Source organism: Modestobacter sp. URMC 112 (assembly GCF_053502575.1).
Genome location: NZ_CP199957.1, coordinates 341378 through 397234, shown reverse-complemented (window position 1 = coordinate 397234; position 55857 = coordinate 341378). Strand labels below are relative to the sequence as shown.

The window sequence follows — 55857 nt, the reverse complement described above, 5'->3', positions numbered from 1 at the left end:
TCGAACAGGGCCGTCGGGCAGCCGTGGCTGACCGCGGCGACCTGGCCCGGCTGCGCCTTGCCGCAGTTGAACGCCCCGCCCAGCACGTACGTCTGCGGGCCGCCGACCACCGACATCGAGCCCCAGAAGTCGGTCGTCGTCGCCTGGTAGGCCACGTCCTTGAGCTGCCCGACCAGCCGGCCGTTCTCGATCCGGTGGAACCGCTGACCGGTGAACTGGAAGTTGTAGCGCTGCATGTCGATCGACCAGCTCTTGTCCCCGACCACGTAGATGCCGCGTTCCACCCCCGCGATCACCTCCTCGGTGGACGGGCCGTCGGGCGCCGGCTGCAGCGACACGTTGGCCATCCGCTGCACCGGCACGTGTGACGGGGAGTCGGCGAACGCGCAGCCGTTGGAGCGGGGCAGCCCCCGCAGCCGGGCCATGTTCCGGTCGACCTGGTAGCCGACCAGCACGCCGTCCCGGACCAGGTCCCACTGCTGGCCGGCCACGCCCTCGTCGTCCCAGCCGACGGTCGACAGGCCGTGCTCGACCACCCGGTCGCCGGTGACGTTCATCCGCGGCGAGCCGTACTGCAGGGTGCCGAGCTTGTCCACGGTGGCGAACGACGTCCCGGCGTAGGCGGCCTCGTACCCGAGCGCCCGGTCCAGCTCGGTGGCGTGGCCGATCGACTCGTGGATGGTCAGCCACAGGTTGGACGGGTCGACGACCAGGTCGTAGCGGCCCGGCTGCACCGACGGGGCCTTGGTCTTCTCCCGCAGCAGCTCCGGCAGCTCGGCGAGCTCGCGGCCCCAGTCCCAGGTGTCGCCGGTGAGGAACTCCCAGCCGCGGCCCACCGGCGGGGCCAGCGTGCGCATCGACTCGAACGCGCCGGTGGACCGGTCGACGGTCAGCGCGGTGAACTCCGGGTGGATGCGCACCCGCTGCTGGCGGGTGCGGGTGCCGGCGGTGTCGGCGTAGTACTTCTGCTCCTTGACGTGCGTGCAGCTGCTCTGCACGTGCTCGACGCCGTCGGCGGCCAGCAGCTGCTCGGACAGCGACACGAGCAGGCCGGTCTTCTCCGCGTCGGGCACGTCGAACGGGTCGACGTCGTAGGCCGACACCCACGAGCCGTCGTAGGTCGGCTCGGGGGCCAGCTCCACCCGGTCGGTGTTCATCGCCGCGGACACCTGCGCGACGGCGACGGCCTCCTCGGCCAGCCGCACGGCCTCGGCCGCGGTGAGGACGACGCCGGCGGCGAAGCCCCAGGTGCCCTCGTGCACGACGCGGACGGCGAGGCCCAGGTCCTCCCCGTCGGCCAGGGCCTCGAGCCGGGCGTCGCGCAGCCGGATCGTCTGCGTGCGGATCCGCTCCACGCGCAGGTCGGCGTGCTCGCAGCCGAGGTCGAGCGCGCGGGTCAGCGCGGCGTCGGTGAGCGCGGACAGCGGCAGGGCGAGGAAGGACTCGTCGACGGAACGGGTCTGTGACACGGGTCCGTGTCTACCAGCCGGGGCCGACAGCCCGCCGCCGCCGGGGTGTCGGCCCCGCTGCAGGGTCCCGCCGCGAGCTCGCGAGCGGTGGGGGGCAGGGGGGTCCTTCCACTACCCCAACTGCTCGTCCACCCAGCACCAGCGCCAGGCCTCTCCCGGTTCGGCGCTCACCACGACGGGGTGCCCGGCCGCGGCGAAGTGCTCCCGCGAGTGCCGGCGCGGTGAGGAGTCGCAGCAACCCACGTGGCCGCAGCTCAGGCAGGTCCGCAGGTGGACCCACGTCGTCCCCTCGCGGAGACAGTCCTCGCACGCCGGCGCCGGGCGGGGCTCGCCCGCCGGCGCCGACGCCAGGTGTGCGCAGCGCGCCTCGGCGCGCCGGGGCGCCAGGGCGCCGTCGCGCGCCCGCGCCGCCAGCTCCTCGTGCCGGTCGAGCAGCGACTCCTCCACGTCGATCGCCCGCATCGCGTCGCTCAGCACCTCGGTCGGGGCGATGCCGGTGTCCCGGGCCCGCACCACCACGTCCCGCTCGGCGGCGAGCATCTCCATCCGCAGCCGGGCGTAGGTGCTCGACGGGGTCTCCTGCTCGGCCAGCGGCCGGCCCAGCCGCTCCCAGGCCGCGTGCGACCGGGCCGTGGAGCGGTCCCGGAGCCTCTCCACCAGCCCCTCCGGCTCGTCACCGGTGACGAGCTCGTCGAGCCGGCGCAGCCCCGCCATGTGGGCCGCGTCCCCGATCTCCGCGGCCTGGAGCGCGTCCTCGGCCGGGTCGGGTGCGGGCAGGCCCACCCGGCGCACCAGCCACGGGAGCGTGGAGCCCTGCACGAGCAGTGTGCCGACCACGACGGTGAACGCCGCCAGCACCAGGACGTCGCGGTCCGGGAGGTCCTGGGGCAGCAGCTGGGCCGCGGCCAGCGTCACCACGCCGCGCATGCCGGCCCAGGAGACGAGGACGGCGACGGCGGGGCTCCAGGCCTGCCGTCGCATCCGCGGCGTCCCCCGGCGCAGCACGCCGGCCACGCCGAAGACGAACACGGCCCGGGCGACGACGGTGGCGACCAGCACGCCGACGCAGAGCAGGACGATCCGCCCGGCTCCCACGCCGGTCTCGGCCGCCCCGCTGAGCAGCGCGGGCAGCTGCATGCCGATCAGCAGGAAGACGCCGTTCTCCAGGACGAAGGCGATCGTCCGCCACGTGATCGCCTCGGTGACCCGGGCCGACGCCGTCTGGATCCTCGGGGACAGGTGCGCCAGGACCAGGCCGGTCACGACGGTGGCCAGGACGCCGGAGGCGTGCACCGACTCCGCGGGCAGGAAGGCCAGGTAGGGGGCGACGAAGGACACCAGCGTGTCGAGCACCGGGTCCCCGACCCTGGCGCGGACGACGGCGAGCACCGCGGCGACCAGGCCGCCGATGAGGACTGCGCCCACCACCGCCCACAGGAAGTCCCCGCCGACCTCGACCGGGGAGGGGGAGGACGTCAGCGCCGACAGCGCCACGCTCAGCGCGATCAGCGCCGCGGCGTCGTTGACCAGGCTCTCCTGCTCCAGCAGCGTCGCGACCCGGCGCGGGAGCCCCAGCCGGCGGCCCATCGCGGCGGCGGCCACCGCGTCGGGCGGCGCGACGACGGCGCCGAGCGCCAGGGCGGCGGCCAGGGCGACCCCGGGCAGCAGCAGCCAGGCAACCCAGCCGACGACGAGCGTGCTGAACACGACCAGCACCACCGACATCAGCACGATGCTGGTCTTGCTGCGCCGGAAGTCGAAGAGCGACGTGCGCACGGCGGTCGCGTACAGCAGCGGCGGGAGCAGCGCGTGCAGCACCAGGTCGGGGTCGAGCTCGACCTCCGGCACGCCCGGCACGAGGGACACCGCCACGCCGACAACCACCAGGACCAGCGGCGTCGGCCAGCCGAAGCGGTCGCAGAGGCCGGCGACCACGCCCACGACGATCACCACGGCCACGATCCCGAGGACCAGCCCCACGACGCTCCTCCCTCCCCGTACACGGACGCCGGCGATCGTCCCAGTGGACCCGCGCGCCGTCGCGGCGAGTGTGCGCCCATGGTCCCTTCGGCCGCGGAGGACCCCGGGGTTGCGGAGCGAGGGCCGACGGGTAGCCGACGGGCATGGCAGCTGACCCGGACGACGTCACCCTGACCTTCGGCGGCACCGCCACGACGCTGCTGCGGCTGGGGCCGTTCACGCTGCTCACCGACCCGAACTTCCTGCACCGCGGCCAATGGGCCCACCTCGGGTACGGGTTGCGCAGCCGCCGGTTGACCGACCCCGCGCTGGTGCCCGCCCAGCTCCCCGCGCTGGACGCCGTCCTGCTCTCGCACATGCACGGCGACCACTGGGACCGCATCGCCACCCGCACGCTGCCCAAGGACACCCCCGTGGTCACCACCCCGGAGGCCGCTGCCTGCCTGGGCGAGCGCGGGTTCACGGGCACGGCGGACCTGCGCCCCTGGCAGACCCACGAGCTGACCCGCGGCGCGCACACCCTGCGGATCACCAGCGTGCCCGGCGTGCACGGTCCGGGCCCGCTGGCCCGGCTGCTGCCCCAGGTGATGGGCAGCGTGCTGGAGCTGGTCCGGGACGGCGCGACCCGGTGGCGCGGTTACGTCAGCGGCGACACCCTCTTCCGGCCCGCCCTCGGCGAGCTGCTGGAACGCTGCGGCCCGCTCGACGTGCTGGTCCCGCACCTCGGCGGCACCCGGGTCGCCGGCGTCCTGGTCACCATGGACAGCACGCAGGGCGCCGACCTGGTGGACCTGCTGAAGCCGCAGGTCACCGTGCCGGTGCACTTCGACGACTACGGGCTCTTCCGGTCCCCGCTCGGCGACTTCGTGGCCGAGGTGGCCGACCGGCAACTGCCCGGCGAGGTCCGCACCGTCGGCCGGGGCCAGACCGTCTCGCTGCGTGCCTGAGCGGGGTCAGCGGCCGGCCAGGCGCATGGCGCGGGTCTGGACGTCGGCCCGCAGCGCGGCCTCGTCCACCGTGGTGCACACCCCGTCGGCCACCACCTGGCGCCCGGCCACCCAGGTGTCGCGCACGTGCCGGGACCCCACCGACCAGACCAGGTGGGTGAGCAGGTCGCCCAGGTCGCCCACCGGGACGAACGCGATGTCCTCGCTGTCGACGTGCACGAGGTCCGCGCGCCGCCCGGCGGCGAGCTGACCGAGGTCGGGCCGGCCGATCGCGTCGGCGGCGGCCCCGGTGGCGAGCCAGAACGCCTCCGGGGCGGTGACCGCGGTGGCGTCCCGCTCGCGCAGCCGGGCCAGCTGGGCCGCCAGCCGGAGGTCCTCGAACAGGTCGAGGTTGTCGTTGGACGCCGGCCCGTCGGTCCCCACGCCCACCCGGATCCCCAGGTCGAGCATGTCCCGCAGCCGGGCGGTGCCGCTGGCCAGCTTGCTGTTGCTGCTGGGGCAGTGCGCCACGGCCACGTCGTACTCGCGCCACAGCTCGAGGTCGCCGTCGTCCATGTGGACGCAGTGCGCCCCGAGCACCCGGCCGCCCAGCACGTCGTGCGCGGCGAGCAGCGACGGCACGCTGAGGCCGTGCTCGGCGAGCAGGTCCGCGCCCTCGGTGGCGGTCTCGGCGACGTGCACGGTGAGCAGCAGGCCGTGCTCGCGGGCGGCCCCGGCGGCCCGGCCGAGCACCGGCAGCGGCACCGTGTACGCCGAGTGCGGGCCGATCCCGTACTCGACCCGGTCGTCCCCGTCCGCGGAGAGCCGGACGGCGGTCTCCAGCTGCTCGTCGAAGCTGCCGAAGCCGGGCAGCCCGATCAGCGGGTTGGCGACCAGCGCGCGGGCGCCGGTGGCGCGTACGGCGGCGGCGATCCGCTCCGGGTGGAAGTACATCTCCACACTGGTGGTCACCCCGTGCCGGAGCATCTCCGCCGACGCCGCGGTCATCGCCACCTCGACGTCCTCGGGGGTCAGCCGCGCCTCGCGGGGCCACATCACCTCGCGCAGCCACCGGTCCAGCGGCAGCCCCTCACCCTGCCCGCGGAACAGCACCATCGGCGCGTGCGAGTGGGTGTTCACCAGCCCGGGGGTCAGCACGCCGGGCAGCCGGGTCACCGCCGCGTCGCCGGCCGGCGGGGCGTCGGCGGCCGGCCCGACCCAGCGGATGGTCCCGTCCTCGACGTCGACGACCGCATCGGGAACGACGGTGCCCGTCCGGTCCCCGACGACGACGGCGCGGGCGGTGAAGCGCTGCAGCATGGACCCAGAACCTACTGGCGCCGCGGCGGTCGGGCCCGGCGACGCACGAGCCTCGCGGATACCGTGGGCGCCATGTCCGTCCTCGCCGCTGCCTCTTCCGACCAGGGGGGCATCACCGGCTTCCTGCTCGACCTCGTCGAGCGCCTGGGGGCGGTGGGCGTCGGCCTCACCATCCTCATCGAGACGGTGATCCCGCCGATCCCCAGCGAGGTGGTGCTCGGGGCCGCCGGCGTGCTGATCAACGAGGGCCGGCTGTCACTGGTCCCGGTCATCTTGTGGGCGACGGTCGGCTCGGTCGTCGGGGCCCTGGTGCTGTACTCCATCGGCCGGGCGCTGGGCCCCCGCCGCTCGCACGCCTTCCTCGACCGGCTGCCGCTGGTGGAGACCGAGGACGTGGACAAGACCTTCGACTGGTTCGAGCGGCACGGGCGGTCCGCGGTCTTCTTCGGCCGGATGGTGCCGATCGTCCGCAGCTTCGTGTCCGTCCCCGCCGGGGTGGTCAAGATGCCGCTGCCCCAGTTCCTGCTCTACACCGCCGGCGGCAGCCTGATCTGGAACAGCCTGCTGATCGGCCTGGGCGTGGCCGCCGGCGACTTCGTGCAGGCGAACCTGCACTACCTGGACTACGTGGTGGTCGCCGCGGCCGTCGCGTTCGTGGGCTGGTTCGTCTACCGCAAGGTGGCCGGCCACACCAGCCGCCGACCGGCCGACGCCGGGTCCGACCTGCCCGTCGACGAGCGGGACCAGGCATGAGCGCCGGGCGCACCCGCCCGCTCGTGGTCGCGTTCGACGTGAACGAGACGCTGCTGGACCTCGCGCCGGTCCGGGCGGCGCTGGTCGAGCACGGCCAGCCGGCCGAGGTGCTGGCCGCCGTGTTCTCCCGGACGCTGGCCACCGGGTTCGCCGCCACCGTCGTCGGGAGCTGGTCGCCGTTCCGCGCCGTCTTCGAGTCCTCGGTCGCCCAGACCACCGGGCTCCCGGCCGAGGCCTGCGTGCGGGTCGCCGACGCCTTCGCCGAGCTCGCCCCGCACCCGGACGTCGAGCCGGCGCTGCGGCGGCTGGCGGCGGCGGGCGTGCGCGCGGTGACCCTCAGCCACGGGGGTCCCGGGGTCGCCGAGGCCGGGCTGGCGCGCGGCGGGCTGTCCCCGCTGGTCGAGCGGAGCCTGACGTCGCAGTCGATCCGGGCGTGGAAACCCAGCCCGCAGGCCTACCTGTGGGCCGCCGGGGTGTGCGGCGTGGCGCCGGAGGAGATGGCGCTGGTCGCGGCGCACTCGTGGGACGTGCTGGGGGCCCAGCGCGCGGGACTCACCGGCGGCTTCACCTCCGCCCGGTCCGAGCTGGTGTACGCCGAGGTCTACGAGCCGCCGCACGTCCAGGCGCCGGACCTGGTCGCGGTCGTCGAGGCGCTGCTGGCCCTGCCGCCGGCCCGGTGAGCCCGGCGGGCCGGCCGGAGGAGGTCGGCACGCCGCTCGGGCCGGCCCGGGTGCACCGGGACGAGCCTCCCGGCGTGCCCCGCGGGACGCTGGTCCTCGGGCACGGCGCCGGCGGCGGGAGCGACGCGGCCGACCTGACCGCGGTCGCCGCCGCCGCAGCCGGCGCGGGGTGGCGGGCCCTGCGGGTGGACCAGCCGTGGCGGGTGGCCGGACGGCGGATCGCCCCCGCACCGCCCCGGCTGGACGAGGGCTGGACGGCGGTGCTGGCGGCGTTGCGCGCCACCGGCGAGCTGCCCGGGCCGCTGGTCCTCGGCGGCCGCAGCGCGGGTGCCCGGGTGGCCTGCCGGACGGCGGCCGGGCAGCGGGCGGCCGGGGTGCTGGCGCTGGCGTTCCCGCTGCACCCGCCCCGGCGCCCGGAGAAGAGCCGCGCCGCCGAGCTCACCGGGGTCGCCGTCCCGCTGCTGGTCGTTCAGGGGGAGCGGGACGCCTTCGGCTCCCCCGCCGAGGTCACCCGGGCGCTGCCCGGGCACCCCGGCCGGGTGGTCGCCGTCCCGGGTGACCACGCGCTCACCCGGGACGTCGACGCGGTGGTCACCGCAGCCCTCGACTGGCTGCAGCACCTCCGCCCCTGACGGCCCAGACTCATCTGGGCTGGCCCCCTGCAGGGGCCCACCGCGAGTGGAAGGACCCGCTCCTCCCCTGCCCTCGCAGGCTCGGGCCGGGCCCCTGAAGCGGGCCAGGGCGGGGGTCCTTTGTCAGCTCGAGCGGCGCCGGAGGACGAAGAGGATCAGCAGCAGCAGCGCCGCCACCCCGCCGGCGGGGACCGCGTAGCGGGTCATCGCCGCGCCGCCGGCGACCTCGAGCAGGTCGATCGGCTCGGGCTCGGCCGGGACCGCCCGCGGAGTCGTGCGGGCCGGGCCGCCGGACGCGGGCTTGTTCGGGGGCGCCGTCGTGCCCGACGGGGGCTTGCTCGGCGCCTTGCGGGCGGAGGTGATCGGGGTGGGCTCGGTGGTGGGCGCGGCGTCCTCCACCGTGCCGGTGCCGCTGAACGAGGCGGCCGCACCGACGTCGTCCGCGCCGGCCGCGGCGGGGGTGGCCTTCCCCGGGGTGGTGGCCGTGGCCGGCTTCGCGGACGCCTCGGCGGCGGCGCTCGTGTCAGCGGCCGCCGCGGCGGTCTTCTTCGTGGCGGCGGCGGCCTTCTTGGCGGGGGTGTCGCCCCCGGCCGAGCCCTCGGCGGACGCGGCGGCCTCCTCGACCACACCGGCGGTCGTGGCGGCGGCCTTGCCGGCCGCGGCCTTCGCCGACCCGGCGACACTCGGCTCCTGAGTCGTGGCGGCGGCCTCGGTGTCGACCTTCGACGGGTCGACGCCGGCGTCCCCGCTGGCCAGCTGCGCGGACAGCTTGTCGGCGAACTGGCCGAGCAGCTTGTTGCCGACGTCGGTCATGACGCCGCGGCCGAACTGGGCCGGACGGCCGGTGATGTTGAGGTCGGTGAGCACGTCGACCCGGGTCACACTGCCCTCGCCGGCCAGCTTCGCGGTGATGATGGCCGAGGCGGTGCCGTTGCCCCGCTGGTCCTTGCCGCGGGCGTCGATCTTGGCCTGGTGGGCGGTCTCGTCGCGTTCGATGAACGAGCCCTTGCCCTGGTAGGTGAGGTTGATCGGGCCGAGCTTGACCTTCACCCGGCCGGTGAAGTCGTCACCCTCCACGGAGTCCAGCACCGCGCCGGGCATGCAGGGGGCGATCCGGTCGATGTCCATCAGCACCCGCCAGGCCTCGTCGACGGGCAGGGGGACGGTGAACGAGTTCTCCAGCTGCACTGCAGGACCTCCGAGTGGGTGCGGCTCGCGCGGTCCCCGGGCGAGGGGGCCGACGGCGGGACCGGGGCGTGCGGGGATCGGGGTGAGGGGTCGACGCTACCGCGCACTCCTCCGCCCGGATGCCCATCCGACCACGGGACGGCCGCCCGCGCGCGGGGGAGCGGCGACGGCCTGCCGGACCTGCGTCACGGACGTGACGGACCGGTCCGGCAGGCCGGATCGTGTCGGGCTACAGCCCGGCCGCCGCGACCAGGGCCCGACGGGTCAGCACCTGGGCCAGGTGCTGGCGGTAGTCGGCCTGGGCGTTGAGGTCGCTGCTGGGGTCGGTGCCCTCCGCGGCCATGGCGGCGGCCGCGGTGACCGCCTCCATGCTCAGGTCGGCCCCCACCAGCGCGGCCTCGGTCGCACGGGCCCGCAGCGGGGTCGACCCCATGTTGGTCAGCCCGATGCGCGCCTCGGCGATCCGGCCGCCCTCACGCCGCACCGCGGCGGCGACCGCCACGATCGACCACGCCTGGGCGACCCGGTTGAACTTCTCGTACCGCACGCCCCACCCGTCGGTCTCGGCGAGCTTGGGCACCCGGACCTCGACGAGCAGCTCCCCCTCCTCCAGGGCAGTGGTGAGGTAGTCGACGAAGAACTCCGCCGCCGGCACCGACCGCCGCCCGCCCGGGCCGACGAGGACGAACTCCGCGTCCAGCGCGAGGGCGACCGACGGTAGGTCCCCGGCCGGGTCGGCATGGGCCAGCGCGCCACCGAAGGTGCCCCGGTGGCGCACCTGCCGGTCGGCGACCGTCTCGGTCGCCTGGGCGATCAGCTGCCCGTACTGCGCGATCAGCGGGTCGGCCACGATGTCGGAGTGCGTGGTCATCGCACCGATGACCAGCTGGTCCCCCTCCTCGCGGACCCCGCGCAGCTCGGCCACCCGGGTCAGGTCGACGACGGTCTCGGGTGCGGCCAGCCGCAGCCGCATGACCGGGATCAGGGACTGCCCCCCGGCCAGGACCTTGACGTCCTCGCCGCCGGAGGCGATGGCCTGCAGCGCCTCGTCGACGGTGGTGGGCCGGGCGTAGGCGAAGGCTGCGGGGATCACTGGGCTCCTCCCATGGCTGCGTCGGCGGCGCCGCCGGAGGTGGCGCCCTGGGCGTTGGAGACGGCGGTGGCACGGTCCCCGCCGTCCCCGCCCTGGTGGATGGCCCGCCACACCCGTTCCGGGGTGAGCGGCATCCGGATGTCGCTCACGCCGAGGTGCCGGACGGCGTCCAGCGCGGCGTTGACCACCGCGGGGGTGCTGGCGATGCAGCCGGCCTCCCCGACGCCCTTCGCCCCGATCGGGTTGCCCGGGGCCACGTGCACGGTGTTGCCGGTGTCGAAGTGCGGCAGGTCCGCGGCCGAGGGCACCAGGTAGTCCACGAACGTGCCCGTGGTCAGGTTGCCGTCGGCGTCGTAGATCGCCTCCTCGTAGAGCGCCTGGGCGATGCCCTGGGCCAGGCCGCCGTGGATCTGGCCCTCCACGATCAGCGGGTTGACGATCGTGCCGACGTCGTCCACCGAGGCGTACTTGCGGATCTTCACGAACCCGGTCTCGGTGTCGACCTCCATGGCGCAGATGTGCGTGCCGTGGGGGAAGGAGAAGTTGACCGGGTCGAACGTCGCCTCGGCGTCGATCGAGGGCTCGACGTCGTCGGGGTAGTCGTGGGCGGCGAAGACGGCCAGGGCCACCTCCTGGATGCCCACGCCGGAGCCCGGCGTCCCCTTGACGGAGAACTTGCCGCCGGTGAACTCCAGGTCGTCCTCGCTGGCCTCCAGCAGGTGCGCGGCGACCTTGCGGGCCTTGGCGACGACCTTCTCCGCGGCCTTGACCACCGCGGTGCCGCCGACCACCAGGGACCGGGACCCGTAGGTGTCCATGCCCCGGGGGGAGATGGCGGTGTCGCCGTGCAGCACCTCGACGTCCTCGAACGGCACGCCCAGCTGGTCGGCGACCAGCTGGCTCCAGGCCGTCTCGTGGCCCTGGCCGTGCGGGGTGGAACCGGTGACCACCTCGACCTTGCCGGTGGGCAGCATCCGGATGGACGCCGACTCCCAGCCGCCCGCGCCGTAGGCCAGCGAGCCGAGCACCCGGGAGGGGGCCAGGCCGCACATCTCGGTGAAGGTGGAGAAGCCGATGCCCAGCTGCACGGGGTCGTTCGACTCGCGGCGGCGCTGCTGCTCGGCGCGCAGCTCGTCGTAGCCGAGCAGCTGCAGCGCCTGCTGGGTGGCCTGCTCGTAGTCGCCGCTGTCGTACTCCAGCCCGGCCACGGTGGTGAACGGGAACTCGTCGGCGTTGATCCAGTTCTTGCGACGCAGCTCGAGCGGGTCCATGCCGAGCTCGACGGCGAGCTCGTCCATGATCCGCTCGATGGCGAACGTCGCCTCGGGCCGCCCCGCGCCCCGGTAGGCGTCGGTGGGCACCTTGTTGGTGAAGACGCCGTCGCACTCGAAGCGGTAGGCCGGGAACTTGTAGATCGCCGGGAACATGAACGCGCCCAGCGCCGGGACGCCCGGCGTGATCAGCCGCAGGTAGGCGCCCATGTCGGCCAGCAGGCGCACCCGCAGGCCCTTGACGTGGCCCTCGCGGTCGGCGGCGATGTCGATGAACTGCACCTGGTCGCGACCGTGGTGGGCGGTCATCAGCGACTCGCTGCGGGTCTCGGTCCACTTCACCGGCTTGCCCAGCCGCCGGGCGATGAGGAGCGCGAGCACCTCCTCCGGGTTGACCTGCAGCTTGCCGCCGAAGCCGCCGCCGACGTCGGGGGCGATGATCCGCAGCTTGTGCTCGGGGACGCCGGTGACCATGGCCAGCATGACCCGCAGCACGTGCGGGACCTGGGTGGCCGACCACATCGTGAAGTTGTCACCCTGCGGCTGGACGACGACCGAGCGCGGCTCCATGAACGCGGGGATGAGGCGCTGGTTGATGAACCGGCGGGAGACGACGACGTCGGCACCGGCGAAGGCCTGCTCGGTGTCCCCGCCGGTGCCGGCCTCGCCGGCGTCGAAGACGAAGTGGTAGCTGGTGTTGGACTCGAGGTGGTCGTGGACCAGCGGTGAGCCGTCCTTGACCGCCTCCTCCATGTCCAGCACGACCGGCAGCGACTCGTAGTCGACGTCCACCTTCTCCAGCGCGTCGGCCGCGGCCGACCGGCTGCGGGCGACGACGACCGCGACGGCCTCACCGACGTGGTTGACCTGGTCGACGGCGATGGAGGGGTGCCCGGGGTTGACCATGTCCGGGGTGACCGGCCAGGCGCACGGGATGGAGCCCTGCTCCTCGGCGAGGTCGCGGCCGGTGAAGACGGCGACGACGTTGGGGCTCTCAGCGGCGGCGCTGACGTCGAGGTGGGTGATCCGGGCGTGGGCCACCGGGCTGCGCAGCACCGACAGGTGCAGCATCCCCGGCAGCGTCATGTTGTCGGTCCAGGTGGTCTTCCCGGTGATCAGCCGGGCGTCCTCCTTGCGTGCGCGCGCCTGCCCGACCTCCTTGGCCGGGGCGACGGTGGCGGCGTCCTCGGTGACGGTCATGCCTGGGCTCCCATCGCGGGCGAGGAGTCGGCCGGGGCGCCGCCGCCGCGCATCTCCGCGGCGGCCTGCTGCACGGCCTTGACGATGTTCTGGTAACCGGTACAGCGGCAGAGGTTGCCCTCGATGCCCTCGCGGACCTCGTCGTCGCTGGGGTCGGGGTTGTCCCCGACCAGGTCGATCGAGGCCATGATCATCCCGGGGGTGCAGAACCCGCACTGCAGGCCGTGCTGCTCGTGGAAGGCCTTCTGCATCGGGTGCAGGGTGTTGCCGTCGGCGATGCCCTCGATGGTGGTGACGGTCGACCCGTCGGCCTGGACGGCCAGCACGGTGCACGACTTGACCGCCTCGCCGTCCAGGTGGACGGTGCAGGCACCGCAGTTGCTGGTGTCGCAGCCCACGACCGTGCCCACCTTGCCGAGCTGCTCGCGCAGGTAGTGGACCAGCAGGGTCCGGGGTTCGACGTCGTCCGAGTAGGACTGTCCGTCGACCCGTACGTTGATCTGGGTCATGTGTGTCCTCCGCTCCGTTGCAGGGGGTGCGCCGCGTGACGCGGGCGGTCTGCGCGAAGTGTGACAACGGGCACAAGCATTAGGCCACGCTTACCTCCCCCCTGACGGACGGAGGTTCCGCGCGAGCGGTCGTGCGATGGCCATTTCTCCCGCTGGAGCGGGAACGACGCGCGACCGACCGCCGCAGCCCGTGCGCCGGCCAACGTTGCACCCAGGTTGCAGCCGGTCAGCTCCCGGCGACGTCGGTGCCGCCCCGTCGGCGCAGTGCGGCGGAGACGGCCAGCACGCCGAGCCCCAGCACGGCGAGCCCGGCGCCGACCAGGCTCGGGGCGGTGTAGCCCAGCCCGGCGGCGATGACCAGCCCGCCGATCCAGGCGCCCAGGGCGTTGGCGGCGTTCAGCGAGGAGTGGTTCAGCGCCGCGCCGAGCATCTGGGCGTCGCCGGCGACCTCCATCAGCCGCAGCTGCAGGAGGACGACCAGGGTGGAGGCGGCGGCCGCCACGGTGAAGACCAGCGCGGTGAGCGCGACCGCGCTGCCCGCGGCCGCGGGCAGGACCGCCAGCAGCAGGCCGGTGGCCGCCATGGCGCCCACGAGCGAGCGGAACAGCGCGCGGTCGGCGAGCCGGCCGCCCAGCGTGGTGCCCGCGACGCCGCCGAGGCCGAAGGCGAGCAGCACCACCGGCACGAAGCCGGCGGGGCGCCCGGTGACGTCGGTGACGATCGGCGCGATGTAGCTGTACATGGCGAACATGCCGCCGAAGCCGACGACGCCGGCCAGCAGCGTCAGCAGCACCTGCGGCCGGCGCAGGGCCCCCAGCTCGGTGCGCACGCTCGCCGACGGCCGGCCGGGCGTCGAGGGCACCACCGTGAGGACGGCGGCCACGGTCAGCGCGGCGAGGACGACGACGGCCCAGTAGGCGGACCGCCAGCCGAGCTGCTGCCCCAGCCAGGTGGCCGCGGGCACCCCCGCGACGTTGGCCGCGGCCAGGCCGAGCATCACCGAGCTCACCGCCCGGCCACGGACGTGCGGGGCGACCAGCGAGGCGGCGATCAGCGAGGCGACGCCGAAGTAGGCGCCGTGCGGCAGGCCGGCGACGACCCGGGCGACCAGCAGGGTGCGGTACCCGGGCGCCAGCGCGGTGAGCGCGTTGCCCACCAGCAGGGCCGTCAGCAGACCCACCACGAGCAGTCGGCGGGGCAGCCGGGCGCCCAGCGCGGCGATCACCGGCGCGCCCACGACGACGCCGACGGCGTAGGCGGAGATGACGTGGCCCCCGGTGGGGATGTCCACGCCGACGCCGCGGGCGATGTCGGGCAGCAGGCCCATCGTGACGAACTCGGTGGTGCCGATGGCGAAGCCGCCCAGCGCGAGAGCCACCAGGGCCAGCACGGTCCGCGGCGTCCACAGCCGGTCCGCGGTCCCCGCCCGGCCCGGTCCCGGGACGGCGGGGCGGGCGGGCGCGGTCTCGACGGCGGGCAGGTCGGGCACGTCCGGGCGAAGGCCCGTGCGCCCCGGCTCATTCCCCGCCCCCTTCCCCGGCACCCGGGGCGCCCGGGTCAAGGAGGACCACCTCGGTGCCGACCACTCCTGGGAGGACGTACGGCACGGGCGACGAGGGGAGGCACGACGATGGCCGGCAGGAAGCGGCGGGCAGCACGGGTCCGCCCGCTGGAGGTGGCCGCCGGGCTCGCCGCGGCGGGCCTGCTGGCGGCCGGCATCTGGCCGGCGGCCCCGGTGCAGGTCGCGGCCGCCACGGTCGCGGCCTTCGCCCCGCAGGCTCCGCTGCGCTCCGCGGTGGAGGCCCCGATCCCGCTGCGCGTCGAGGTCCCCCCTGCCGTCCCGCCACCGCTGGTCGACAGCTCCGCCGCCGCCGGCTCCGGGCCCGGCATGACCGTGCCGCAGCCGCCGCGTCCCGCCCGCACCGGCCGGGTCGTGAACCCCTACGTCGGCTACGGCGAGTCCCCCGAGCTCACCCCGCGGCCGGTGTCCTGCGGGGGTCACGTCTCCCCGCGCCGGGTCGACCCGGGCGTCGTCCCGGGGGCGGGGTCGGCGACGCTGACCTGGCAGGCCGGCGGCCGGGCGGAGGTGCTCGGCTACCGGGTGTCGGCGGTCAGCCAGACCCTGGTCCCCGGCGTCCAGCCGGTCCCGGTGCAGCGGACGGTCGCGCAGCCGGCGGACTGCTCACCGCTCGAGGTCACCGTTCCCGGGCTGACGCCGGGGGACTCCTACGTGTTCTGGCTCGAGGAGCAGACGCTGGACCCGACGACCGAGGTCGTCAGCTTCGTCCAGGTCGGCACGTCGGAGGCCGTGGTCATCTCCTGACCCCGCGCCGGCCGCGCAGCTGCAGCCGCTGCACCTGGGCGGCGGCCGCGGTCCGCCGCGGCGACCCGACGGGCAGGACGGTCAGGCAGGCCTGCCAGAAGGCCAGGTCGTCGGCCGCCTCGGCCAGCCCGCCGTAGCGGACCATCAGCTCCGGGCGGCTGCTGGCCAGCACGGCCTGCCGCAGCGCCCCGGACAGCCGCGCGCGGGCCGCCCGCACGCCCGGCGCCTCCGACCGGGGCAGCAACGCCCCCGGGTAGCGGTCCAGCGCCGCGCCGACGGCGCCGCGGCCGAGCAGCTGCCGGACGTCGTCGGCGTCGCTGCGCACCGGCCCCATCAGGCGGTACGGCCGGGAACCGACCAGCTCGTCGCCCACCAGCCGGCGCAGCCGGGACAGCTCGGCGCGCACGGTGACCGGCGCGGCGTCCCCGGGGTGGCACTCGGCGGCCAGCTGCTCGGCGGAGCGACCCTCGCCGGCGCCGGCCGCCTCGGCCAGCAGCACGACCAGCTCGGAGTGCCGCAGGGACAGCTCGAGCGGTCCGTTCGCCGTGGTCAGCCGGGCGCGGTCACGGCCGAGGACCTCCAGCGCGGGGGCGGCGCTGCGGTCCGGGGAGGCGCCGGCCGGGATGCGGAGCCGGGACGTCGTCGCCTGCTCGCGAAACAGCCAGCGCAGCTCCGACTCCGCCGCGGCGGCGGTGGCCCGCACCAGGGTGAGCACGTGCGGGCTGGCGACGTGGTCCCCGCCGGTCACGTCGATGGCGCCGAGCAGCGCGCCGGTGACCGGGTGGTGCACCGGCGCGGCCGAGCAGCTCCACGGCTGCACCGGCCGCCGGTAGTGCTCGCTGCCGTAGATCTGCACCGCGTGGTCCAGGGCCAGCGCCGTCCCCGGTGCGTTGGTGCCGGCGACGTCCTCGTTCCAGGACGCGCCCTCGACGAAGTGCATGGTGGCCGCCCGGTCGCGCAGCCGGGTGTCGCCCTCCACCCAGAGCATCCGGCCGGCGGCGTCGGTGACCGCGACGATCATCTGGTCGACCTCCGCGTCGGCGACCAGCAGCCGGCGGATCACCGGCATGACCGCGGCCAGCGGGTGGGCGGTGCGGTAGGCCTCCAGGTCGTCGTCGAGCAGGTCGACCGGCGGGGGCGCGCCGTCCGGGTCGACGCCACTGCCCAGCGAGCGGCGCCAGGAGTCCCAGACGACCGACCGCACCTGGCCGCCCGCGGGGACCGCGTCGGGCACGCCGCCGCGGGTCACCAGCGCCTCGTGGGCGGCCTTGAGCCCTCGGGTGAGCACGGGGCTCGGAGGGCCCGCGGGCAGCGCGAGCCAGGGGTTCGTCGCCGTCACAGGTCGGCGTCCCCGGGGCTGAGGGTCATCGCGCCCCCATCGTGACCGCTGTCACCGCATCGCGCCAGGAGGTCCGCCACGGACGAGGCGGTCAACGAGGCGGCAGGACCGGCACGTCGTACGCCCGGCAGCGGGGGCCGCGGTGACCGGGTCACGTGCCGTACCAGTCGCGCCCGCCCTGCTCGGTGGAGCCATCGAAGTCATCAGGCACGGTGATGCCCCTCCCCGTCCACCCGGGGACCCGCGGTGACTGCGGCCCCAGGGGCGCCGGGGGTGCCCAACGCGACAGGCGGGCCACCGGCCGCCCGTGGCGCGCGATGAGGATCTCCTCGCCGGCCTCGACCCGGCCGAGCAGCTGCGACAGGTGGGTCTTCGCGTCGCGGACGCTGACGACATCGCTCATGCGTCGAGGATGTCGCGGCTGGTCTGGCCTGACCGGCCATTCGGCCCCGCCGGAGTCAGGTGGTCGCCGGCTCCTCGGCGGAGAGCTGCCAGGGCTTCACCACAGCGAACAGCGTGAGCAGGGCCAGCAGCAGGGCACCGAGGATGACCGCGCCCATGGCGACCGCGTCGTTGCCGAGCAGCCCGACCACCGGGGCGACCAGGGCACCGACGGTGAACTGGACGGCGCCGAGCATCGCCGCGGCGGTGCCGGCCGCCTCGCCGTGGCGCTGCAGCGCCAGCGCCGGGGCGTTGGGCAGCGCCAGCCCGGAGGCGGCGAGCACCGCCCACAGCGGGCCGACCACGCCGGCCAGACCGCCGAACCCGGTGGCGGCGAACACGAGCAGCACCAGTGCGGCGACGGCCCCGGCGACCGTGGCGGCGACCAGGATCTGCTGCGGCTCGAAGCGGCGCAGCAGCACCGGGTTGAACTGGGTGGCGCCGATCAGCCAGACCGCGCCGGCGCCGAACAGCAACCCGAACTGCTGCTCGTCGAGGCCGAACTCGCCCTGGTAGACGAACGACGAGCCGGAGACGTAGCTGAACAGGCCGGCCATGGTCAGGCCGGCGACGACCACCAGGCCGACGAAGGTGCGGTCCCCGAACAGGCCGCGGTAACTGCGCAGGGTGCCACGCACGCCGTTGCTGCGCCGGCGCTCCGGCGGCAGCGTCTCCTCGAGCAGGAACGCGCCGAGCACCAGCAGGAAGACACCGAAGACGGCGAGGACGCCGAAGACGCCGCGCCACGAGGTGAAGCGCAGGACCTCGCCGCCCAGGGTGGGGGCGAGCACCGGCGCGGCGCCGAGGACCAGGAAGAGCCGGGAGAGCATCGTGGCTGCGGCCCGGCCGGAGTAGAGGTCCCGGACGACGGCGAGGGCGACGACCGCCCCGGCCGCGGCGCCGGCGCCCTGCAGCACCCGGAGCAGGCCGAGGACGGCGATGTTCGGCGCGACGAGCACCAGCAGCGAGGCCAGCACGTGCACCGCGGTGCCGGCCAGCAGCGGCCGGCGACGTCCCACGGCGTCCGACAGCGGGCCGAGCACGAGCTGACCGAGGGCCAGGCCGAGCAGCGTGCCGGTCAGCGTCAGCTGGACGGCCGACGAGGTGGTCTGCAGGTCGGTCGCGATGGTGGGCAGCGCCGGGAGGTACATGTCGATGGTCATCGGGCCCAGCGCGACGAACGCGCCGAGCACCAGCACCATCTTGAGCCCGCCGGTCGGGGCCTTCGTCGTCGTCGTCGCTGCCGCTGGTGCGCCGGTCACGGGCGCCAGCACGTCGCTGCGGTCCTCGGTGGTCGTCATGGGGTCCCTCGGTGGGTGCGCTGCCGATCGGGACCCACACTGGCTCCGAACTGTCATCGGTCCCCAAGTACCTGCCGGCCGCGCCCATTCCCGGCCCGACAACCGAGCGCGTGGCGTGACGGCCGGGGAACTGTTCCGCCTCGTGCCCGTGGTGGGTCCGGGCCGTCGCTCCCGTGGCTAGGTTGTCGGGATGCCGGGGCGGAGCGCAGGCGCCCGACCTGCAGGTGGAGCTCGCACGCTCGCCGAGGTGTACCGGCGCTTCGGAGAGGACGCCGCCGGGACCTCGCCGCTGTACGAGCGCGTCGCCGTCGCGCTGAGCGAGTCCGCGGAGGCGCTGCGCGCCATCGGGACGGCGCCGGCGCGCAAGCGGCGCCCCGCGCTGGTCCTGGCCGCGCTGCACGACCTCGCCCTCGCCGGACGCGCCCCGGCCCTCGCCGCCGCCTACGCCGCCGCCGACCTCGACGCCGCCGCCGACGCGGCGATCGACACCCTGCTGCGGATGACAGACGAGGTCGTGGCCGTCGCCGCGCGCCGGCGCCCCCAGACCTCCGAGACCGCGCGCTGCGCCGTCCTGTACCCGGCCGTGGCCGAGGCGGCCCGCCGGGCGGGCGCGGACGCCGTCGGGCTGGTCCACGTGGGCTCCACACCCGGGCTCGACCTGCACGTCGACCGCGTCGGCATCACCTACAGCGACGGCCGGTCGCTCGGCGACCCGTCGTCGCCCGTGCAGCTGTCCGCCTCCGTCGTGGGAGCGCGACCAGTCCCGATGCGGGCGGTCCCCGTCGTCGTCGCCCGGATCGGCGTCGACCCCGATCCGGTCGACCTGACCGACGCCGACGACGCCCGGTGGTTGCGCGCCTGCCTGCCGCCGGACCGACCGGAGCGCGCCTCGCAGCTCGACGCGGAGGTCGCGGTGGCCGCGACGGCCCCTCCCGAGCTGCTCCGCGGGGACCCCGTCGGGCTGCTGCCCGACGCACTCGCGCAGGTGCCCGCGGACGCCCTGCCCGTCGTCACCACGACCTGGGCGCTGTCCCGACTCCCGCCGGAGAGCCGCCGGTGCTTCCTGCGCCGCCTCGACGACGCGGCGGCCGGCCGGGCGGCGGCCTGGGTGTCGGCGGAGGGCGTGGGGGTCGCGCCCTCCGTACCGACGCTCGGCGACCGCCCCGCCTCCGGCCACAGCATCATCGGACTGGCGGTGTCCCACCGGTCGACGCTGCACGCCGAGGCCCTCGGCCGCTGCTGGTCGCGGGGCCGCCTGCTGTCCTGGCTGGCGGACACCGGGAGCTGACCGGGCCCCACGCGGCTCAGCCGGACGCGCCCTGCCGCAACCGGGCCGCCTGCCGGGTGAGGTGGTCGCGCTCGGCCAGGTTGGACGCCGCCCGCGCCGCCGCGGCGTAGAGGTCGGCCGCCTCGGCGAGCCGGCCCGCCTTCTCCTGCAGGTGGGCCGCGGCCGCCGAGTGGCGAGGCAGGTCCGGGTCCACCTCGGCCAGCGCGGCCAGCCCCGCCGGGGCGCCGTCCGCCTCCCCGACCGCCACCGCCCGGTTGAGCCTCGCCACCGGGGAGCCGGTGATCGCCACCAGCTCGTCGTACCACTCGACGATCTGCACCCAGTCGGTCTCCTCGAACCGCCGCGCGTCGGCGTGCAGCGCGGCGATCGCCGCCTGGGCCTGGTACTCCCCCAGCCGGTCCCGGGCCAGCGCGGCCTGCAGGACCTCCACCCCCTCGGCGATCAGCGTGGTGTCCCACCGGGACCGGTCCTGCGCGGCCAGTGCGACCAGCCGGCCGGCTGGGTCGGTGCGCGCGGCGCGGCGCGCGTGGTGCAGCAGCATCAGCGCGAGCAGGCCAGCGACCTCGGGCTCGTCGACCACCGCCGCCAGCTGCCGGGTGACCCGGATCGCCTCGGTGGCGAGGTCGAGCTCGCCGGAGTGTCCCTCGTTGTAGATCAGGTACAGCACCCGCAGCACCGTCGGGAGGTCGCCCGGCCGGCCCAGCGACACCTCCGCGATGCGACGCTTGGCCCGGCTGATCCGCTGCGCCATCGTCGACTCCGGCACGAGGTAGGCCTCGGCGATCTGCCGGGTCGTCAGCCCACCGACGGCGCGCAGCGTGAGTGCCACCGCGGAGCTCGGCGTCAGCGACGGGTGCGCGCACAGCAGGTAGAGCTGCAGGGTGTCGTCGACGTCGGGCACCGGCCCGCCCGGCGGCTCCAGCTCACGGGCGACCTCGCGGTCCTGGCGGGCGCGTTCGGACCGGACCAGGTCCAGGTACCGGCGCCACGACACCGTGACCAGCCAGCCCTTGGCGTCCCGCGGCGGGTCCGCCGGCCAGGTCCGGAGAGCCGTCACCAGGGCCTCCTGGACGGCGTCCTCGGCCGACGCGAAGTCCGCTCCGCGCCGGACGAGGACGCCGATCACCTCGGGGATCAGCTGCCGCAGCCGCGGCCCGTCCACGCCGGTGTGCACGCCGGTGCCCGCCCGCCGTCCGGTCACTCGGTGACGGCGGGCGCGTCGCCGAGGAAGGGCCGGACCTCCAGCCACTCGTGGATCGGCTTCCCCCCGGCACCGGGCGCGGCCGACAGCTCCCCGGCCAGCGCGACGGCGCGGTCCCAGGAGTCGACGTCGATCACCATCCAGCCGGCGATCAGGTCCTTGGTCTCCGCGAACGGGCCGTCGGTGACCGGTGGCCGCCCCTCGCCGTCGTACCGCACGAAGGCGCCCTCCGGCGACAAAGCCTGGCCGTCGACGAACTCACCGGACTGCCGCAGCCGCGACGCGAAGTCCTCCATGTACGCCACGTGGGCGTCGATCTCCTCCGGCGTCCACCGGTCCATCGGCACGTCGTTCACCGCCGCCGGCGCGCCGCGGTAGTGCTTGAGCAGCAGGTACTTGGCCATCGGGACTCCCTCGTACGGTGCGGCCCATCCTGGCCGCCTCACCCCGGGGACGGAGCCGAGGACGCCGTCTCGACATCTCCCGGACGCCGGATCGACGGAGATCCTCAGATCCGGCCCGGACCGGCGGGCAGCAGGGCACGGGCGTCGCGGGCGCGCAGCGCGCCCCACCACAGCCCGGCGCCGTAGCCCAGGTCCTCCAACCGCCGCCCGGCGGCGAAGGCGGCGAACCCGATCGTCCGGCGCCGGGGCCACCACGCCAGCGCGGCGTCCAGCACCGCCACCGCGGCGGTCAGCCGCCGGGCCCGGCGGGACAGCAGGCAGCCGACGACCGCGACCGGCCAGTGGTGCCGGGTGGCCGCGCGGGCCAGCGTGCGCCCGGACGCCGCCGTCCCCCGGGCCACCAGCGCGGCGGACAGCGCCACCGGCGGCGGCTGACCCGGCCGGGCCAGCCGCCGGGCCAGCCGGGCGGTCGCCGTCCCGAGGACGACGGCGGCGGCCCCGATCCCGGCCGGCCGGCCGGTCAGCGCGAGCCCCCAGGCCGCCGACGACCACGGGGAGACGACGACCGGGGCCACCGCCGACCCGTGCCGCTGCGCCAGCAGCGCGGCTCCGGTGCCGTAGAACGCCCGCCGTCGCAGCCACTCCCCCGGCTCCCCGCGGTGGTCGTGCGCCACGGTGGCCGCCGGCTCGTAGCGCACCCGCCACCCGGCGCCGACCAGCCGCCACACCAGGTCGACGTCCTCGGCCACCCGCATCGACTCGTCGAAGCCCTCGCCCAGCGCGCCGCGCCGGGCCAGCAGCGCCGCGCTCGGCACGTAGGACACCGCACTGCGCGGCGCGACCGGTGCCGGGTGCGGGCCCATGTCCAGCGCGCTGGCCACCGTCTCGTACCGGCTGACCCAGCCCGGCCGCTCGACCGGGACGGCGGTGATCCGCGGCGCCACCACGGCCAGCCGCGGGTCGCCCAGGTGCCCGGCCAGTCGCGGCAGCCAGCCGGGCGCGGGCACGCAGTCGGAGTCCAGGAACGCCACCGCCGCCGTCCGCACGACCCGCAGGCCGGCGTTCCGGGCCGCCGCCGGGCCCCGGGCCACCTCGTGACGGACCAGTCCCGCCCCGACCTCCCGGGCGGCCGCGGCGACGGCCGACGGGTCCGCGGAACCGTCGTCGACCACCACGACCGGGCAGGCCGCCGTCCCCGGGTCCGCGCGCAGGGTGGCGAGCAGCCGCCGCAGGCCGTCGGTGCGGTCCTTGACCGGCACCACCACCGTGACGTCGAGGTCGTGTGCGTCGGGGAGGTCCGGATGCGCCAGCCCGGCGTCCAGCAAGTGCCCGGCGAGGGCCGCGGTGCGCGCGTCGTCCACCACCAGCCGGTCGCCGGTCAGCAGCGCCCGGGCGGCCGGCGCCAACCGCATCATCCGCAGCGGCGAGCCGCCGAGCAGCGCGGCGCCGCCGTCCCGGCGCCGGGTGCGCGGGTCCAGCCGGACGGCGAACCCGTCCGGGAGCCGCTCCGCCGGCCCGGCTGTCCTCGCGGTGCCGGGGGTGTCCGCGCGGTCGACCGCGGGGGGACCCCCCACACCGTGAGGGGTCCTCTCCCGAGCCGGCCCGGCGCCCGTCGTCACCCGTCGACGCGGTCCGGGTGGATCGTCGACACGACGATGGGGATCACGGGGTCGCCTCCGGGGTCGGGGGCCCCACCGTAGGGGCCGGACAGCGCGACGCCCCCGGCAGGTCCGGGTGGACCTGCCGGGGGCGCCGTCGAGTCGGTGCGGGTCAGCCGCGGGAGCGGGTCCCGTAGCGCTGGCGGAACTTCTCGACCCGGCCCGCGGTGTCGATGACCCGCTGGTCGCCGGTCCAGAACGGGTGCGAGGAGGCACTGGTCTCCACCGTCACCAGCGGCAGGGTCTCGCCGTCCAGCTCGATCGTCTGGCTGGTGGCGACCGTGGACCGGGTGCGGTAGGTGGCGCCGGTGGCGCTGTCCCGGAAGACGACGGTGCGGTACTCGGGGTGGATGCCGTTCCTCATGGTGTTCCTCTCGGTCTCGCGGGACGTCCACCCCCGTCGGGGCGGGCTGATCGCGGCACCGGGCACAACCACCGGGGCAGCACCGCTGTTCCCGCCACCGGGACCGGCCGGCGACGTGTGGTTAGGTGAGCCTTCCCTGACCTGTCGAGGAGATGTGCATGTCGTCCCGTCGTCCCGCCCTGCGCGGCGCCGCCCTGCTGGCCGCCGCCGTCGTCGCCACCGGCTGCAGCTCCGGCGCCGAGCCCGACCCCGCTGCCGCCGAGGCCGGGACCGGGACGGCCGCCGCCTCCGGGTTCCCGGTGACCGTCAGCACCGCCTTCGGCGACGTCACCGTCGAGGAGGAGCCGACCCGGGTGGTGGCGCTGGGCTGGTCGGACGCGGAGACCGCGCTCGCCCTCGACGTGCAGCCGGTCGGCGCCAGCGACTGGCTTGGCTTCGGCGGCGAGGGGGTCGGGCCGTGGGCCGAGGGCCGGTACGACGAGGCCCCGGAGATCATCGAGACCCTCGAGCCGAGCCTCGAGGCGGTCGCCGCCCTCGAGCCGGACCTGATCCTGGACACCCGGTCCGACGCCACCCAGGAGCGCTACGACGCGCTGAGCGCCATCGCCCCCACGATCGGCCAGCCCGAGGGGGTCGGCCCCTACCAGACCACCTGGCAGCAGCAGCTCGAGCTGGTCGGCCAGGCGCTGGGGAGGTCCGAGGAGGCCGCCGCGGTGCAGGACGACGTCGACCGGCAGTTCGCCGACGCCGCGGCCGCGAACCCGGGGTTCGAGGGCACCGAGGTCGCCGTGGGGGCGTACACCTCCGAGGGCTTCGGCGGCTACGTCCGCGGCGACGCCCGGGTGGACTTCATGGAGCAGCTGGGCTTCGTCAACGCGCCGGCGATCCAGGAGCTGGCCGGCGAGGACTTCTTCGTCCCGATCAGCGAGGAGCAGCTGCAGCTCTTCGACGCCCCGCTCACCGTCGTGTTCCCGATCTTCGTCGACGCCACGGAGATCACCGCCAACCCGCTGTGGCAGGCCGTGCCCTCGGTGCAGCAGGGCCACGCCGTCGTGCTGGACGACCCGACGCTGGCCAACGCCTTCTCCAGCGGCTCGTCCCTGGGCATCGGCCACGCCCTGGACAACGCCGTCCCGCTGTTCGCCGGTGCGCTGTGACGGTCGGGAGCGCCCGCGCGGGCGCACTGCTGCTGACCGCCGCCGTGACCCTGACGGCGTGCGGCGGCACCGACACCGAGGGGGTCGCCGCCGAGCCGACGGCGGACAGCCGGACCGTGGTCCACGCCCTCGGCGAGACCGTGGTCGAGGGCACCCCGGAGCGGGTCGTCGTCCTGGACACCGGTGAGCTGGACGCCGTCCTGGCGCTCGGGGTCACCCCGGTCGGGTCGGTGCGCACCGACGCCAGCGACACCCTGCCGGCCTACATCACCGACGCCGGGGTCGACCCGGCCGACATCGCGGACGTGGGCACCATCGCCGAGCCGGACCTGGAGGCGATCGCCGCCCTGGACCCGGACCTCATCCTGACCAACCGGGTCCGGCACGAGGACATCACCGACCAGCTGTCCGCCATCGCGCCGACCGTGTACGCCGAGGCCATCGGCGAGACCTGGCAGGAGAACCTGCTGCTGGACGCCGAGGCGCTCGGCCTGACCGCGGAGGCCGAGAAGCTGCTCACCGCGTACGAGCAGCGGGCCGCCGAGGTGGGCGCCCTGTTCGGCGACCCGGCCGACACCGAGGTGAGCATCGTGCGCTTCCTCGACGGCAGTGCCGCCCGGCTCTACGGCGAGGGCTCGTTCATCGGCGCGGTGCTGGCCGACGTCGGCTTCAGCCGGCCGGAGCTGCAGCGGACCGACGAGACCTTCGTCGAGGTGAGCCTGGAGGAGATAAGCCGGGCCGACGCGGACCTGGTGTTCTACAGCTCCTACGGCGAGGAGGGCGGGGCGGTGGTCGACCAGGTGACGACCGGCCGGCTCTGGCAGGGCATGCCGTCGGTCCAGCAGGGACGGGCGTCCGAGGTGAGCGACGACCGGTGGTTCCTCGCGATCGGACCGCTGGGCGCCGGGCTGGTGCTCGACGACCTCGAGCAGATCGCCGCCAGCACCCGCTGACCGGACCGGCCCCGGCCGGCCGCACCGTCAGTCCAGCAGCCGGCCGGTGGCGTCCACCCGCCACCGGCCGGCGGCGGCGGCGAGCCGGGCGACCATCGCCGCCACCAGCTCCGCCCCCTCCGCGGCCGACGCCCCCGCCGGGTCGCCGAGCACCCCGGTGGGGCTGACCCCGCGCACCCCCTCGGCGCGCAGCCGGGGCAGCAGCTCGCCGATGGGGGCGGTCTCCCCCGCCGTGGCCAGCGCCTCGCGCACCCCACGAGGTTCCACGTGCAACATCAGTGACGTCTCGGTGCGGCCGGCATGGGCGTCGCCGCCGGGCACGCCGCACGGGAACCAGGCGGCGTCCCGGCCCTCGGCGCGCAGCAGCGGGAGGGCGGCCCGCAGCGCGTCCAGGTTGCCGCCGTGCCCGTTGACCACCAGCAGCCGGCCGGCCCAGCGGCCCGCCGAGCGCCCGTACTCGACCAGCACCGTGGTCAGCGCCGCCGTGCCGATCGACACGGTGCCCGGGAAGCCCTCGTGCTCACCGCTGGCCCCGTAGGCCAGCGCCGGGGCGAGGAGCGCGCCGGCGAGCCGCGGGACGGCGGCCGCGGCCACGGTCCCGGCGACCACCGTGTCGGTGGCCAGAGGCAGGTGCGGTCCGTGCTGCTCCACCGCGCCGAGCGGGACGACGAGCAGCGGCCGTGCGGTGAGCTCGGGCCAGGTCGCGTCGGCCAGCCGGGTCACAGGGCCGCCCCCATCCGCTCGCCCTCCACGGTCGCCGCGTGCGCCCGGCGCGGGGCCAGGCAGTCGCCGATCCGGTGCACCGGCAGGTCCCCGCCCCTCAGCTCGCGCCACAGCTCGTCGGCCGGGGCGGCGTGCGTGGCCACCACCAGCCAGTCGACGGCGCGCTCCTCCGCCGACCCGGTCGGGTGGTGCAGCAGCCGCACGGTCGGCCGGTCGCCGCCGGTCACCGCGGTCACCACCCGGTCGGTGCTCTGTGCGACGGCCAGCTCCGCGGCCGGGGCGTGCCAACGCTCCGCCTGCAGGGTCGACCCGAGGTCGGCCCCCACGACCATCCCGCTGGTGGTCACCTCCACCGCGCAGCCGCGCGCGGCGAGCAGTGCCGCGGTCGACGGTGCGGCGGCCCAGCCCAGCTCGTCGACCACCAGGACCGCACCGGCCGGCCGCACCCGGCCGGTCAGCACGTCCCGGACGTCGACCACCCGCGCGCTGTCACCGGCCCAGGGCGGCCGGGCGGCCCGGGACCCGGTGGCCAGCACCACGGCGTCGGGCGCCTCCCCGCGGAGCAGCGCGGCGTCCACCGGGCAGGAGGTGCGGACGTCCACGCCGCGCCGGGCGCACTCCGCGGCCAGGTCGGCGACCAGCCGGCCGAACCGGCCGCGCCCCGGTGCCCGGGCGGCGACCAGCACCTGCCCACCGGTGCGGTCGGCCGCCTCGAACAGGGTCACCCGGTGCCCCCGGCGGGCGGCGGTCACCGCGGCCTGCAGGCCGGCCGGCCCGCTCCCGACCACCGCGACACGGAGCGGACGGCGCCGGGGCGCGGGCAGCTCCACCTCCCGGCCGGTCCGCGGGTCCACCACGCAGCCCAGCCACCGGTTCTGCCCGACCCGGCCGATGCACTCCTGGTTGCAGCCCAGGCAGCGGCGGATCTCCACGGCCCGCCCGGTGCGGGCCTTGGCCGCGAACTCGGGGTCGGCGATCTGCCCCCGGACGACGCCGACCAGGTCGCACTGCCCGGTGGCGAGCGCCTCCTCGGCCTCCGCCGGCTCGGTGAACCCGCCGACGGCCACCACCGGCAGCCCGCTCGCGGCGCGCAGCCGGGCAGCGGCCGGGAGCGTCCACCCGCGGGCGGTCCCCATCCCGGCGACGTTGCGGTGCAGGCTCTCCGTGGCGACGCCGACCGAGGTGCTCAGGTAGTCGACCGCGCCGGTGGCGGCGAGCAGCGCGGCGGTCGCCACCGCCTCGTCCGGCGTGATCCCGCCGGGGACGCCGTCGTCCACGGAGAGCCGCACCCCCACCGCGAGGCCCGGCCCGACCGCGTCCCGGACAGCGGCCACCACCTGCAGCAGGAAGCGGGCGCGGGCGGCGAGCGGGCCGCCGTGGCCGTCGGTGCGCCGGTTGGTCGCCCGGGCCAGGAAGCCGCGGAGCAGCGAGGACTGCGAGGCCTGCACCTCCACGCCGTCGGCGCCGCCCGCTGCACAGCGCGCGGCGACGGCCGCCCAGCAGTCCACCAGCTCGGCGGTGCCGGCCTCGGTCAGGGCGACCGGGACCTCGCCGAACAGCGGGTCGGCCACCGCACTGGGCGCCCGGACCGGCTGCCTGGTGTAGGTGGAGGAGGACTGGCCGCCGTTGTGGTTCAGCTGGACGAACACCGGCGTGCCGTGCGCGTGGATGGCGTCGGTGAGCCGCCGCAGGGCCGGGACCAGGTCCGGGTGCCCGCCGTCCACCAGCTTCTCGTACGGCCGGTCCCCGCGGTGCACGGTGACCTCCTCGGTCACCACCAGCCCGGCGCCGCCGGCCGCGCGGGCCGCCAGGTAGGCCGCGTACCGGTCGGGTGGGAGCCCGTCGACGGCGGTGTTGGTCAGGTGTGCGGCGAAGACGACCCGGTTGGCGACGGTCACCGGCCCCAGCCGCAGCGGCGTGGACAGCAGCCTCACCGCGCCCCCCCCCGCCCCGTCCGTCCGGCGCGCGCGCTCCGGCCGCCGTGCGCAGGAGGATGGCACGGGCTCCTGGTCAGCCGAGTGGGACGCCCTGCGGCAGGTGCGCGGCCGCGCCGGCCGCGGGCTCCGGCCGGGCGAAGAGGAAGCCCTGAGCGGACCCGCAGTGCAGGTCCTGCAGCAGGCGGCGCTGCCCGTCGGTCTCCACGCCCTCGGCGACCACGGCCAGCCCCAGGGTGCGGGCCAGCTCCACGATGGAGGAGATCAGGCTTGCCGAGGAGCTGCCCGCGGCCAGGTCGCTGACGAAGGAACGGTCGATCTTGATGATGTCGGCGGGCAGCCGGCGCAGGTAGGACAGGCCGGAGAAGCCGGTGCCGAAGTCGTCGATGGCGATGGCCACCCCCAACGCGCGGAGCTCCGCCAGCTGGGCGACGACCCGCTCCACGTCCTGCACGAGCACGCCCTCGGTGACCTCGAGGGTGAGCTGCCTGGCGGGGAAGCCGCTGTCGGCCAGGGCCGCCACGACGTCGCGGGTCACGTCGTCGTCCATCAACTGGCGGGGCGAGAGGTTCACCGCCATCCGCAGCGGACCATCGACCTCGGTGGACCACGCGGCGGCCTGGTGCAGCGCCTGCCGCAGGACCCAGCGGCCGATCTCGATGATGGCGCCGCTCTCCTCGGCGAGCGGGATGAACTCCGCCGGGGACACCGTCCCCAGCTGCGGGTGGTGCCAGCGCACCAGCGCCTCGAAGCCGGTGGTCCGCCCGTCGGCGAGCAGCACGGTGGGCTGGTAGTGGACCTCCAGCTGGCCGGCCGCGGTCGCCAGCGCCAGGTCCTGCTGCAGCTCCACCCGCCGCTGGGCCGCTTCGCCCATGTCGCCGGCGTAGACGACCAGCCGGTTGCCACCCTGCGCCTTGGCCAGGTACATCGCCAGGTCCGCGTCGCGGAGCAGCGTCCCGGCGTCGGCCGAGCCGGCGTCGGTGCAGGACGCCACGCCGATGCTGCCGTGCACCACCACCGGTCCTCCGCCGTCCAGCAGGATCGGGACGGCGAGGGAGGTGAGCACCCGCTCGGCCACCGCGTGGGCGACGTCCGGCCCGGCAGCCACCAGGACGGCGAACTCGTCACCGCCCATCCGGGCCACCAGGTCCGCAGGGCGCACGCAGCTCTTCAGGCGCTCGGCCAGGACGAGCAGCAACTCGTCGCCGACGGCGTGCCCGCGGCTGTCGTTGACGTCCTTGAAGTCGTCGAGGTCCACGAACAGCACGCTGACCGGGCCACGGCGCAGCGCCCGCTCGGCGGTCTCCTCCAGCAGCGTCCGGTTGGCCAGGCCGGTCAGCGGGTCGCTGAGCACCTGGTCCTCGTTGAGCCGCCACGAGGCGAGGTGCGCCGCACTGGCGGCCAGCACGAACGCCGCGTGCACGACGGCCCACCACCACGCCTCATGCGCCGTGTCCTGGCCGACGACCACGTCCGGGTACAGCGAGCCGACGACCCCGTGGTGGCCCGCGACGACGACCAGGGCGATCCCGAACGGCACCCAGTGCTGGTAGAGCGAGACGACGCCGACCACCACGAAGAAGACGAAGTGCGCCTCGGTGACACCGCTCCACAGGTGCACCAGCGCGACCGAGGCGGCCAGCAGGCTCAGCGTGGTGGCCGCGGCGCGGGCGGTGCGGCCCAGGGCCGGCACCATCGCCGGGACCAGCGGGCCGGCCACCGTGGCGAGCACCGCGACGGCGGTGGGCTGCCCCAGCCCGCGTGCCCAGGCCAGCGCCACCACCGCGACGCCGGCGGCGAACGCGAGCCGGACGATGGCGGAGTGCCGGCGCTGCCAGAGCTGCTCGGGGAGCCGGCGCCCGTGGGGCAGCAGGCGGTCGGCATGGTCGCGGAGCTGTCGGAACATGCCCCGTCCATCGGCGGCGGGTGGGCGGCCCCTGAGCCGGCCCGGTCCCCGGCCACCCGAAAGGGTGGCGCCCGTCCCGGGGGACGGTTCAGTCGGTGAACAGGGCGGAGAGCGCGACGGCGACGTCACGGTGGTCGCGGACCAGCCGGACCCGTCCGCGGCCGAGCCGGGCCAGGTCCCGGCCCAGCTCGACGTCCTGCTCCCCCGAGACGTCCAGCAGGACGTCCAGCCGGGGCAGCCGGGTCGCGGTGAGCCGGGGGTCGGGCCCGGCGTTGTGCACGCAGTCGCTGAGCAGCAGCACCCGGGCGTCCCGCGGCGGGACACCGGCCAGCTGCCGGGCGGCGGTCTCCAGCGCGAAGGAGACGTTGGTCAGCCCCTGGGTGGGCACCCGCAGCAGCAGGTCCAGGACGGCGAGCGGCGCCACCTGCTCCCCCATCCGCACCAGCACCGCGGCGTCGGACCAGAAGGCGACGACGGCGAGCGAGTCGCGGGCCAGCTCCCCGGCCAGCGCGCCCACCGTGGCCGCGGCCGTCCGCACGCGCTCGCCCTTCATCGACCCGGACAGGTCCACGACCAGGACGACCGAGCGCCGCTGCCGGACCCGTTCCCGGACGACGACGTCCGACGCCTCCGGGAACGGGTTGCCGGCGATGGCCTCCAGCGTCCGCTCGAGCTCCAGCTCGTCGGAGCCGCCGCTCCACGACATCGACGCCAGCTCCCCCACGCCGCGGCGAGGACGCCGGTCCGGGGCCGGGCGGGGCACCGACAGCCGGCGGGCGATCTGCCGCGCGCGCGCCCGGGTCAGCTGGTCGGCGGCGCTCTCGGCGGTGAGGTCGGCCAGCGGGATGAGGTCGGCCGGCTCGTCCGTCGTCCCCGAGGCGGAGCCGCCGGGCCGGGACGGACCGGTCCGGCCCCGACGACGGTCCCCGGAGGACAGCGCCAGCCCGCTGCCGCCGGGTGAGGGCTGGTAGAGCGCGGGCTGCTCGCTGAGCTGCTTCGGCCGGCGCCGAAGCGGACGCAGACCGCGCGCGCGGCCCGCACCGGCGCGGTCCCGCCGGGTGACCGGGGAGTCGGCGTCGACGGCTCTTCAACCGGGCGCGGCCGCGGCCGGTCGCAGCAGGAAGTGGTCCTCCCAGATCTCCCGCAGCACGTCCTCCGGAGTCGTCTCCAGGGTGTCGTCGAGGAAGATCCGGCCGGACAGCGCCAGCATCACCGCGTCCAGGACCAGGTCGGTGTACTCCTCGGGCAGCCCGCGCGGCGGGGCCAGCGAGGGCTCGTCGGGCAAGGACACCTCGCGCATGACGGCCAACTGGGCGGCCACGAGCGCGACGTCGATCGCGCCGCGCACGCTGCTTCCCTGCCGGACGTCGTCCCGCTCCCGGGTGGCCCGCACCAGCGCCACCGCATCGGCGACCAGCCGCGGGGAGGCGAGCCCGGTGCGCCGGCCCACGATCCCGCGCTCGGCCTCGGCGTCCTGGTAGCCGATCGCCAGCCGGCACAACCGGTCGTGCACCGACGAGGACAGCCGGGTCGTGCCGACGTTGTCGTAGGGGTTCATCGAGGCGATCACCCGGAAGCTGGGCAGCGCCTCCACGGTGCCCACGCGCGGGACCGCGATCCGCCGCTCGGCCATGGCGGTCAGCAGGGTGTTCAGGGTGTCCTCGGGTGCCCGGTTGAACTCCTCCACGTACAGGAAGGCACCCGACCGCATCGCCTCGATCAGCGGCCCGGGGACGAAGTTGGCCGGCGTGTAGTCCTCCCGCAGCACCCGGGCGGGGTCGTGGTGGCCGACCAGCCGGGTCGGCGTGAGGTCGGCGTTGCCCTCTACGAACACCAGCGGGATGCCCCACTCGGCGGTGATCGAGCGCAGCAGGGTGGACTTCGACGTCCCCGGCGGGCCCTCCAGCAGCACGTCGCGGCCGGCGGCCACCGCGGCCAGCAGGAGGTCCAGCTCGCGCTCCCGGCCGACCAGGTGCCGGGCCACCCGGTCGCGGATGGCGCGGACGTGGACGCCGTCGTCCCCGGTGACGCGGGTACCGGTCACCACGGGGTCGTCGCCGAGGACGTGCTCGGTGTGCTCGTTCAGGGCCCGTTCCTCTCAGGTCACCAGGATGGGCATCGTGGTGGGGCGGGTGGCGGAGGGGGACGGCGGCCGGGGAGCCGCCGTCCCCCGGGGACTCACCGGACGGTGTACCCGGCGTCCACCGGGAGGGTCACGCCGGTGATGTACCGGGCCTCGTCGGAGACGAGGAACAGGATCGCGTTGGAGATGTCCACCGGGTCGACGTAGGGCACCGGCAGCGGGTGCAGCGTCTCGAACAGCTCGGCGAACTTCTCCCGGGACGGCTCGGGGTCGTCCGGGGTGAACAGCCCCCAGGTCTTCGGGTGCTGGATCATCACCGTGTCCACGCCGGTCGGGTGCACGGTGTTCACCCGGATCGACTGCTTCCCGAACTCGTTGGCCAGCGTCCGCATGATCCCGACGACGCCGTGCTTGGCCGCCGTGTAGTGGATCGTGTTGGGCGTCCCCTTGAGCCCGGCCGTGGAGCTGGTCAGCACGATCGACCCGCCGCCGCCCTCGATCAGGTGCGGCAGCGCGACCCGGCAGGTGTTCCACACGCCGGTGAGGTTGATGTCGATCATCTCCTGCCAGGCGTCGTCGGTGAGCTCCAGGGACGGCTGGATCTCGAAGACACCGGCGTTGCCCAGCACGATGTCCAGCCGCCCGAGCTGCGCGACGCCCTCGTCCACCGCCGCCCGCAGCGCCCCGACGTCCCGGACGTCGGCCCGGGTGGCCACGATCCGCCGGTCCAGTGCCTCGACCTGCCGCACGGTCTCGGCCAGGTCCTCCTCCGTGGCCGGCGGGTACATGTGGATGCTCTGCACCGGTGCGGCGATGTCGACGGCGATGATGTCGGCCCCCTCCTGGGCCAGCCGCAGCGCGTGGCTGCGCCCCTGGTTGCGGGCGGCGCCGGTGATGAACGCGACCTTGCCCTCCACCCGCCCGCTCATCGGACGGTGAAGCCCGCGTCGACCGGGAGGGTGACGCCGGTGATGTAGCGGCCCTCGTCGCTGACCAGGAAGGCGATCGCGTTGGAGATGTCGACCGCCTCCATGATCTCGACCGGCAGGAGGTTGGCCAGCATGGCCGCGGCGTCGGGGTTCGCCTGGATCCACTGCCCGATCACGTCGTTCATCACCATCGGCGTGGCGACGCCGGTCGGGTGGACGGTGTTGACCCGGATGCTGTGCGGGGCCAGCCAGTGGGCGAAGGTGCGCATCAGCCCGACGACACCGTGCTTGGCCGCCGCGTACCCCGAGGTGGCGCCGCTGCCGTCACCGCCTCGGCCGGTCAGGCCCTGGGTGGAGCTGGTCAGCACGATCGCGCCACCGTCGCCCTGTTCGATCATCCGGGGCGCGGCGACGTGCACCGTGTTGTAGACCCCGGTCAGGTTGACGCCGATGACCTCGTCCCAGGTCCGGTACGTGTCCGGCTCGGGACCGCCCTGCTGGGCGATGCCGGCGTTGGCCAGCACGATGTCGACCCGGCCGAGCTCGGCCACGCCGGCGTCCAGCGCCGCCTGCATCGCCGAGGCGTCGCGGACGTCCGCCTGACTGGTGACGATCCGCCGGTCGAGCGCCTCCACCTGCCGCGCCGTCTCGGCCAGGTCCTCCGGTGTGGCCATCGGATAGGCCACCGTCTCCAGCTGCTTGCAGACGTCGAGCGCGATGATGTCGGCGCCCTCCTGCGCCAGCCGGACGGCGTGGCTGCGGCCCTGGCCGCGTGCCGCGCCGGTGATGAAGGCGACCTTGCCCTCGAGCTTGCCCATCGTGGTTCCTCTCGTCGGTTCCCCCGGGGTACGTGCACGTTCGGATGCAGTCCGACCTCTGGGGGTCGGACCGTCGGGGCCCCCTCAGGGGGCCGCGGCCGCCGGCCGCCCGGGTCGCGGGTGCCAGGCCGCGGGGCCGCGCAGGTACCAGGGGCGGGACAGCTGGAGGGAGTCCAGCGCGGGGAGCAGGGTCAGGCAGGCACCGGGCACCGGTCCACCCCCGTCCCGGCGTGCAGCGCCAGCGCCGCGCGGCGGCCCTCGAGCACGGCCTCGAGCACGGTGCGCGGGGCGACGGCGTCGCCGGCGCGGACGACCGGGACGCCGTCCGGGAGCCGGGCCGGCGTCCCGCCGGGCAGCCGGTGGCCGCAGTCGACGACGACCGTGCACGCGACCTCCCGCGGCCGGCCGGTGACCCGGTCGGCCAGCACCGCCCGGCCGCCGCCCACCGCCCGGAGCACCGTGGTCGTCTCCCGCTGCACGCCGGCCCGCTGCAGCCGGACGTTGGCCGGGGCGAGGTCCCCGGTACGGGCCAGCCGGGCGCCGACGACCCGGTCGGGGGTCACGATCGTGACCGGCCGGCCGGCCGCGGCCAGCAGCTCGGCCACCCCGACGCCGAGCGACCCGCCGACCGGGTCGTGCACCAGCACCGGACCGGGCGGCAGGCCCTCCGGTCCGCCCCCGGTCAGCAGCTCCTCGGCGCTGCACACCCGGACGCCGTCCCCGGCCTCGAAGCCGCGGTGCCCGGGGCCGCCGCCGGTGGCCAGCACGACGGCGTCCGCACCGGCGGGCTCCGCCGCTCCCGCCCCGGCCGCCTCGAACCGCACCCCCAGCCGGGTGCACTCGGCGACCAGCCAGTCGGCGAACGCCGCGAACCGCGCTCGGCCGGGCACGGCGGCGACCACCGCAAGCAGCCCACCGGGCCGCGGCCCGCGGTGCACCACCCGCACCGCGTGACCGTGCGCGGCCAGCACCCGAGCGGCCTCCAGCCCGGCCGGGCCGGCGCCGAGCACCAGCACCTCCCGCCCCTCCCCGGCGACGTCGTCGCGCGCGCCGGGGTCCGGGTCCTCCGTCTCGTGGCCGCTGCGGGGGTCGACGACGCAGCTCACCAGCGGGTTGCGGACGTCGCGGACCTGGCACGCCTGGTTGCACAGCACGCAGGGCCGCACCCGGGACGGCGTGCCGGCGCGGACCCGGGCGACCAGGCCGGCGTCGGCGATCTGCGCCCGGGTCATCTCCACCGCGTCCGCCGTCCCGTCGTCCAGCGCCTGCTGTGCCTGCGCCGGGTCGACCACCGAGCCCTGCAGGACCACGGCGGCCCGTCCCCGCGCCGCGGCCCGCATCGCGCCGGCCAGCCCCCGGTTGAACCCCGCCGGGGTGTGTCCGTCGGGCCGGTACGCGGCGGCGGCCAGGCCGCTGCCCCGGACGACGGTGAGCAGGTCCACGACGCCGGCCAGCTCGGCGACGTGCCCGGCGGCCTCGCCCGGGGTGATGCCGGCCCAGGGGGCGAGCTCGTCGCAGGACAGCCGCAGGGCGAGCACCAGGTCGGTGCCGAGCTCGGCGCGCACGGCCTCCAGCACCTCCCGGAGCAGCCGCAGCCGGTCGGTGCCGTGGGCGTCGGTGCGGGTGTTGGTCAGGCCGGAGAGGAACTGGCGCAACAGCGCGCCGGGCCCGGCGTCGACCTCCACGCCGTCGACGCCGGCGGTGACCGCGGTGCGGGTGGCGGCGGCGAAGCCGCTCACCAGCGCGGTCAGCTCGGCGTCCTCCATCTCCATCGGCACCTCGCGGACGGCGACGTCGGGCACCCGGGACGGCGCCCACAGCGCGGCCTGCGACCAGGCGCTGGAACCCTGGGCGCCGGTGTGCCCCAGTCCGGCCAGCACCAGCGCGCCGGCCGGCCGGCAGGCCGCGACGGTGGCCGCCCAGCCGGGACCGCAGTCCGCGGCGAGCGGCGCTCGCTCGTAGGGCCAGTCCGACCCGTGCACCGACGCGGTCTCGGTGACCACGACCCCCGCCCCGCCCGCGGCACGCCGCGCGTAGTACGCGACGTGCCGGGACGAGAACTCCCGCCGGTGCCCGAGGTTCGTCTCGTGCGGGCCGAAGACCACCCGGGAGGGCGCCGTCCGGCCGGCGAGGGGGAGGGGATCGGTCAGCCGCACCGGCCTACCCGAGGCCCGTCCCGGCCAGCGGCGACTCGTCACAGATCTTGGCGGGGACGGCCGGCATGCCCAGCAGCGTCGGCTGACCCCGCACCGGACCGGTGTGCGAGTGGTCGATGTGGCTGCGGGGCGTGACCAGCTCCAGGTCACGGGCGGCCAGCGCGGTCTCGCCGTAGCCCTGCACGCATTCCGGGTCGGGTCCGTCCAGCGGCAGGCCGGTGAAGAACTTCGCGGCCATGCACCCGCCACGGCAGGCGTCGAAGTGGGCGCACTTCGTGCACGCGCCGCCGGTCTGCGGGCTGCGCAGCTCCTGGAAGAGGTCCGAGGACTGCCAGACCCGCTGGAAGCCGCCCTCGCCGCGGACGTTGCCGGCGAGGAACTGCTCGTGGATGGCGAAGGGGCAGGCGTAGACGTCGCCGACCGGGTCGATCAGGCACACCACCCGCCCGGCGCCGCACAGGTTCAGGCCGGGCAGGGCCTCACCGAAGGCGGACAGGTGGAAGAACGAGTCGCCGGTGAGCACGCCCTCGCCGTTGGCCAGCAGCCAGGAGTACAGGTCCTTCTGCTGGGCCTGGGTGGGGTGCAGCTGGTCCCAGACGTCGGCCCCGCGGCCCGACGGCCGCAGTCGGGTGATCCGCAGCTGCGCCCCGTAGGAGTCGGTGAGCTCCTTGAACGCGTCGAGCTGCCCGGCGTTCTCCCGGGTGACGACGACGGAGACCTTGAAGTCCTTCATCCCGGCCTCGGCCAGGTTGGACAGGGCCCGGGTGGCCGTGGCGAAGGAGCCGGCGCCGCGGACGGCGTCGTTGACCTCGGCGGTGGCGCCGTCCAGGGAGATCTGCACGTCGACGTAGTCGGTGCGGGCCAGCTGCTCGGCGCGGCGCCTGTCCAGCTTGACGCCGTTGGTGGAGAACTTGACCCCCACGTCGTGGCCGATGGCGTAGTCCAGCAGGTGCCAGAAGTCCGGCCGCACGGTGGGCTCGCCGCCGCCGACGTTGACGTAGAACACCTGCATCCGCTGCAGCTCGTCGATGACCGCCTCGGCCTCGGCGGTGGACAGCTCCCGGGGGTCGCGCCGTCCCGAGGAGGACAGGCAGTGCACGCACGCCAGGTTGCAGGCGTAGGTGAGCTCCCAGGTCAGGCAGATCGGGGCGTCCAGGCCGTACTCGAACTGGTCGATCAGCCGCCCCCCCGTGGGACGCGGCGGGGTGACGGGGCGAGACGGCAGGACGGCGGTCATCAGTGAGCCTCCGGGTCGGCCTCGTCGCAGGGGCCCGCGGCGAGCGTGCGAGCCGTGGGGGGCGACGAGGTCCTTCTTTCGATCATCTGGGAGCGGGCGAGGTCGGCCAGCGCCTTGACGTAGGCCGCGTGCTGGGACTCGGGCACGCCGCAGGCGACGAGCGTGGCGAGCGCGCTGGGGTGGTCGGCGAGGGTCTCGACCACCCGTACCAGCGTCTTGGACTTCAGGAAGGACAGCTTGCGGTTGCCGAAGTGGTAGACCAGCGCGCCGAAGGGCTCCGGGCGCAGCGCCACCGACCGAGAACGCTGCCAGGGCAGCTCCGGGTCGAACACCGGTCCGGCAGGGGCAGGGGCACCGGGGTCCGCGGCGGGCAGGGTGCCGACCGCCGTGGACCCCGGGCCCGACGGGGCGTCGATCAGTACACCCCGCACATGCCGTCGATGGAGACCTCCTCCACCAGGGACTCCTCCACGAGGGCCTCCTCGGCGGGTGCGGCGGCCTGGGCCTGGCTGTCGTCCTGCGTCGTCTCGGGCATCTGACCTCCGGGTGAGCTGCGTCACGGTCGCGACGGGGAGGACGTTAGTGACACCGAGTGCCACCGGCAAGCGGCGCGACCTGCTCCGTGTCCGGGCCCCGCCGGGCCGGCGGAGGGGGATCATGAGCGGGTGACCGCCGTGCTCGACGACCCCCGGGAGCACACCCGCGCCCGGATCGAGCAGGCCGCCCTGGACCTGTTCAGCCGCCTGCGCTTCGAGAACGTGACCACCGACGAGGTCGCGGACGCGGCCGGGATCAGCCGGCGCACGTTCTTCCGCTACTTCGCCACCAAGGCCGACGCGGTCTGGGGCGACTTCGGCGCCCACGTCGACCGGCTGGCCGGGCTGCTCGCCGACACCGCCGACGACCAGCCGGTGCTGGCGTCGATCTGCGCGGCCTACGTCGAGGTGAACGACTACAGCGCCGCGGACCTCCCGATGCTGCGCCAGCGGCTGCGGCTCATCCTCACCGAGCCGGCTCTGCAGGCGCACTCGCAGGTCCGCTACAACGAGGTGGACCGGGTGGTGGCCGAGCACGTCGCCCGCCGCACCGGGCTGGCGCCGGACGCGCTGGTCCCCCGGCTGGTCGCCACCGGCACCCGGGCGGCGGCCACGACGGCGTTCGAGGTGTGGCTGTCCGACGGGCGGCTGCCGCTGGCGCGGGCGCTGCACGATGCGTTCGACGAGCTGGCCGGCGGCTTCCCCACCCTGCGCGGCGGCGCCTCCGGCCGGGGCTGACCTCACCCGTCCGGGTCGCCGCCTCGCCCGGGGCGCTCCGGCCCGCCGGCAGGGGGCCGATGGGAGGGGTGAGCACCTCCCTCCGCCGTCGAACGGACGGTCCTGCCCCGGCCGCGCCCGGGGACGGCCACCCGGAGCTGCCGGCCGAGCTCGCCGACCGGGCGCGGAGCTCCGCGCTGCTGCTGACCGCGCTTGCGGCGTCGGTGCTGCTGGCCTGGACCGGCTTCGACCACGCCCTCGAGCCGGACCTCGCCCCGACGTTCCTCGCCGTGCGCCTCGCGTCGTCGGTCCTGATGCTGGTGCTGCTGTGGCTGCTCGCCGCCCGGCCGACCGGGCTGGCCAACCGCCGCCGGTGGGACGCCGGCCTGGCCGCGGCGTGCGCCGCGACCGGCTCCGAGGGCGAGCCGCTCTCGGTGGTGCTCATCGACGTCGACCACTTCAAGCAGGTCAACGACCGGCTCGGCCACGCCGCCGGGGACGCCCTGCTGCGCGACCTGACCGCGCTGCTGCGCGACCGCGTGCGGGCCGGTGACCTGGCCGCCCGGATCGGCGGCGACGAGCTGGCCGTGCTGCTCCCGGGTGCTGACGTGGACCGGGCGGTGCAGCTGGCCGAGGAACTCCGCGCCGGGGCGCAGCTGCTCTGGCCCCAGGGCTTCGACCGGCCGGGGGTCAGCGTGTCGCTGGGCGTGGCGTCCTCGACCGGCTCCGGGAGCGACCCCGACGCGCTGCTGGCCGCGGCCGACGCCCAGCTGTACCTGGCGAAGGGCACCCGCAACGCCGTCCGGGCACCGGCCCTGCCCGCGGGGTGACCCGGGGGCGGGGCCGGCGCCCGGCCGGCTCAGCTGGAGCGGGTGGTCAGCTCTTCTGCGCGATGCCGCGGGCGACCTCGGAGGGGCGCTGCTGCTCACCGGCGTAGGAGGTGACGACCACCAGGGCGCCGGTCAGGGCCGGCACGACCCACTGCAGGCTGTCCAGCTGCTGCTGGGCGGCGGCGATGTCCGCGCGGGCCCGCTTCGAGGGCTTGGTCCCGCGCTTGGACGGCGTCGCGCCACCCTGCGAGACGCGCTGGCCGAGGACCCGGCTGTAGGCGGTCACGCCCAGGGCGGCCGCGGTGAGCACGGTCTTCAGCGTCGACATGGCGGCGACGCCCTGCTGCTCGGCGAGCCGGCGCTTGTTCGCACCGAGCTGGCCGACGGCGCCGACGAGGTGGGCGCCGATGGCGGCGGCGTTGACCGGCGTCCAGCGGTCCCAGCCGGCGTTGGCGACCGCGCCGGTGGCCGACGCGCTGCCGGCCTCGGCGGCCGCGGCGTTGAGGGCGACGGCGTTGGCGAGGGTCCCGCCGAACCAGGCCGCGAGGCCGAGGTCGTGCAGGGACCGGGACAGGGTGTTCGTGGCCATGACGTGCTCCTGTGGTGTGTGGGGGACGACGGTCCCGAGGGGGTGTGGCGGGCCGGTGGCCCACCGTCGGTGCGGCCCTACCCACTTTCGTCGCGGGCACCCGTACGGGTGCCGGTCAGCGGGTCGGGGTCGTGCGTGGGGGGAGGCGCTCTCAGCGGCCGAGCAGGCCGCCCAGTCCGCCGCCCAGGGCCCCGCCGCCACCGGTGACCATCTTGATCAGGTCCGCCGGCTCCAGGCCGAGCTTCGCCAGCAGGCCGGCGTCCTGGTCGGTGTCGACCTGGCCGGGGAGCTCCTGGTCGGCCTGCTCGGCCTTGCCGTGGTCACCCTGGGAGCGGAGCAGTTCGAGGATCTGGTCCTTGGGGATCTGCATGACCGACCCCTACCCACCGGTCACCGATCAACCCCTCGGGCACCGGTCCGGCGTGTCCCTGTCCGGTCGGGCAGGGACACCTGCCCGGGCGGTCGTACCTGCCCCGCCGGACGGCCGGTTGCCGTCCCGCACCCCTGCCGCGCCGGGGACCCGCGGCCCTAGCGTCCCCGGCGACGCCCCAGCCGCAGCCAGGAAGGACAACGTCCATGCAGGTCGAAGAGCTGCTCAAGCCGTTCCCCATCAAGGAGTTCCACCCGTTCCCCCGGGCCATGATGGGCCCCGGCGCGCACGAGCTGATCGGCCCGGAGGCACTGAAGCTGGGCTTCAAGAAGACCCTGATCATGACCTCGGGCCTGCGGGGCACGAACATCGTGGACAAGATCGCCGAGTCGATGCGCTACCACGGCCTGGACGTGGTGGTCTACGACAAGGTGGAGAGCAACCCCAAGGACTACAACGTCATGGACGCCGTGACGATGTACCAGGAGAACGCCTGCGACAGCTTCGTCTCCATCGGCGGCGGCTCCAGCCACGACGCCTGCAAGGGCGCCCGCATCTCGGTCGCGCACGACGGCCGGAGCGTCAACGAGTTCGAGGGCTTCAACCAGTCGGAGAACCCCAAGAACCCGCCGCACATCGCCGTCTCCACCACCGCCGGCACCGGCTCGGAGACGTCCTGGGCCTACGTCATCACCGACACGACGACCGACCCGGCGAACCCGCACAAGTACGTGGCCTTCGACGACAACTGTCTGGCCACCCTGGCGATCGACGACCCGGTGCTCTACTTCGACTGCCCGGTCGACTACACCGCGCAGTGCGGGTTCGACGTCCTGGCGCACGCCAGCGAGCCGTACGTGTCCCGGCTGGACTTCCCCCCGTCGCTGGGCAACGCCCTCTACGCGGTGAAGATGACCGCCGAGCACCTGCGCCAGGCCGTCTGGAACGGGCAGGACCTGGCCGGCCGGCAGGGGATGATGTACGCGCAGTACATCGCCGCGCAGGCGTTCAACTCCGGCGGGCTGGGGATCATCCACTCCATCAGCCACGCGGTGTCGGCGTTCTACGACACCCACCACGGGCTGAACAACGCCATCGCGCTCCCCCGGGTGTGGGCGTTCAACATGCCCACCCAGTACAAGCGGTTCGCCGACATCGCCGGGGCGATGGGCGTGGACACCCACGGGATGACCGACGTGCAGGCCGCGGACGCCGCGCTGGCGGCGGCGATCCGGCTGCTGCGCGACGTCGGCATCCCGGAGCGCTTCGTCGACGTCACCCAGGACAGCTACTCCAAGAACCGGCTCGGCCAGGGCCCGACCAAGTTCTACGAGGGCGCCTCGGTCATCACCGGCGACGACAAGGACGTCGACCGGATCACCCACCACGTCCTGGGCGACGCCTGCACCCCGGGCAACCCCAAGGAGTGCACCTTCGAAACGGTCCGCCCGGTCGTGCAGCACTGCATGACCGGCGACCTGGACGACCTGCTCGGCTGAGGGGCAGTCGGCCGACAGCGGGCGGGGTGGCCTCTCGGGCCACCCCGCCCACCCCCTCCCGAGCACCCGGAGCCCCTCGCGTCATGACCGCGACCGACGTCCCGACCGCCGCCGTCCCCACCCCCGCTCCCGCCGATCCCCGCCCGCCCGACTTCGACGGCCCCGACGCCGTTGCGGCCGCGTTCGCCGCCCACGGCTACGTCACCGACCGACGGCTGGCGACGACGACCTTCGTGATGTCCCGGCTGGCCAAGCCGCTGTTGCTCGAGGGGCCGGCCGGGGTCGGGAAGACCGAGCTGGCCAAGACCCTCGCCGCGGCCACCGGCCGCCGGCTCCTCCGGCTGCAGTGCTACGAGGGGCAGGACGAGACCAAGGCGCTGTACGAGTGGGACTACGGCAAGCAGCTGCTCTACACCCAGATCCTGCGGGACAAGGCCGCCGAGCTGCTGGAGGACACCGACACGCTGGCCGACGCCGTCGACCGGATCGCCGGCGCGGACAGCGCGTTCTTCAACGAGCGCTTCCTCGCCGCGCGTCCGCTGCTGGAGGCCGTCCGGTCACCGGAGCCGGTGGTGCTGCTGATCGACGAGGTGGACCGGGCCGACGAGGCGCTGGAGGCGGTGCTGCTGGAGATGCTGGCCGAGTACCAGGTCTCGGTGCCCGAGATCGGCACCTTCGTCGCCCGGCACGCCCCCTACGTCGTCCTGACCTCGAACAACACCCGTGACCTGTCGGCGGCGCTCAAGCGGCGGTGCCTGCACCTGTTCCTGGAGTACCCCGACGCCGACCGCGAACTGGAGATCCTCCGGTCCAAGCGGACCGGGCTGGACGACGCCGCGGCGCAACGGCTGGTGCAGATCGTCCGCGGGCTGCGCGGGCTGGACCTGCGCAAGGCCCCGAGCATCTCCGAGACCATCGACTGGGCGCGCACTCTGGCCGTGCTGGGGGTCAGCGACCTGGACGCCGAGGTGCTGTCGGACACGGTGTCCGTCGTGGCCAAGTACGAGCGCGACGTGCAGCGCTCCCGCGAGGCGCTCCCCCGGCTGGTCGACCCCAACGCGACCGTGCCCCAGCCCGGTCACGGGCACGACCACGGGCACGACCACGGCGCCCACTCGCACGGCGGGCACACCCACAGCGGGCACAGCCACGACTCCGACTCGCCGGTCAGGGCGGGCGGCGCGGCCGGGGACCCCGACGACGAGGGCCGGCGGGCGCGGGCGGCCAAGGACCGGCCCGGCCGGCACGACGACTCCTACGGCGCCCGCGGCGGCCCGGCCGACGCGCCGGCCGTCCCGCGCGGCGTCGGCAGCGGGCAGGGAGCCCGGTCGTTCGCGCCCAAGCGCGGCGGCAGCGCCCGGCGCCGACCGGTCTGACATGGAGGGGGCGCTGCACCGGTTCGTCCGGCTGCTCCGGCTGCGCGGGATGCGGGTGTCCACCGCCGAGGCGGTGGACGCGTTCGCGGCGGCGGCCGCCGTGGGGCTGGCCGACCGGGCCGCCCTGGAGGCCGCGCTGGGCGCCGCGCTGCTCAAGGACCGGCGGGACGCGGAGGTCTTCGCCGACACCTTCGCCCGGTTCTTCACCCTGCGCCCGGTGCTCGAGGACGTCGACGAGCACGGGCACAGCCACGACGACCTGGCCGACACCGGCGAGCTGACCCGGATGACCTGGTCGTCGGAGCCGGACGCCGAGGTGCAGGAGGGGCACAGCCACGGCAAGCCGGTGGACATCAAGGACTTCTTCCGGCCCGAGGACCTGGCCACCCAGTACAACCTGCACCAGGAGGCCAACCGGATCGACCTGGCCTCGCTGACCGAGCAGATCGTGCTGTCCTCGGAGAGCAACGCCGGCGACCCCGCGGACGCGCAGCGGGTGCAGCTGGAGGTCGAGCGGCTGCACGACCCGGGGATCCCGGGCGAGCTGATCCGCGGCGGGGGCACCCAGCTCGACGCCCAGCTGTCGGTGGCCCAGCAGCAGGCGCTGCGGGACTGGCTCGCCGACCCGACCGGCGACCTGGACCCCGAGGTCGCCGAGCTGCTGCGCCGGCAGCTCGCCGGGGTGATCGAGGACCTGCCCGAGCTGCTGGCCGCGCACCTGCAGAAGCTCGCGGAGATAACCGAGCTGGCCGTCGAGGAGCGCGAGCTGGCCCGGGCGCCGGTGGAGAAGGTGACCGAGGCCGAGCGGGCCCGGATCGAGGAGTCGCTGCGCCGGCTGGCCGGCTCCCTGCACGGCGGGCTGACCCACAAGAAGCGGCAGTCCCCGCGCGGGCGCATCGACGTGGGCCGCACCATGCGGCGCAACATGCGCTACGACGGCGTCCCGTTCCGTCCCGTGACGACCCGGCTGGCCGAGGACAAGCCCCGGCTGGTCGTGGTGGCCGACGTCAGCCTGTCGGTCCGGGCGACGGCGCGGTTCACACTGCACGTCGTCCACGCCCTGCAGGACCTGTTCGCCCAGGTGCGCACGTTCGCCTTCGTCGACGACGTCGTGGAGATCACCGACCTCTTCGACGAGCACCCGCTGGAGCACGCGCTGGGCCTGGTGTTCGGCGGGGACGTGATCGACGTGGACGCGAGCAGCGACTACGGGACGGCGTTCGCCACACTGGCCGCCGACCACTCCGGGGCGTTCACCCGCCGCTCGACGCTGCTGGTCCTCGGCGACGGCCGGGGCAACGGCAACGCGCCCCGCCTCGACGTCTTCGCCGACCTCACCCGGCGGGTCCGGGAGACCATCTGGCTGACCCCCGAGCCGCGCTACTCCTGGGCGCTGGGCGGCTGCGACCTGCCGGCCTACGCCGAGAGCTGCAACCGGGTCGAGGTGATCCGCGACCACTCGGGACTGGACAGCTGGGCCACCGACGTCGTCACCCGCGCCGCCTCCCGCTGAGCCGCCGACCCCGACCCCGACCCCGGCCGACGATCACCGAGACGAGCAGGAGCTTGGCCAGCCAGTCGCCGGCGTGGACGGCGGCGAGCTGCCAGGGGACCTTCTCGTGCACCACGGATCCGGTCAGCAGGACCGCAGGGAAGGCGGCCCACAGCCCCAGGCCCAGCCGTGCCGCCGCGGTGGCGTCCGACGCGTCGGTGCGGTCGGCCAGCACCGAGACCGCGGTCGCGACCACGGCGCTCCGGGCGAGCTCGACCGGCGGGACCCAGGGCGGCACGGTGACGTCGGGGCCGTAGGCCGAGCTGTGCCGGGCCAACTGGTCCCCCAGGGTGGTGTACCAGGCCGTGCTGAACAGCACGCTCGCGCCGGCCGCCAGGCCGACCCTCCGCAGGCTCACCGCGGCGGTCACGACGCGTCCGCGGCGCGGGAGTCGAGCCGCTCGAGCAGGTGGACGGCCACGGTGGCGCCGGCCTCCTTGCCGATCGCGCGGCGCAGCGGCCCGGCGACGGGCAGCTTGTGGGTGCCGTCGCCCAGGGCCATGAACGAGCTGCGGAAGGGGACCCCGTCGACGGTCCCCCGCACCTCGACCCGCCCCCGGGTGCCGAAGAACTCAGCGGAACCGGGCATCACGACGTAGGTCCAGCCGCCCTTGGCCGGGCTCTTCTGCAGCGGGGCGGTGAAGGTCAGGTCCACGGCTTCCTCCTGGGGGATGCAGTCGTCGGGCCGGTCGCCCGCCGGAGTGAGACGGTACTCACACTCGCTGCGGATCAGCAAGTGATCACTTGTTAAGAACAAGCAGAGCGTCCACCATGGGTCCATGGCCACGACCCGGAGCTACTCCGACGCCTGCGGCATGGCGCACGCGCTGGACCTGGTGGGCGAGCGGTGGGCGCTGCACGTCGTGCGCGAGCTGATGCTCGGACCCAAGCGGTACAGCGACCTGAAGGCCGACCTCCCCGGCATCAGCACCAACGTGCTGTCCGACCGGCTGGCCGAGCTGGAGCGCACCGGGCTGGTCCGCCGACGGACGCTGCCACCGCCCGCGGCGTCCCGCGTCTACGAGCTCACGCCCTACGGCGCGGACCTCGAGCCGATCATCACCGCGCTCGGCCGCTGGGCCGCGCGCTCCCCCGGGCACCGTCCGGACCTGCCGCTCAGCGCGACGGCGTTCGTGCTGTCGCTGCGCACCAACGCCGACCCGGACCGCACCGCCGGCTCGGCCGGCTCCTGGGCGCTGCGGGTCGGCGACCTCGAGCTGCACGCGCGGGTCGTGGACGGCACGTTCACCGTGGAACCCGGCAGCGCACCCTCGCCGGACGCCTGCCTCGCCGGCACCCCGGAGGCGCTGGCGGCCCTGGTGTACGGCGGCCGGCCGCTCGCCGACGCGGTGTCCACCGGCGAGGTGACGGTCACCGGCGACCTCGCGGCCGCCGAGCGCTTCCTGGGCCTGTTCACCCTGCCGGAGAAGGTCGCGCCCGCCCGGGAGTGACCTCCCTCGCCGGCGGGTCACCACGACAGCAGGGACGGCGAGGACCGATGGGTCGTGCCCCGCCGCGACCGGGTCCGCTCAGGGCCAGCCCCGCTCCAGCAGCGGGGTCACGGTGACCTCGTTGAGCACGACGTCCAGCGGTGCGGCGGCGATCCACGCGATCAGCCGGGCCACCTGCTCGGGCGCCAGCGCGTCGGCCGGCACGGTCGGTGTCGCGCCGTCCCGCCGATCCTCGGGTGACCAGACACCCCAGCTGGTGTCCATCGCCCCGGGGTAGAGCACGCAGGCGCGGATGCGGTGCGGCTTCCCCTCGGCCGCGAGCGCCTGGGTCAGGCCGGTCAGCCCGGACTTGGCCGCGCAGTAGGCCGCGGCGTTCGCCCATCTCCGCCGGCCGGCCACCGAGGAGACGTTGACGACCGTCCCGCCACCGCGGCCGACCATGTCCGGCCAGACGGCCCTGGCCAGCAGGAACGACGCCCGCAGGTTGACGTCGAGTACCCGGTCCCAGTCGTCGACGGCCAGCCCGGCGACCGGACCGGGGACGTCGGTTCCGGCGGCGTTGACCAGCACGTCGACGCCGCCGAGCTCGCCGTGCACCTGGTCGACGGCGCGCTCGACCGCCTCGGCGTCGGCGAGGTCGACGGCCGGTGCGCTGGCCCGCACGCCGAGTGCCCGCAGCTGCTCGGCGGTGTCCGCCAGCTCGGCTGCGCCCCGGGCCAGCACGGCGACGTCCGCGCCCGCCGCGGCCAGCGCCAGGGCACTCGCCCGTCCCAGCCCGCTGCTGCCCCCGGTGACCAGCGCGGTCCTGCCGCGCAGCTCCCCCGACCCGGCCATCCCCGTCCCCCGTCCCGTCGGCCCTCGTCCGGGGTCCCGTCCTGAGCTCGCGGAGGGCGGGGAGGAGGGGGGTCCTTCATATGAGGCCCAGTTTCGAGCCGGCGTACACCGCCTCGGCGCGGCGGGACACCGACAGCTTGCGCATGAGGTTGCCGACGTGGAACTTGGCCGTGGTCGCCGAGATGTACAGCTCCCGGCCGATCGCCTCGTTGCTCAGCCCGCGGGCCAGCAAGGTCAGCACCTCGCGCTCCCGGGTGGTCAGGTCACCGGTCGCCGGGGCGGCCGCCGGCGCGTGCAGGGTGCGGACCACCATCGCGGCGCTGTGGCTGTCGAAGGCGCTCTCCCCCCGGCGCACCGCCCGGATGGCGGCCACCAGCGCGACGGCGTCCACGTCCTTGAGCACGTAGCCGCGGGCACCGTGCCGGATGGCCTCCAGCACCAGCCCCTCGTCCAGGAACGTGGTCACCACCAGCACCCCGGGCGCCGGGGAGCGGGCGGTGAGCTGCCCGCACAGCGCCAGCCCGGCGACGTCGGACCCCGCGGACAGCTTGAGGTCCAGCAGCACGATGTGCGGGCGGGCCGCCGCCACCAGGTCCAGCGCCTCGGCCGCCGTCGCCGCCTCGCCGACGACCTCGACGTCCGGCTCGCGCTCCAGGATCGAGCGCAGCCCCTGCCGGACGATGGCGTGGTCGTCGACGATGACCAGCCGGATCTGCTCAGTCATCGGTCGCCTCCTGCGGCAGCCGGACCTCGACCCGGACGCCGCCCATCCGCGCCCGGGTGAACCGCAGGGTCGCCCCCAGCTGCGCGCAGCGCGAGGCGATGTTGCCCAGACCGCGGTGGTAGCCGTCGTCCCGCCGGCCCGAGGCGCGCAGCGCCCGGCGCAGCGTGTCCGGGTCACCGGTGCCGTCGTCGGCCACCGACAGCCGCACCTCGGCCGGGCGGTAGGCCAGCCGCACCGTGCACCGGGTGGCGCCGGCGTGCCGCGCGGTGTTGAACAGGCACTCCGAGGCGATCCGGAACAGCGCGTTCTCCACCGGGAACGCCAGCGCGCGCGGCCGGCCCTCCACCCGGACGGCGACCGCCAGCCCGGGCACCGGGTGCACGTCCGGCAGCCGGCCGAGCAGCTCCGGCAGCCCCTGCCCGGGCTCGCCGTGCCCGTCGGAGGACAGCGCGTGGATGGCGACCCGCAGCCGCTCGACGGCCTGCCGGGTGAGCCCCTTGGCGTGGCCGAGACGCTCGTGGACGTCCGGGTGGTGGGCCACCTCGGTGCGGCACCACTCGATCGTCATGCCGGCGGAGAGCACGTGCTGGGCGACGCTGTCGTGCAGCTCGCGGGCGATCCGGTGCCGCTCGGCGTCGACGGCCTCGCGCTGTGCGGCGTCGTCCAGCCGCTGCTCGGCCTCGGCCAGCTGCCGGTGCCGGTCGGCGAGCTCGCTCGCCCGTTGCTGGGCCTGCGCGTACAGCTGTTCGGTGCGCCGCCGCAGCTCCTCGGAGCCGGCCAGCAGGTGGTCGGACAGCAGCGCCACCGCCGACTGGTTCCCCACGATCCGGAGGATGGCCAGGTCGGCGGCGGTGGCGGTGCGGCGGGGACCGCCGCAGGCGACCAGCACGCCGACCGGTTCGCCGTCGACGACCAGCGGGACGACGACGGCGCCCTCCGCGGTCTGCCACGGCTCCACCGCGCGGCTGGCCAGTGCCTCGAGCACCGGCCGGCGCACCACCTCGGGCAGCGCGGACGGCTCCCCCACCGGCCGGCCCGCCGGGCCCCGCCCGACCAGCCGCGGCCGGGCCAGCGGCAGGTCGTCGGCGCCCAGGGCGAGCACCACCCACGGTGACCCCAGGTGCTCGGCGGTGGCGTCGACGACCGCGCGGCACAGCGCGGCGGCGCCCTGGCCGGTCGCCGACAGCACGCCGGCGATGTGCTCCAGGGACCCGAGTGCCCGCTGCAGGTTGTCCGCGGTGTGCCGGTACTCGGCGTACCAGCTGGGCTTGGACGAGCGCAGCCCGGTGAGCTCGGGGATGCCCGGTGCGGGCGGGGCCCCCATCAGAGGGCGGCGCGGAACAGCGCGGCCACGTCCGCCTCACCGGCGTCCCGCGGGTTGGTGGACAGGCACGCGTCGCCCAGCGTGGTCACCGCCAGCGTGTCGACGTCGGCGTCGGTGACGCCGAGCTCGCCCAGCCCGGCGGGGCAGCCGAGGTCGGCGGCCAGCCGGCGGACGGCGTCGGCGGCCTGCTCCGCGACGGCCTCGGGCGGCAGCCCGGTCACGTCCAGGCCCATCGCCCGGGCGATCGGGGTGAACCGGTCCGCCGCGTCCCGGGCGTTGAAGCGGATGACGTGCGGCAGCAGCACGCCGTTGACCACGCCGTGCGGCAGGTCGAGCAGGCCCCCGACCTGGTGGCTCATCGCGTGGGTCGCCCCGAGGATCGCATTGGTGAACGCCAGCCCGGCCTCCAGGCTCGCCTGCGCCATGCCCATGCGGGCGTCGACGTCGTCGGGGTCGGTGAGGGTGCGGCGCAGCCAGCGGCAGATCAGCTCGATGGCGTGCAGCGCGTGCACGTCGGTGAGCGGCCCGGCCGCCCGGGACACGTAGGCCTCCACCCCGTGGGTGAGCGCGTCCAGCCCGGTGGCGGCGGCGAGGTCCGGGGGCATGGTGGTCAGCAGCCGCGGGTCGGTGAGCGAGATGTCGGGGACCAGCGCCCGGCCGATCAGCGTCGCCTTGAGCCGGCGGGTGGTGTCGGTGATGACGGCGAACTGCGAGACGTCGGCGCCAGTGCCGGCCGTGGTGGGGCACATGACGGTGGGCGGGATGGCCACCGAGACCCGGTCCACGCCCTCGTAGTCGAGGATCTGCCCGCCGTTGCTGGCCACCACGGCGATCGCCTTGGCCGCGTCGATGACCGATCCGCCGCCCAGGCCGACGACCACGTCGCAGCCGCTCTCCAGGTAGCGGCGCGCGCCGGCGTCCACCTCGTGGTCCTTGGGGTTGGGCGTCAGCTCCTGCCACACCGTGGGCAGCAGGCCGGCGTCGGTGAGGTGCCCGGCCAGCTCGGACCACCAGCCGGCCTCCACCAGGCCGGCGTCGGTGACCACGAACGGCCGCCGGGCGCCCAGCCGGCGGGCGGCGAACCCGGCCTCGGACAGCGCGCCCCAGCCGAAGACCACCTCGGGGACCAGGTACTTGGTGAACGCGCCACGGGCCGACGCGGGCAGCGGGGCCCGCCCGGCCACCGGGCGGGCCGGGCCGGCGACATCGGGGTACGCCGGGGCGGGGGTCATGGCCGGGTACCGGTGGCGCGGCGAGGGGTCACGGTGGTGCCTCCGGGTGCTCGGACGGCGTCGTCCGAGCCTAGCCCGAGGAGTGACCTCCGCCACACCATCCGGTGGGGCGCGATCGACCGCAGCCGTGTCCCCGCCCACCGGTCGTCAGCCGGCGGTGAACTCCGCCAGGCCGGCGAGCAGCCGGTCGACGTCCTCGTCGTCGTTGTACGGCGCCAGCCCGACCCGCAGGCCGCCGGTGTCCCCGAGCCCGAGCCACCGGGAGGCCTCCAGCGCGTAGAACGACCCCGCCGGGGCGTTGACCCCGCGGCCGGCCAGGAACCGGTGCGCGTCGCCGGCGTCCCGCCCCTCGAAGGTGAGCAGCAGGGTGGGCGTGCGGCGCTTCGCGCGGGACCACACCGTGACGCCGGGCAGGTCCCGGACGCCGTCCTCGATCCGCACCCGCAGCCGGTCCTCGTGCTCCTCCAGCGCCGTCATCGCCGAGGTCAGCCGGGTGCGCCGGTCGTCCCCGGAGCCCAGGCCCGCCAGGAAGTCCACCGCCGCGGTGGTGCCGGCGAGCAGCTCGTAGGGCAGCGTGCCCAGCTCGAACCGCTCCGGGACGGCGTCGGTCGAGGGCAGCAGCTTGTCCGGGTGCAGGGTTGCCAGCAGCTCGGGCGCCGCGACCAGGCAGCCGCAGTGCGGGCCGAGGAACTTGTACGGCGAGCAGGCGTAGAGGTCCGCTCCCAGCTCGGCCACGTCGACCGGGGCGTGCGCGGTCAGGTGCACACCGTCCACCCAGGTCAGCGCGCCGGAGTCGTGGGCCAGGGCGGTGATCGCCGGCAGGTCGGGGCGGGTGCCGATCAGGTTGGAGGCGCCGGTGACGGCGACCAGCCGGGTCCGCTCGGACAGCAGCGCGCCGACCACCTCGGGGGCCAGCTCGCCGGTCGCCGGGTCGAACTCCGCCCAGCGCACCGTCGCCCCCCGCGCGGCCGCGGCCTGGACCCAGGGCCGCACGTTGGCGTCGTGGTCCAGCCGGGTCACCACGACCTCGTCGCCGGGCCCCCACCCCGCCGAGAGCACCCGGGAGAGCTCGTAGGTCAGCGACGTGGCGCTGCGTCCGAACACCACCCCGCCCGGGTCGCCGGCCACCAGGTCGGCCACCGCGGCCCGGGCGGCCAGCACCACGTCGTCGGCGTTGCGCTCGGCCTGGGTGACCCGTCCGCGGTTGGCCATCGGCGAGGTCAGGGTGGCCGCGACGGCCTGGGCCACCACGTCGGGCACCTGGGTCCCGCCGGGGCCGTCGAAGTGGGCGGCTCCCGCCGACAGCGCCGGGAAGTGCGCGCGGACGGCGGCGACGTCGAAGTCCATCTGGTCCTCCCGGTCGGGCTGGGTCGGTGCTGCTGCGTCGATCATGGAGTGCCGGTCGCGCCGCGGCGCCACCGGGCGGGGTGTCGCTGCCGCAGCGCCATGATCGGCACCAGGAGGCCCCACGGCCCCGGCGGGGAGACCGCCGCCACGATCCGGTCCGGCCGGACCAGCACCGCCCGGCCGCGCAGCCACCGCGCCAGCTCCGGGCTGTCCAGCTGACCGGGGCCGGGGCCGACCTGCAGCACCCGCGGATCCGGTGCGTCGGGCAGCTCGGGTGCCGGCGCGCCGGCGGTGAGCACCGCCCAGCCGGCACCCAGGACGTCGTCCAGCCGGACCGGGACGCCGCCGCGGCGCACCGTCGGCTGCGGCACCAGGCCGCCGACCGGGGAGCCCGGCGCGACCCGGCAGCGACGGACCAGCCGGCCCGGGCGCAGCGGCGGGGTCCGGCTGGTCAGCGCGAAGTCCGACACCCCGGGCAGCCCGCGCACGGCGGCGAGCACCCCCCGCCGGAGCACCCCTGCCCAGGCTCCGCCGCCGGTCATCAGCCGGCCCACCAGCACGGCCAGCCGGACCAGCGCCCGGGCGTGCGGGGCCCGCTCGGCCTGGTGGGTGTCCAGCAGGGCGTCGTCCGCCCCGGCCAGCACCGCGGCGAGCTTCCACGCCACCTGGTGGGCGTCCCGGAGTCCCAGGCCCAGCCCCTGCCCGATGAACGGCGGGGTGAGGTGCGCGGCGTCCCCGCACAGCAGCACCCGGCCGGCCCGCCAGCGGTCGGCCACCTGCGCCGCGTACCGGTACTCGGCGGTGCGGACCACTTCCGCGCCCGCCGCCCCGAGGCCGGCCAGCAGCGCCGGCAGGTCCAGGCCGGCCGCGGACTCCTCCTCGGCGAGCCGGAACTCGGCCCGGTACCGGTCACCGGCCACCGGCATCAACGTGGCCGGGCGCCCCGGGTCGCAGACCTGGACGACGCCGGGCCACAGGTCCAGCGGGACGGCGGACACCAGGTCGACCACCAGCCAGCGCTCGGCCGGACCGAGGTCGAGCATCCGCGCCCCGATCAGCCGCCGCACCGTGCTGTTCGCGCCGTCGCAGCCGAGCACCGCGTCGGCGACCAGCACCTCCTCCGCCCCGGTGGCCCGGTCGCGGACCGTGAGCCGGACCGGTCCGTCCGGGTCGACGCCGACGACCTCCACCCCGCCCCGCAGGGTGGCCCGGGGCTCGGCCGCCAGGCCCGCACGCAGCAGCGCCTCCAGGTCGGGCTGGGTGAACATCGAGGCCTGCGGCCAGCCGTGCACCCCCGGACCGCGGCGGAACTCGACGAGCACCCGGCCGTCGCCGTCCAGCAGGCGCAGCCCGGCCATCGGGCGGCTGACCGCGGCGAAGGCGTCGGCGACGCCGGCGTCCTGCAGCACGCGCAGGCTCTCGTCGTCCAGGTGCACTGCCCGGGGCCGGGGATAGGGGGCGGAGTGCCGGTCCAGCACGAGGACGTCGACGCCCCGGCGGGCCAGCAGCAGCGCCGCCGTCACACCGACCGGCCCGGCTCCCACGACCACCACCGTCACGGGGGCGAGTGTGCCCGCCGGCCGGCGGGACCTCCCGGCTCACCCGGGCGGGTGAGCGGCTCCGGCTCGGCTCAACACGACGGCCCCGTGGTCGTTGACGCAGGTGTGGCGGAGACGGAGGTCCTGGGCGCGGAGTACACCAGCGACGTGCCGACCCGGCCCCGCCGCGGGGCGCTGCTGGCCGAGCTGACCCGGGAGGTCGCCGAGCTGGAGACGCTGCCCCGCTTCGACCGGGACGGCGCCGGCGAGCGCGCGCTGCGGGCACTGGCGGTCGCCCAGCAGCTGGGGCTCCCCGAGCTGGCGCTGCGCGCCCAGCTGGTCCGGGCCGAGGTGCTGCAGCGCCGCGGGGACCTCGCGCAGGGCGGCCGGCTCGCGCAGGAGGTGCTGCGCTGGGCCACCGAGCACGACTGCCGCCACCTGGTCGCCCGTGCCCACTACGTGCTGCAGGCCGTCTTCATGGACCTCGGCGACCTGTCCCGTGCGCTGGAGCACGCGGTGCGCGCCGTGGACCTGCTGGACCCCGACGCCCCGGCCCCGCTGCGGATCGACCACCTGCTCCGGCTGGCGGACAGCCTGGCGGTCAACGGCGACGCGGCGGCGCGGGACCGCTATCCCGAGGTGCTGCGGCTCGCCGAGGAGCTGGGCGACGTCGACCGTCAGCTCGTCGCGCTGAACAACCGGGCCTACTCCGAGGTGGTGGCCGGCGACTTCGCCACCTCCCTGGTCTTCTGCACGCGGATGCAGGCGCTCGCCGCCGAGCACGGCCGGACCCTGCACGTCGGCCGGCTGGACACCGTCGCCCGGGCGCTGATCGGGCTGGGCCGGCTGCGGGAGGCCGAGGAGGTGCTGCGCCCCGGGCTGCAGCCCGAGCTGCTGGAGGCCTCGCCCGACGGTGACCGGGGAGCGGACTCGCTGCTCACCCTGGCCGAGGTGGAACGGCGGCTCGGCCGGCTCGCCGAGGCCCAGGCAGCCCTGGACGCGTGCGTGCGCACCTGCGAGGAGCTGGGCCTGGGGACCATCCGGGTCCACGCCCGCCGCGAGCAGGCCGAGCTGCACGCCGCCGCCGGGGACCACCGCGCGGCCTTCGAGGAGCAGAAGGTCTACACCGCCGAGGTGCTGCAGCTGCAGTCCGACCAGCGCACCGCCCGCGCCCAGGCGCTGCAGGCGATGTACGAGACGAGCGAGGCCCGCCGGCAGACCCGCCGCTACCGGGAGCTGTCCGTCCGCGACCCCCTGACCGGGCTGTACAACCGGCGCTTCGTGGACGAGGAGCTGCCCCGGCTGCTGCGCGCCGGCACCGCGGCCGCCGTCCCGCTGACCCTCGCGCTGCTGGACCTCGACCACTTCAAGCAGGTCAACGACGCCTGCTCGCACGACGTCGGCGACCAGGTGCTGCGGATCGTCGCCGGACTGCTCGAGGCCGCGGTGTCCAGCCGCGGCGACGGCTCGTTCGCCGCGCGGATGGGCGGCGAGGAGTTCCTGCTCGTGTTGGTCGGCGACGACCCCGCCGAGGCCGTCGGCCGGCTGGAGGCGGTGCGCGAGTCCGTGCGGTCCCACTCCTGGTCGGAGCTGACCGGGTCGCTGCCGGTCACCCTCAGCATCGGGGCGACCGCCGGCGCCGAGCTGCCCGGTCCGGACCCGGCGCTGCTGCTCGGCCGCGCCGACGCCCGGCTCTACCAGGCCAAGCGGCGGGGCCGCGACCGGGTGGTCAGCGGGGACTGACCCGGACGCGGGCGGGGACTCGCCCGGACGAGTGGTTTGACTGCGCACAACCGGATGGGGCCCTACCGTCAGCCCATGCCGAGCCCGAGCAGACCCGCGGACCCGTCGTCGTCCCGGGACGCCGCCGCCGCCTCCGTCCCCGTCCCGGTGAGGAGCTGTACGACCGCTACCGCCGCCCGGCCGCCGCGCTGGCCCGCCGGGTGCTGGCCGACGAGGACCTGGTCGAGGACGTGCTCCAGGAGGTGTTCCTCAGCGTGTGGCGGCACCCCGGCGCCTTCGACCCCGCCCGGGGCCGTGCGGCAGCTGCGCCGGGACCTGCACCGGCTGGCGCCTCCCCGCTGAGCCGGGGGGCACGCGGGCAGCGTTGCACCGGAGAGGCCGAACGTTGCACGGGTCTTCTGCCGGTGTGACACGTGCCATAGCGTGGCGGGCGACTGCGCTCTCCGCGCACGCCACCGAGGCCCTCGACGTCGAGGGCGAGGAGGAGGTCCCTGTGCCCGTCAACACCCGCGGCGCGATCCTGCGTCAGGCCCCTGGTCAGTGGGAGGTCGTCGACCTCGTCGTCGACGACCCGCAGCCCGGCGAGCTCCTGGTCAAGCTGGCCGCCTCCGGGCTGTGCCACTCCGACGACCACATCGCCACCGGTGACATGACCGTCGGCAAGTACCCCTTCCTGGGCGGTCACGAGGGGGCCGGCGTCGTCATGGCCGTCGGACCGGGCGTGAAGGACTTCGAGGAGGGCGATCACGTCGTCTTCTCGTTCCTGCCCGGCTGCGGCCGGTGCCGCTACTGCGCCAACGGCCAGCAGTACATCTGCGACTCCGGCGCCAACCTGCTCATCGGCTCGCGGTGGGACGACGCGACGAGCTTCCGAGTCAAGACCTCCGACGGCGAGGACGTCGGGCAGATGTGCGGGCTGGGCACCTTCGCCGAGATCACCACGGTGGACGTCCGCTCGAC

General features: G+C 75.6%; 54 protein-coding genes (2 of these 54 only partly in view). 17 read left to right on the top strand and 37 right to left on the bottom strand.

The annotated features are described in order from the left end of the window. Positions 1-1469, bottom strand: partial view of a TldD/PmbA family protein gene (locus tag ACWIX6_RS01815; RefSeq protein WP_448615138.1) — the 5' portion only. Its footprint begins 43 nt before the window's first position; only the first 1469 of its 1512 coding nucleotides appear in the window; the start codon lies at positions 1467-1469; the stop codon falls past the left edge of the window. A 111-nt stretch (positions 1470-1580) separates the two neighbouring features. After that, positions 1581-3449 carry a cation:proton antiporter domain-containing protein gene (locus ACWIX6_RS01810; protein ID WP_448615137.1) on the bottom strand — a complete coding sequence of 623 codons (1869 nt, stop codon included), beginning with the start codon at positions 3447-3449 and terminating at the stop codon, positions 1581-1583. Between the two features lie 143 nt (positions 3450-3592). Here ACWIX6_RS01810 and ACWIX6_RS01805 point away from each other — a divergent pair, with 143 nt between their 5' ends. Further along, the gene (locus ACWIX6_RS01805; RefSeq protein ID WP_448615136.1) at positions 3593-4396 is read left to right on the top strand and encodes an MBL fold metallo-hydrolase; all 804 of its coding nucleotides are present in this window, start codon (positions 3593-3595) and stop codon (positions 4394-4396) included. A 6-nt stretch (positions 4397-4402) separates the two neighbouring features. Here ACWIX6_RS01805 and ACWIX6_RS01800 read toward each other — a convergent pair whose 3' ends face one another. Further along, on the bottom strand, positions 4403-5695 hold the full coding sequence (locus ACWIX6_RS01800) for an amidohydrolase family protein (RefSeq protein WP_448615135.1): 1293 nt from the start codon (positions 5693-5695) through the stop codon (positions 4403-4405). Between the two features lie 72 nt (positions 5696-5767). Between ACWIX6_RS01800 and ACWIX6_RS01795 the strand changes: the two genes are divergently transcribed. The 3 genes from ACWIX6_RS01795 (at position 5768) to ACWIX6_RS01785 (ending at position 7760) form a co-directional block, all read left to right on the top strand. Further along, positions 5768-6448 (top strand): DedA family protein, encoded by a 681-nt coding sequence (locus tag ACWIX6_RS01795; protein WP_448615134.1) that lies wholly within the window; start codon positions 5768-5770, stop codon positions 6446-6448. Beyond that, positions 6445-7128 (top strand): HAD-IA family hydrolase, encoded by a 684-nt coding sequence (locus tag ACWIX6_RS01790; protein WP_448615133.1) that lies wholly within the window; start codon positions 6445-6447, stop codon positions 7126-7128. Before ACWIX6_RS01795 ends, ACWIX6_RS01790 begins: the two co-directional genes overlap by 4 nt. A gap of 74 nt (positions 7129-7202) precedes the next feature. Next, positions 7203-7760 (top strand): alpha/beta hydrolase family protein, encoded by a 558-nt coding sequence (locus tag ACWIX6_RS01785; protein ID WP_448615132.1) that lies wholly within the window; start codon positions 7203-7205, stop codon positions 7758-7760. Between the two features lie 123 nt (positions 7761-7883). Here ACWIX6_RS01785 and ACWIX6_RS01780 read toward each other — a convergent pair whose 3' ends face one another. The 5 genes from ACWIX6_RS01780 to ACWIX6_RS01760 form a co-directional block, all read right to left on the bottom strand. Further along, positions 7884-8948 carry an SRPBCC domain-containing protein gene (locus tag ACWIX6_RS01780; protein ID WP_448615131.1) on the bottom strand — a complete coding sequence of 355 codons (1065 nt, stop codon included), beginning with the start codon at positions 8946-8948 and terminating at the stop codon, positions 7884-7886. Positions 8949-9177: 229 nt separating this feature from the next. Continuing rightward, positions 9178-10041, bottom strand: a complete 864-nt coding sequence (locus tag ACWIX6_RS01775; RefSeq protein ID WP_448615130.1) for an FAD binding domain-containing protein — start codon at positions 10039-10041, stop codon at positions 9178-9180. Then, complete coding sequence (locus ACWIX6_RS01770; protein ID WP_448615129.1) at positions 10038-12512, bottom strand: xanthine dehydrogenase family protein molybdopterin-binding subunit; 2475 nt, start codon at positions 12510-12512, stop codon at positions 10038-10040. Before ACWIX6_RS01770 ends, ACWIX6_RS01775 begins: the two co-directional genes overlap by 4 nt. Continuing rightward, positions 12509-13021, bottom strand: coding sequence for a (2Fe-2S)-binding protein (locus tag ACWIX6_RS01765; protein WP_448615128.1), 513 nt, complete (start codon positions 13019-13021; stop codon positions 12509-12511). Before ACWIX6_RS01765 ends, ACWIX6_RS01770 begins: the two co-directional genes overlap by 4 nt. A 226-nt stretch (positions 13022-13247) precedes the next feature. After that, positions 13248-14510 (bottom strand): MFS transporter, encoded by a 1263-nt coding sequence (locus ACWIX6_RS01760; protein ID WP_448615127.1) that lies wholly within the window; start codon positions 14508-14510, stop codon positions 13248-13250. A gap of 141 nt (positions 14511-14651) precedes the next feature. Between ACWIX6_RS01760 and ACWIX6_RS01755 the strand changes: the two genes are divergently transcribed. Continuing rightward, positions 14652-15344 carry a hypothetical protein gene (locus ACWIX6_RS01755; RefSeq protein ID WP_448615126.1) on the top strand — a complete coding sequence of 231 codons (693 nt, stop codon included), beginning with the start codon at positions 14652-14654 and terminating at the stop codon, positions 15342-15344. Here ACWIX6_RS01755 and ACWIX6_RS01750 read toward each other — a convergent pair. From ACWIX6_RS01750 to ACWIX6_RS01740, 3 genes are all read right to left on the bottom strand, one after another. Then, positions 15334-16632, bottom strand: a complete 1299-nt coding sequence (locus ACWIX6_RS01750) for a GAF domain-containing protein (protein WP_448615125.1) — start codon at positions 16630-16632, stop codon at positions 15334-15336. The two genes, ACWIX6_RS01755 and ACWIX6_RS01750, sit on opposite strands and share 11 nt — an antisense overlap. Positions 16633-16834: 202 nt before the next feature. Then, a complete protein-coding gene (locus ACWIX6_RS01745) occupies positions 16835-17086 on the bottom strand; it encodes a type II toxin-antitoxin system Phd/YefM family antitoxin (protein ID WP_448615124.1) in 252 nt (83 codons plus the stop codon). 55 nt (positions 17087-17141) lie between these two features. Then, positions 17142-18425, bottom strand: a complete 1284-nt coding sequence (locus ACWIX6_RS01740) for a multidrug effflux MFS transporter (protein WP_448615123.1) — start codon at positions 18423-18425, stop codon at positions 17142-17144. Positions 18426-18672: 247 nt separating this feature from the next. Between ACWIX6_RS01740 and ACWIX6_RS01735 the strand changes: the two genes are divergently transcribed. Beyond that, entirely contained in the window at positions 18673-19713 is a 1041-nt protein-coding gene (locus ACWIX6_RS01735) for a DUF2332 domain-containing protein (RefSeq protein ID WP_448615122.1), read from the top strand. 16 nt (positions 19714-19729) lie between these two features. On the opposite strand, the gene ACWIX6_RS01730 is transcribed toward ACWIX6_RS01735, so the two are convergent. The 4 genes from ACWIX6_RS01730 to ACWIX6_RS01715 form a co-directional block, all read right to left on the bottom strand. Next, complete coding sequence (locus tag ACWIX6_RS01730) at positions 19730-20914, bottom strand: RNA polymerase sigma factor (protein WP_448615121.1); 1185 nt, start codon at positions 20912-20914, stop codon at positions 19730-19732. Beyond that, on the bottom strand, positions 20911-21318 hold the full coding sequence (locus ACWIX6_RS01725; protein ID WP_448615120.1) for a YciI family protein: 408 nt from the start codon (positions 21316-21318) through the stop codon (positions 20911-20913). Before ACWIX6_RS01725 ends, ACWIX6_RS01730 begins: the two co-directional genes overlap by 4 nt. A 104-nt stretch (positions 21319-21422) precedes the next feature. After that, entirely contained in the window at positions 21423-22892 is a 1470-nt protein-coding gene (gene mftF, locus ACWIX6_RS01720; RefSeq protein WP_448615119.1) for a mycofactocin biosynthesis glycosyltransferase MftF, read from the bottom strand. A gap of 196 nt (positions 22893-23088) precedes the next feature. Then, complete coding sequence (locus tag ACWIX6_RS01715) at positions 23089-23340, bottom strand: type B 50S ribosomal protein L31 (RefSeq protein ID WP_448615118.1); 252 nt, start codon at positions 23338-23340, stop codon at positions 23089-23091. 158 nt (positions 23341-23498) lie between these two features. On the opposite strand from ACWIX6_RS01715, the gene ACWIX6_RS01710 reads away from it, so the two are divergent. After that, positions 23499-24497 (top strand): iron-siderophore ABC transporter substrate-binding protein, encoded by a 999-nt coding sequence (locus tag ACWIX6_RS01710; RefSeq protein WP_448615117.1) that lies wholly within the window; start codon positions 23499-23501, stop codon positions 24495-24497. Then, on the top strand, positions 24494-25450 hold the full coding sequence (locus tag ACWIX6_RS01705) for an ABC transporter substrate-binding protein (RefSeq protein WP_448615116.1): 957 nt from the start codon (positions 24494-24496) through the stop codon (positions 25448-25450). Before ACWIX6_RS01710 ends, ACWIX6_RS01705 begins: the two co-directional genes overlap by 4 nt. A gap of 27 nt (positions 25451-25477) precedes the next feature. On the opposite strand, the gene mftE is transcribed toward ACWIX6_RS01705, so the two are convergent. From mftE to mftA, 11 genes are all read right to left on the bottom strand, one after another. Next, entirely contained in the window at positions 25478-26173 is a 696-nt protein-coding gene (gene mftE / locus ACWIX6_RS01700) for a mycofactocin biosynthesis peptidyl-dipeptidase MftE (RefSeq protein ID WP_448615115.1), read from the bottom strand. Further along, the gene (locus tag ACWIX6_RS01695) at positions 26170-28107 is read right to left on the bottom strand and encodes a mycofactocin system FadH/OYE family oxidoreductase 2 (protein WP_448615114.1); all 1938 of its coding nucleotides are present in this window, start codon (positions 28105-28107) and stop codon (positions 26170-26172) included. The genes mftE and ACWIX6_RS01695 overlap by 4 nt, the downstream gene beginning before the upstream one ends. Positions 28108-28183: 76 nt before the next feature. Further along, positions 28184-30013, bottom strand: a complete 1830-nt coding sequence (locus ACWIX6_RS01690; RefSeq protein ID WP_448615113.1) for a putative bifunctional diguanylate cyclase/phosphodiesterase — start codon at positions 30011-30013, stop codon at positions 28184-28186. A gap of 88 nt (positions 30014-30101) precedes the next feature. Beyond that, a complete protein-coding gene (locus ACWIX6_RS01685; protein ID WP_448615112.1) occupies positions 30102-30719 on the bottom strand; it encodes a vWA domain-containing protein in 618 nt (205 codons plus the stop codon). A gap of 381 nt (positions 30720-31100) precedes the next feature. Continuing rightward, the gene (locus ACWIX6_RS01680; RefSeq protein ID WP_448615111.1) at positions 31101-32057 is read right to left on the bottom strand and encodes an AAA family ATPase; all 957 of its coding nucleotides are present in this window, start codon (positions 32055-32057) and stop codon (positions 31101-31103) included. Between the two features lie 134 nt (positions 32058-32191). Further along, entirely contained in the window at positions 32192-33025 is an 834-nt protein-coding gene (locus ACWIX6_RS01675; RefSeq protein ID WP_448615110.1) for a mycofactocin-coupled SDR family oxidoreductase, read from the bottom strand. Further along, positions 33022-33843, bottom strand: coding sequence for a mycofactocin-coupled SDR family oxidoreductase (locus tag ACWIX6_RS01670; protein ID WP_448615109.1), 822 nt, complete (start codon positions 33841-33843; stop codon positions 33022-33024). Before ACWIX6_RS01670 ends, ACWIX6_RS01675 begins: the two co-directional genes overlap by 4 nt. A 191-nt stretch (positions 33844-34034) precedes the next feature. Further along, positions 34035-35999: a mycofactocin system FadH/OYE family oxidoreductase 1 gene (locus ACWIX6_RS01665; RefSeq protein WP_448615108.1), complete on the bottom strand. Its 1965-nt coding sequence runs from the start codon at positions 35997-35999 to the stop codon at positions 34035-34037. 4 nt (positions 36000-36003) lie between these two features. Beyond that, positions 36004-37236: a mycofactocin radical SAM maturase gene (gene mftC, locus ACWIX6_RS01660; RefSeq protein WP_448615107.1), complete on the bottom strand. Its 1233-nt coding sequence runs from the start codon at positions 37234-37236 to the stop codon at positions 36004-36006. Continuing rightward, the gene (mftB, locus tag ACWIX6_RS01655) at positions 37236-37568 is read right to left on the bottom strand and encodes a mycofactocin biosynthesis chaperone MftB (protein ID WP_448617025.1); all 333 of its coding nucleotides are present in this window, start codon (positions 37566-37568) and stop codon (positions 37236-37238) included. The genes mftC and mftB overlap by 1 nt, the downstream gene beginning before the upstream one ends. Positions 37569-37651: 83 nt before the next feature. Beyond that, on the bottom strand, positions 37652-37771 hold the full coding sequence (gene mftA / locus ACWIX6_RS01650) for a mycofactocin precursor MftA (RefSeq protein WP_448615106.1): 120 nt from the start codon (positions 37769-37771) through the stop codon (positions 37652-37654). A gap of 130 nt (positions 37772-37901) precedes the next feature. On the opposite strand from mftA, the gene mftR reads away from it, so the two are divergent. Together mftR and ACWIX6_RS01640 are read left to right on the top strand one after the other, a co-directional pair. Beyond that, positions 37902-38510 carry a mycofactocin system transcriptional regulator gene (mftR, locus tag ACWIX6_RS01645; protein ID WP_448615105.1) on the top strand — a complete coding sequence of 203 codons (609 nt, stop codon included), beginning with the start codon at positions 37902-37904 and terminating at the stop codon, positions 38508-38510. Between the two features lie 68 nt (positions 38511-38578). Then, the gene (locus tag ACWIX6_RS01640) at positions 38579-39319 is read left to right on the top strand and encodes a GGDEF domain-containing protein (RefSeq protein ID WP_448615104.1); all 741 of its coding nucleotides are present in this window, start codon (positions 38579-38581) and stop codon (positions 39317-39319) included. A 46-nt stretch (positions 39320-39365) separates the two neighbouring features. On the opposite strand, the gene ACWIX6_RS01635 is transcribed toward ACWIX6_RS01640, so the two are convergent. Continuing rightward, a complete protein-coding gene (locus ACWIX6_RS01635; protein WP_448615103.1) occupies positions 39366-39908 on the bottom strand; it encodes a hypothetical protein in 543 nt (180 codons plus the stop codon). A 151-nt stretch (positions 39909-40059) separates the two neighbouring features. Continuing rightward, the gene (locus tag ACWIX6_RS01630; protein ID WP_448615102.1) at positions 40060-40278 is read right to left on the bottom strand and encodes a hypothetical protein; all 219 of its coding nucleotides are present in this window, start codon (positions 40276-40278) and stop codon (positions 40060-40062) included. 206 nt (positions 40279-40484) lie between these two features. Here ACWIX6_RS01630 and mdo point away from each other — a divergent pair, with 206 nt between their 5' ends. The 3 genes from mdo (at position 40485) to ACWIX6_RS01615 (ending at position 44666) form a co-directional block, all read left to right on the top strand. Then, positions 40485-41777 carry an NDMA-dependent methanol dehydrogenase gene (mdo, locus tag ACWIX6_RS01625; protein ID WP_448615101.1) on the top strand — a complete coding sequence of 431 codons (1293 nt, stop codon included), beginning with the start codon at positions 40485-40487 and terminating at the stop codon, positions 41775-41777. 83 nt (positions 41778-41860) lie between these two features. Next, entirely contained in the window at positions 41861-43153 is a 1293-nt protein-coding gene (locus tag ACWIX6_RS01620; RefSeq protein ID WP_448615100.1) for an AAA family ATPase, read from the top strand. Position 43154: 1 nt separating this feature from the next. Beyond that, positions 43155-44666: a VWA domain-containing protein gene (locus tag ACWIX6_RS01615; RefSeq protein ID WP_448615099.1), complete on the top strand. Its 1512-nt coding sequence runs from the start codon at positions 43155-43157 to the stop codon at positions 44664-44666. On the opposite strand, the gene ACWIX6_RS01610 is transcribed toward ACWIX6_RS01615, so the two are convergent. Beyond that, positions 44644-45075 carry a DUF1761 domain-containing protein gene (locus tag ACWIX6_RS01610; protein WP_448615098.1) on the bottom strand — a complete coding sequence of 144 codons (432 nt, stop codon included), beginning with the start codon at positions 45073-45075 and terminating at the stop codon, positions 44644-44646. The genes ACWIX6_RS01615 and ACWIX6_RS01610 overlap by 23 nt on opposite strands. Then, the gene (locus tag ACWIX6_RS01605; protein WP_448615097.1) at positions 45072-45359 is read right to left on the bottom strand and encodes a DUF1905 domain-containing protein; all 288 of its coding nucleotides are present in this window, start codon (positions 45357-45359) and stop codon (positions 45072-45074) included. The genes ACWIX6_RS01610 and ACWIX6_RS01605 overlap by 4 nt, the downstream gene beginning before the upstream one ends. 124 nt (positions 45360-45483) lie before the next feature. Here ACWIX6_RS01605 and ACWIX6_RS01600 point away from each other — a divergent pair, with 124 nt between their 5' ends. Then, on the top strand, positions 45484-46155 hold the full coding sequence (locus tag ACWIX6_RS01600) for a winged helix-turn-helix transcriptional regulator (RefSeq protein WP_448615096.1): 672 nt from the start codon (positions 45484-45486) through the stop codon (positions 46153-46155). 78 nt (positions 46156-46233) lie between these two features. Here ACWIX6_RS01600 and ACWIX6_RS01595 read toward each other — a convergent pair whose 3' ends face one another. From ACWIX6_RS01595 to ACWIX6_RS01570, 6 genes are all read right to left on the bottom strand, one after another. Then, positions 46234-46989, bottom strand: a complete 756-nt coding sequence (locus tag ACWIX6_RS01595) for an SDR family oxidoreductase (RefSeq protein WP_448615095.1) — start codon at positions 46987-46989, stop codon at positions 46234-46236. A 76-nt stretch (positions 46990-47065) separates the two neighbouring features. After that, on the bottom strand, positions 47066-47713 hold the full coding sequence (locus ACWIX6_RS01590; RefSeq protein WP_448615094.1) for a MadR family response regulator transcription factor: 648 nt from the start codon (positions 47711-47713) through the stop codon (positions 47066-47068). Further along, positions 47706-49037, bottom strand: coding sequence for a GAF domain-containing sensor histidine kinase (locus ACWIX6_RS01585; RefSeq protein WP_448615093.1), 1332 nt, complete (start codon positions 49035-49037; stop codon positions 47706-47708). The genes ACWIX6_RS01590 and ACWIX6_RS01585 overlap by 8 nt, the downstream gene beginning before the upstream one ends. After that, complete coding sequence (locus tag ACWIX6_RS01580) at positions 49037-50269, bottom strand: iron-containing alcohol dehydrogenase (RefSeq protein WP_448615092.1); 1233 nt, start codon at positions 50267-50269, stop codon at positions 49037-49039. Before ACWIX6_RS01580 ends, ACWIX6_RS01585 begins: the two co-directional genes overlap by 1 nt. A 147-nt stretch (positions 50270-50416) precedes the next feature. Further along, positions 50417-51661 carry a cysteine desulfurase-like protein gene (locus tag ACWIX6_RS01575; protein WP_448615091.1) on the bottom strand — a complete coding sequence of 415 codons (1245 nt, stop codon included), beginning with the start codon at positions 51659-51661 and terminating at the stop codon, positions 50417-50419. Next, the gene (locus tag ACWIX6_RS01570) at positions 51658-53175 is read right to left on the bottom strand and encodes a bifunctional 3-(3-hydroxy-phenyl)propionate/3-hydroxycinnamic acid hydroxylase (protein WP_448615090.1); all 1518 of its coding nucleotides are present in this window, start codon (positions 53173-53175) and stop codon (positions 51658-51660) included. The genes ACWIX6_RS01575 and ACWIX6_RS01570 overlap by 4 nt, the downstream gene beginning before the upstream one ends. Before the next feature lie 105 nt (positions 53176-53280). Between ACWIX6_RS01570 and ACWIX6_RS01565 the strand changes: the two genes are divergently transcribed. Next, on the top strand, positions 53281-54897 hold the full coding sequence (locus tag ACWIX6_RS01565; protein ID WP_448615089.1) for a diguanylate cyclase: 1617 nt from the start codon (positions 53281-53283) through the stop codon (positions 54895-54897). 68 nt (positions 54898-54965) lie between these two features. Here the strand turns inward: ACWIX6_RS01565 and ACWIX6_RS01560 are convergent, their stop codons facing one another. Further along, positions 54966-55163, bottom strand: coding sequence for a hypothetical protein (locus ACWIX6_RS01560; RefSeq protein ID WP_448617027.1), 198 nt, complete (start codon positions 55161-55163; stop codon positions 54966-54968). Here ACWIX6_RS01560 and ACWIX6_RS01555 point away from each other — a divergent pair. Together ACWIX6_RS01555 and ACWIX6_RS01550 are read left to right on the top strand one after the other, a co-directional pair. Further along, the gene (locus ACWIX6_RS01555; RefSeq protein WP_448615088.1) at positions 55098-55307 is read left to right on the top strand and encodes a sigma factor; all 210 of its coding nucleotides are present in this window, start codon (positions 55098-55100) and stop codon (positions 55305-55307) included. The two genes, ACWIX6_RS01560 and ACWIX6_RS01555, sit on opposite strands and share 66 nt — an antisense overlap. Further along, a protein-coding gene (locus ACWIX6_RS01550) for an NDMA-dependent alcohol dehydrogenase (RefSeq protein ID WP_448615087.1) crosses the window boundary here: on the top strand, positions 55304-55857 show its beginning. Its footprint extends 658 nt past the window's final position; 554 of the gene's 1212 nt are visible here — the first part of the coding sequence; its start codon is at positions 55304-55306; its stop codon lies off the right edge, out of view. The genes ACWIX6_RS01555 and ACWIX6_RS01550 overlap by 4 nt, the downstream gene beginning before the upstream one ends.

Coding starts and splice junctions, on each gene's coding strand:
- ACWIX6_RS01595 (WP_448615095.1), bottom strand. CDS start 46,989: ATGGCCGGGTCGGGGGAGCTGCGCGGCAGGACCGCGCTGGTCACCGGG.
- ACWIX6_RS01675 (WP_448615110.1), bottom strand. CDS start 33,025: ATGAGCGGGCGGGTGGAGGGCAAGGTCGCGTTCATCACCGGCGCCGCC.
- ACWIX6_RS01715 (WP_448615118.1), bottom strand. CDS start 23,340: ATGAGGAACGGCATCCACCCCGAGTACCGCACCGTCGTCTTCCGGGAC.
- ACWIX6_RS01620 (WP_448615100.1), top strand. CDS start 41,861: ATGACCGCGACCGACGTCCCGACCGCCGCCGTCCCCACCCCCGCTCCC.
- mftA (WP_448615106.1), bottom strand. CDS start 37,771: ATGCCCGAGACGACGCAGGACGACAGCCAGGCCCAGGCCGCCGCACCC.
- ACWIX6_RS01690 (WP_448615113.1), bottom strand. CDS start 30,013: ATGTTCCGACAGCTCCGCGACCATGCCGACCGCCTGCTGCCCCACGGG.
- ACWIX6_RS01770 (WP_448615129.1), bottom strand. CDS start 12,512: ATGACCGTCACCGAGGACGCCGCCACCGTCGCCCCGGCCAAGGAGGTC.
- ACWIX6_RS01790 (WP_448615133.1), top strand. CDS start 6,445: ATGAGCGCCGGGCGCACCCGCCCGCTCGTGGTCGCGTTCGACGTGAAC.
- mdo (WP_448615101.1), top strand. CDS start 40,485: ATGCAGGTCGAAGAGCTGCTCAAGCCGTTCCCCATCAAGGAGTTCCAC.
- ACWIX6_RS01710 (WP_448615117.1), top strand. CDS start 23,499: ATGTCGTCCCGTCGTCCCGCCCTGCGCGGCGCCGCCCTGCTGGCCGCC.
- ACWIX6_RS01795 (WP_448615134.1), top strand. CDS start 5,768: ATGTCCGTCCTCGCCGCTGCCTCTTCCGACCAGGGGGGCATCACCGGC.
- ACWIX6_RS01725 (WP_448615120.1), bottom strand. CDS start 21,318: ATGGCCAAGTACCTGCTGCTCAAGCACTACCGCGGCGCGCCGGCGGCG.
- ACWIX6_RS01800 (WP_448615135.1), bottom strand. CDS start 5,695: ATGCTGCAGCGCTTCACCGCCCGCGCCGTCGTCGTCGGGGACCGGACG.
- ACWIX6_RS01635 (WP_448615103.1), bottom strand. CDS start 39,908: ATGGCCACGAACACCCTGTCCCGGTCCCTGCACGACCTCGGCCTCGCG.
- ACWIX6_RS01670 (WP_448615109.1), bottom strand. CDS start 33,843: ATGGGCAAGCTCGAGGGCAAGGTCGCCTTCATCACCGGCGCGGCACGC.
- mftC (WP_448615107.1), bottom strand. CDS start 37,236: ATGACCGCCGTCCTGCCGTCTCGCCCCGTCACCCCGCCGCGTCCCACG.
- ACWIX6_RS01630 (WP_448615102.1), bottom strand. CDS start 40,278: ATGCAGATCCCCAAGGACCAGATCCTCGAACTGCTCCGCTCCCAGGGT.
- ACWIX6_RS01600 (WP_448615096.1), top strand. CDS start 45,484: ATGGCCACGACCCGGAGCTACTCCGACGCCTGCGGCATGGCGCACGCG.
- ACWIX6_RS01580 (WP_448615092.1), bottom strand. CDS start 50,269: ATGACCCCCGCCCCGGCGTACCCCGATGTCGCCGGCCCGGCCCGCCCG.
- ACWIX6_RS01755 (WP_448615126.1), top strand. CDS start 14,652: ATGGCCGGCAGGAAGCGGCGGGCAGCACGGGTCCGCCCGCTGGAGGTG.
- ACWIX6_RS01745 (WP_448615124.1), bottom strand. CDS start 17,086: ATGAGCGATGTCGTCAGCGTCCGCGACGCGAAGACCCACCTGTCGCAG.
- ACWIX6_RS01585 (WP_448615093.1), bottom strand. CDS start 49,037: ATGGGGGCCCCGCCCGCACCGGGCATCCCCGAGCTCACCGGGCTGCGC.
- ACWIX6_RS01575 (WP_448615091.1), bottom strand. CDS start 51,661: ATGATCGACGCAGCAGCACCGACCCAGCCCGACCGGGAGGACCAGATG.
- ACWIX6_RS01685 (WP_448615112.1), bottom strand. CDS start 30,719: ATGTCGTGGAGCGGCGGCTCCGACGAGCTGGAGCTCGAGCGGACGCTG.
- ACWIX6_RS01805 (WP_448615136.1), top strand. CDS start 3,593: ATGGCAGCTGACCCGGACGACGTCACCCTGACCTTCGGCGGCACCGCC.
- ACWIX6_RS01590 (WP_448615094.1), bottom strand. CDS start 47,713: ATGACTGAGCAGATCCGGCTGGTCATCGTCGACGACCACGCCATCGTC.
- ACWIX6_RS01615 (WP_448615099.1), top strand. CDS start 43,155: ATGGAGGGGGCGCTGCACCGGTTCGTCCGGCTGCTCCGGCTGCGCGGG.
- ACWIX6_RS01765 (WP_448615128.1), bottom strand. CDS start 13,021: ATGACCCAGATCAACGTACGGGTCGACGGACAGTCCTACTCGGACGAC.
- ACWIX6_RS01740 (WP_448615123.1), bottom strand. CDS start 18,425: ATGACGACCACCGAGGACCGCAGCGACGTGCTGGCGCCCGTGACCGGC.